Origin of the sequence: Roseivirga spongicola, assembly GCF_034376045.1 — a bacterium.
Classification (GTDB): domain Bacteria; phylum Bacteroidota; class Bacteroidia; order Cytophagales; family Cyclobacteriaceae; genus Roseivirga; species Roseivirga spongicola.
This window is the reverse complement of sequence record NZ_CP139724.1, coordinates 2,562,672-2,620,342: the sequence shown is the minus strand read 5'-3', so window position 1 is coordinate 2,620,342 and position 57,671 is coordinate 2,562,672. Positions and strand designations below refer to the sequence as shown.

Here is a 57,671-nt window from a genome sequence, read left to right as displayed (position 1 = left end):
GCTCTGCTCCTAATGAAATTGGCTTTACCGTAATCTCTTGTTTGTTTCCTCCCTTAGCATCAGTAATTTCTAATAATGTAAACTGATTGGCTTTTCGGTTAAGGTAGGTAGCATAATCGCGGTCGGGAGAAATAGTTTCCCCATCAATTTTCTGAATGATCATCCCTGCCTCAACATTGAACTTGGCCTTATCTAACGGTCCGCCTTCAATTACTTCGGTAATTAACAACCCGTTTCCTTTATGATTATAATCGAAGAATACACCCAAAGAAGCTGTAGCATCAGCATTAGAAATACTGGTACTATAGCGCGAACCGGAGTGAGATACATTCAATTCACCTAACATTTCTGAAAGCATTTCTGAGAACTCATAACCATTACCAATGGAAGGCAAGTACTTCTCGTATTCCTTTCTCATTAACTCCCAATCTACCCCGTGGAAGGTTGGCTCGTAGAATATATTCTTAGTTCTGATCCATACGTGATCGAACATGTAAGCCCGCTCTGCTACCGCATCGTAAGTCATTTCTCCACGGATAGATATACCTTCTTGTTTGCCACTTTCTGGGTCTATCTTAGATATTCTACCTCCACTTAAGAGATAAAGGTTTTTCATGTCCTTATCCCAAACCATTGAGCCATAACCAGTATTTAAACGGATGGCTTGCTTAGTTTCTCGCGTTCTTAGGTTGGTAGACCACAAGTTCTGGCCGCCCTCAAACCTGGCCAAGTAATAGAGCTTCTCGCCATCTTTAGAAAGCACTGCATCGCCAAGAGAAGATGAGTGGATAGTTAGGCGTTCTTTGCGCTCTTTCATTCCATCCCAATCGAATTTCAGGTCTTTGCTTTCTTCTTTTTTCGGCTCGTCTTTCTTTTTCTTCTTATCGTCTTCTTCCTCTTTAGGCTTGTCTTTCTTGGTTTCTTTTTCAATCTCCTGCATCAACTCATAATCTTCTTTGCTCATGTTGAACTTATCATAAGCTTCTTGAGTGAAGAACATTGAATAGACATCGCTCTGACTGCTTCCACTGGTTGCCAAACTCTTGAGACCGTCACGGTTACTGAACCAGATCATTTGTTTGCCTTCGTTCACCCATTTTGGAGATGAATCATAGTAACCGCTTTCTGTCAGGTTAACTCTTTTGGAACCATCGGCAGCCATTAGTAAAACCTCACTGTTGTTGAGCAATTTGCTCCAGTCTACTAAAAGCCACTTGCTATCTGGACTCCAAGTAAAATACTTATCGCCATCTCTCATGTGGAACAAGTCATCTTCGGTTAAAAGGCTCACCTCGTTACCCGATGCTACATCTCTTACCACTAAATTTCTTCTACCTTTAATATAGGCCAGTTTTTTACCATCGGGTGAAAAGTTTGGCAAGTATGCATCTACATCTACTGAGAACATTGGCTCTTCTTTCAATAAAGTTGAAGCAAAGAAGAATGGCTCTTGAGCTTCTCTCTGCCTTGTAGACTTGAAAATGCTCCATTTGCCATCGCGCTCAGCAGCATAAACCACTGATTTTCCGTCAGGGCTGAAAGTCACAAACTGCTCAGCTTCTGGCGTATTAGTTATTCTTTTGGTTAGTGAACCATCTACCGAAGTTACAAACACTTCTCCCCTTGCCACAAAGGCAATTTCTTTACCGTTGGGCGAAATAGCCATTTCGCGCACTCCACCATTAATACTTATGAACTGGTCGGCATTACTTTTCTCCTGAGTTCTGATGGTAACGTTAACCTTTTGAGCTTGGCCACCTTCACGCATTGTATACAACTCTCCATCGTATCCGAAAGCTAAAGTCCCTCCACCAAAGCTTAAAAAACGAACAGGATGAAGATCAAACGAAGTCAATTGCTGCGATTGCGAAGGATTTGAAAGACTCATTTTATGCACATTGAAAGTGCCGCTTTCTTCGCTTAAGTAATAAACAGATTGCTCATCGGCAGAGAAAATAGGCTGTCTGTCCTCACCAGCTCTGGTAGTGAGCATTTTATGGGTATCCGTCTCTTTATTATAAATCCATAAGTCTCTAGTGATGGCAGAAACATGATGCTTTCTCCACTCGTTTTCACCACCTTTTTTATCGTGGTAAACCATGGTATTACCATCCTTGCTCACTTGAACATATTCTGCTGGTATAGTGAAAATCTGATCTACCCTTCCACCATTAACAGACACCGAATAAAGCTCTGGTTGCGAACCTGTTGGATACTGACGATGTTCTTTAGTATCCATTCTCTGAGCTCCAAAAATGATTGAACCATTATCGTGTGAGAAAGTGAATGGGCTTTCATCTGCAGAGTGGTAGGTTAATCTCGTGGCTGCGCCACCTTGTGCATCCATTACGTATACATCGAAATTACCATAACGATCTGAAGCAAAGGCAATTTGCTGACCATCTTTGCTCCATACTGGCATGTAATCATGCGCCTCATGAAATGTAATTTGCTTAGCTTCTCCGCCATTAGTTGGCACAACATATAAGTCGCCTTTGTAGGTAAAGGCTATTTGTTGCCCGTTTGGAGAAATTGACTGGTAACGAATCCATTTAGGATTTTCCTGCGCCTGAACTCCCAGACACAGCAGTAGTAACAATAGCGTGTAAAGTTTCTTCATTGATTGAGTTTTAAAGTCACAATCTATGAAAAGAGAACTTAAGGAGGAAGGAAGTTAAGAGGTTTGGAGGTTTCGAAGTGTGGAGGTTTGGAGGTTTCGAAGTGTGGAGGTTGAGAGGTTTGGGAGGTTTGGGAGTTGAGAAGTTGGGTAGTGCTGATATAAAGAGGTTCGGAGGTTGGTATGATTAGATATTAGGAAGAAAGGCGGCAATAAAATGAGCCAGAATTCTAAATACCTACAGCAAATCATTCTCTACCATGAAATTTCTACCCTTTTCTGTGGTAATAGCGTTCATGTAGAATTTGAGCACTTCTTGATGGTACTCCAGCTTGGTCATGGTGCTAGTATGAATGTAAGGGGAGTTCTCGTAAGACATCATTAACTGGAAGAAGAGTTTAGCATACATCTTCTCATCGAAATCGGTTTTGTAATAGCCTTGCGCTCTTCCTCTTTCAATATTATGAATCATTATTTGAGAGAACTTTTCGGAAAACACCAACATGTGTCGAGCAAATAAGTCGGGGTAATACTTAATGAGTTGCCTCAACAGTATAGAGTTGTTGGTTTGAGAAAGTCGTTCCATTTCCTCATCTCTAGAAAACATCCTTATAATGGCATTATCTATTCGCTCATCAAGGTCTTTCAGTGTCTGAAGTGTTTTACTGATCAAGTAAAGAACCACATCTTCGAGCAGCTCTTCTTTGTTTTTATATATCAGGTAAAGGGTCTTTTTTGAAACGCCAAACTCTCTGGCTAAATCGTCCATAGTAACCGTTTTGGCACCATTTTCAATGAATATGTTTGCGGCCTTTTCAATAAATTTTTGATCCTTTTCCATATGTGCTTTCAAAAGAAAGAAGGAAGCGGCTACCACAAGGCAGCCAGCTTCATTCTTTATCTATAAATAAAACTCAAGTTATTCTTCATGGTTTAGTGGCTCATAATCTGCCACCATTAGCTCACCGTAGTTTGAGTCCTTATGTTTAGTGAATCGCTCTTCTAATCGAACAACCATCATATAAACTACAGGAACAATTACCAAAGTAAGGAATAGTGACGAAAGCAACCCACCAATAATTACAATGGCCAAGCCATTATTCATTTCAGCGGCAGCACCAGAAGCTAAAGCAATTGGCAACATACCGATAACCATGGCAATGGTTGTCATTAAAATTGGTCTTAAACGGGCATGGTTAGCCTGTATAAGTGCCTCTCTTATTTTTTCACCTTCCCTCATTCTTTGGTTGGCAAAGTCTACTAAGAGAATTGCGTTTTTGGCAACCAGACCAATAAGCATGATCAACCCGAGAATGGTAAAGATGTTCAAACTTTGGTTAGTAAGCGCCAAAGCCCAAAGCGCACCAATGAACGAAAGCGGAATAGAGAACAATACAATGAAAGGTTTCACGAAATCATCATACAGCACCACCATAATCATATAAACCAACATAATGGCGGCTAATAGGGCAATTCCAAGCGTACCGAATCCATCGCTTTGGTTTTCCATATCTCCTCCCCATGCCCAGTCTACGCCTTTTGGCATTTCTACTTCTGCCAGCTTAGCTTCCCACTCTGCCGCTACTGTTCCTGTTGGTTTACCAACAGTTTGTGCTTTAACTGACACTGAAGGCGCTCTGTTGTAACGCTCTAAGAGAGATGGTCCTGAACCATAGTTGATATCGGCAAATTGAGAAAGCTTTATTTTCTGCCCTTCTGCATTGATGAAGTTGATGTTTTGAACATCTTCAATACTCGTTCTATAAGCTTCGTCTAAAATGATGTTGATATCATATTCGTAGTTACCGGTTCTGTATTTGTTATCATCGTTTCCACTAAAGGCTGTTCTCAAGGTTTGACCTACAGTGGCCACATTTAAGCCCAGCATGGCCATTCTATCCCTGTCTACCATAACTGAAATTTCAGGGTTTCCCTCTTCTATACTTAACTCAATTTCGGTAGCACCATCAATGGTTCTCAATACCTCTTCGGCAGTTTGTGCGTATGCCAAAGCTTCTTCGAAGGTACTGGCAGTGATATTCATTTCAAGAGGGGCTTCTTCTGCACCAATTAAACCAACCGGAATAGTTTTCACCTTAGCATCTACCAGTTCTTGCTCTAGCTTTCGCTTGAGCTTAGCCGCATAGATTTCGGTTTTATCTTCCCTCGAAGTTTTATCTACCAAGGTTACATTAATCTCAGACTTGTAACTGGTGGCTTGAGCAGAGCCCATTCCTCCACTAGCCTGCCCTACCGTGGTAATTATTCTTTCAACCTCAGGTAAAGACTCAATATAAGCTTCGGCCTTTTGAGTTAAGAAGTTTGTTTCTTCTATAGAAGCATCTTTGTTAATCTCTAATTGTACCAAAAACTCTCCCTTATCAGTTCCTGGGAAGAAATCGGTTCCGATAAACCCTAGGCCTACCAAAGCGAAGGAGCTAATAAAAAGCACTACTGCCACTAGCAACGTGAGTATTTTATGGCTCAAAGACCACTTTAGAATAGCAGTAATTTCATTGGTAAACCAAGTCAAACCTTCTTCGAACTTATAAATTACTCTACCTAGAATTGATTTACTGCTGATTAACTCAAGCTTACCGAACCTAGAGAACAACCAAGGCACAACGGTAAACGAAACTAAAAGAGATAGCATGGTGGCAATGATTACCGTTACACAGAACTGCGCAATAATATTTGCTACCAAACCTGTACTCATAGCAATTGGCAAGAATACCACTACAATTACAAGCGTAATGGCCGTTACGGTAAAGCCAATTTCTTTGGCTCCATCATAGGCCGCACGGACGCGGTTTTTGCCCATTTCCATGTGCCTGTGAATATTTTCAATAACCACAATGGCATCATCTACCAGAATACCTACCACCAGCGATAGAGCCAATAAGCTCATGAGGTTGAGGCTATAGCCTGCTATCATCATTCCTATGAAGGTGGCAATGAGAGAGGTAGGAATAGCTACCGTTACGATAATGGCATTTCTGATGCTGTGTAGGAAGAACAGCATTACGAATGCCACCAAAGCAATGGCTATGAACAAATCGTGAATTACCGAATCTGCTGCTTCTAGTGTAAACACTGAGGTGTCATTGGCCAAGGTGAGCTTTACGCCTTGTTCGGCATATTGAGCCTCTATTGAAGACATTTCTTCTTGCACCAATTCACTTACAGTTACCGCATTGGCGTCTGTCTGTTTCTGAATTTGCAATAGAATAGTGTTCTCCCTGTTGATACGAGCTATTTTCTCCGTTTCTTTCTGAGTATCCTGAACTTCGGCCACATCGGTTAAGCGGATGTTTTTGCCCCCTTTAGAAGAAATAACTAAGCTTCTCAATTCGTCTACCGAAGTAATTTTACCTGATAAACGAATTAATGTAGAGTTTTCTCTAGTCTTAAGGTTACCTGTAGGAAAATCTAGGTTTGAGGCTGAAATAACCTGCTGAACCTGTGCAATAGTTAAACCATAACCTTCTAACTTATTCTGATCTAGGTTTACACGGATTTCTCTCTCCTGACCACCAACAATATTTACCTGAGCCACCCCAGGAATTCTGGAGAAGTCTGGCTGAATTTTCTGATCGATCAGATCGTACAGTTCACTTTCAGACAAATCGGCTGTTACACCAATACTTACCACAGGCAAATCTGACAAAGAGAATTGCGAAAGAGATGGCTCTTCAATGTCTTCGGGCAAATCTGAACGAATAGCGTTGATTTTACGCTGAGCATCGTTGAGGGCATAGTCTACGTCAGCATCATTATTAAACTCAATAATTACTGTTGAAAGACTTTCATAAGACTTGGTTTCAATCTTCTTGATATTCTCTAAAGAAGAAACTGCATCTTCAATTTTTCGGGAAACGGTATTTTCAACCTCTGCTGGAGAAGCTCCAGGATAAATTGTGGCTACTGTAACCACTTTTACCTCGAATTTCGGGATCAGCTCATAACTCAGCTGACTATAACTGAACAGGCCTCCGATGGTAAGTAGTGCCAGCAGCACTATCACCAAACTCGGCCGTTTTATCGATACTTCTGCTATTTTCATTTCGGCTTTATTATTTGATGATTCTTACTTTAGCTTCATCTGTCAGGTTAATCTGACCACTGGTAACTACTTGGTCGCCAACCTTGAGACCAGCTACCACCTCTACCTTTTCGCCATAGTTTACACCAGACTTAATTTTTGTGAGTTGTGCCACTCCGTTCTTTACCACAAAAACTTCATTGTTACTCACACTACCCACAAAGGCTGCTCTTGGTATTGTAAGCCTTGCCTGTGTTTCTTCTGAAGCAAATTTGGCCGTAGCATACATGCCCGCCCTAAGTTTACTTTCACTGTTGTCTACTGTAATTTCTACAGGGAATTTTAAAGCACCATTAGACGCTGGGGCTATAAAGCTAATTGTACCAGTAACCTCTTCATTAGTGGCTCTAGGCACTAAAGTAACTTGCTGACCAACAGCCAATCTGCTAACCAACACTTCATCTACCTCTACCCTAAGCTTGAGGGAAGAGATGTCTACCACCTCAACAATAGGAGCACCAGGGTTCACAACCGCACCGACTTCAACCTTCTTGTCGTTTACAACTCCACTAACCTTTGTGATTACCCTGGTATCTCCCGAGTTCAACTTAGCCGACTCATACTGAGCCTTGGCATTTTCAACCTGAAGCTTCGCCTGATCTAATTGAGCAGTAGTGATACCGCCTGTTTTGTGTGCAGCTTCATATCTTTCTAAAGTGAGTATGGCATTATCTAAGTTGGCTTTAGCATTACTCACGCTGATATCCATTTTGTCTTGAGCTATTTGAGCAATGACCTGCCCAGCCTTTACTACACTTCCTTCTTTTACCTTCAGTGCTATCAATTGCCCCCCTACTTCAGCAGAAATCTCTGCTGTAGTTTTAGGAATGAAAGAACCGTTTACACTAAATCCTTCGCTTATCTCTTCATTCTGAACAGCGGACACTCTCACGGCTACTTCGCTATTGGTTTGAGCAACTATGGCTACTTCTTCTTCATTCTTTTCTTTGTTGGACTTAAGAATGAAGTAAAACGCGGTGGCAACCGCCACCAAGGTGATTATGGTTATGATTGTCTTTTTCATTTTTTTATTTGATTTCAGTTAGAGTTCTAAGGGAACCCTCAGACTTCAAAAGTTCTATTTCTGCTAGTTTGTAATCGAGTTTTGCGTTTGTGAGATTGTCTTTAGCATCTGAAAGGTCTCTTTCAGCATCGAGCATATCGTTAAGAGTTGCTAAGCCTAGACTGTAGTTGTTTTGCGTATCAGTTAGCACCGATTCGGCCAACTGAACATTTTTCTCTTGGTTCTCAATAGTTATTAAGCTGTTTTGTAATTGCGCTCTGGCATTGTTAAAAGCCAGTTGTAAACCCAGCTTAGTATCTCTCATATCGGCCTCAGCTTTAGCTATTTCAATCTTTGCTTTGCCTACTCTAGACTTGGTAGCAAAACCGCTAAAAATTGGAATCCGCAGATTCAGACCAATAGATGAAAGGTCTGACCAGAAAACACCGTTGCTTTCGCCATTCCACCAAGGCATTTTACTTCCTTGGCCTAACCATCCGTAGCTAGCTGAAATGGAGGCCGTAGGGTAATATTCGGCTTCAGTAGCCTTCTTTTGCCACTCTAAAAGCTCGAGCTGCTTATTCATAAGTTTCACCTCAGTTCGCTGAGATAAGAAATCGGCATTTTGGGTAAATAGAGTCGTTGGCTCGAAGCTTTCTTCAGGCAATGAAATAGGTTCATCAATAGACATACCTATCATGAATTTCAGTGCGTTTTCGGTTTGCTGAACAGCATTCAAAACCTGCTGTCTATTAGACTTAGCGTTGTTTAGAGCTACTTGACTTCTGTCATAGTCAATTTTCTTGGCTAACCCAGACTCATAAAGTCCTTGAATGATTTCCACCGTTTGTTCGGTGAGAGTAAGGTTACTCTCTAAGTTTTCTAAACTCTGTTGTGCCTGATATACCTGATAGTAAGCGGTAGCCACCTTTTCAATGACCTGCTCTTCAGTAAGCTCAGCATTGATGAGATAAAACTCGCGGGTAGATCTGGCTGCCTTTAGCCCAGTAAAAACCGCTTGATTGAATATGGTTTGGTTTACTTGAGCAGTGAAGGTAGATGTCCACTTTTGGCCAAAAGCTACTCTAACGTTAGTACCAGGTTGGCCGAATATTTCGCCTGGCAACACATTTTCTTGCAAGAGCGGATTATAACTTGTGTTTCCGCTAATAGCCAAACTTGGCAGAGCCCCTGCTTTAGTTTCTGCTATTTCAAGCTCACCTTTTTGTATATCTAAGCGTGCCTTTTGAGCTTCGGCTTTGTGCTCTAAGGCATAGTTGATGGCATCAGCCAAACTGAGTCGCCTACCTTCTTGGGCAATCAACGGGCTGGTTCCTATCAGAAAAATCAATATCAATTTTTTCATTCTTCGTTGCTGTTGTTTTTAATCTTTCTCTTTCTCTAAATCTGACATTCTAAATGATTAGGAAACTCAAAAACATTTATAGTTTCCAAGTTCCTAACGCAAATACTTTTTTTGAGTTCCTGAAAAGCCGAAAGAAATTTTTAAAGAGTAAAATCAGAGAGTTACACAACCATCCTGAACCAGCAGAATGCACTCAAAATGAATCAGTTGAATTGGAGAAGATGGAGATATTACTAATTTCGCACCCTCAATAATTCACCTATGAAAAAGCTCATCCTATCTACCTTCGCCCTATTGTTGGTACTATCTTGCTCTGACGAACCTGCGCCTTTCGAAGCATATCCGCAAACACATGATATTCGTTTTACAATAGAAGCCTCTGATAAAAGAGGGTCTGAAATTGACTTGGATATTGAAGGAGATAACCTCGATATTTCTTGGCGTTCGTCTAGTAATGACAATTTGCCTTTAGACATAAGTTACCCGAATACTACGGTTGCCTACCTAACAATTGCCACAATAAATTATAGAGACCTCTCGGAGGTACAGGTGGGCGTTCCCTTTGAGCCTTATACTATAAAAATGACCATTAGAGTTGATGATGAAATAGTAGAAAGTAAAGAGGTAACCATTAGCGAATCTGGTCAAGTAGATTTCGTAAATTACTCCTTTCAATAAAGGATGTAAGAAAAGTAAGCATGTCACTTATCATTAACTCAAAACCAGAAGTAGAAACTGTCTTTGATAAATATCCTACTGAAGTAAAACCGAAGATTGAAGAGCTGCAACGCCTTATTATTGAAACAGCTAAAGAGGTTGAGCAAGTAGAGTGGTTAGAAGAAACCTTAAAATGGGGAGAACCTAGTTATGTAACCAAGATTGGTAGTACACTTCGCATTGATTGGAAACCGAAGAACCCAGACCAATATGCCATGTATTTCCAATGTACGAGTAAGCTGGTTCCTTCCTTTAGAGAAAAATTTGGAGGCTTATTCAATTATGAAGGAACGAGGGCTATCGTTTTCCAACTCAATGAAGAGCCACCCTTTCATGAGTTAAAGCAATGTATTAAAGCGGCTCTCACCTACCATAAGGTAAAGCACTTAGAAGGGCTGGGAATGTAATTTGTGCAGAGTTATTAACCGAGAAATCTTCCTCAAATCATGAGCTTCTAAGCGAATCTCTCTCAGGGTTAAACAGCATAGGTTCGGCAGAATCGACACCTAATTTATGCAAGTAGAGATAGTCTCAATTGCTAGTAGATAAGCTGCTTTTAGGGTTATATACCCATATAAATATTACAAAGACCGCTATTACAATTAGCGCAATTAATTCGAGGTTAGTTAGGTAGTCCATGGCATTGACGGACTTACTGGCCTTCATTAGTTGAACCTTTCCTTCGCTTAACTGAATCTTTGATAGCACATACAAATCTGACTCTAAAGCATGTAGACTTTTGGCTAACTGTTCTTCTGCTTGTGGGTCTGTATAAACCCGCTCTTCGATAGGCCGTAAAGTTTCTGTTTTCTCAACAAAAGCATTTAAGTAATCTCTTTCTTCAGCAGTAAGTTGAGTAGCATAAAAGCGCTCTACCAAAGCATCAATAGAGTCATTTACTTGTTCGTTTTGATCGGCAAAAAACTCCTCATTTTCTGTCAATAGAGCCAATTTCTTCTGGTCTACCAGTAGCTTCAACTCAAAGATAAGATCTTTTACCACCAAACGGTCTTCATACATAGCCACAACCGACTCTTTCACTCTTCTAAAGTGCTGCCGATCTACCAGATTGGTCGCAATTATTAAGAGAAAAACAATGAGTAAAGCGGCTGTCCACTTGAGCTTCTTAGAAATACTTGCCATATCACACCTCCCTAAATAAGAAACAGTTAAAATCTTTAGAACTCAATATAGAGGATTCCTAGAAATGGCAAAACAGAAATTCTACAGACTTGTTCTGAACTAATTTTAGAAGCATTATACTGGCTTGGAAGTTAACTCCAGCACGGTAATTTCAGGATAAATACCAATTCTACCAGGAAAGCCTAAGAAGCCATACCCTCTATTAACATACAGGTACTGATCTCCTTCTTTGTAGAGGTCGGCCCACTGCTTGTAGATATACTTAGACGGACTCCATCGCCAGTCTCCAATTTCCACACCAAGCTGCATTCCATGCGTGTGACCAGCAAACATTAGGTCAATATCTGGCTGCTGATCTCGAACTTGAGCGTCCCAGTGACTTGGATCGTGAGAAAGTAAAAGCTTCACGTCTCCTTCAGCATTCAAAGCCGCTTTCGAGAGGTCTCCGTACTTCGCAAACCTACCTGCGCCCCAATTTTCTACACCAATCACCGATATTTGCTCGGTGCCTACCTTAATAGACTGGTTTTCGTTCATCATCAGATTCCAGCCCATTCGCTCATGCACCTTGATCATGTCTTCCAAGTTATTGCGCTTAGCAGCTTGCGAAGGCCAAGATCTATAGTCGCCATAATCGTGATTTCCTAGGGTAGAATAAACACCCAAATCGGCCTTCACCTTAGAAAATATGTCCATGTACTCCTTCACTTCTTTGGTTTCATTGTTTACCAAATCTCCAGTGAAGAAAACCATATCGGGTTTCTCATTCAGCAGTAGATCTATTCCTCCCTGAACTGCTGTTTTATCAAAGAAACTACCGCTATGAATGTCGGATAACTGAGCAACTTTTACACCTTCAAACCCCTTCGGAAGATTCGGCAAATAAACACGTCTTCTTCTTATTCGGTAATCATAAGCACCTTTAACAATTCCAAAGCTCATGGTTACTACTGGCAAGGTAGCAGCAACCACAGCAGAACGAGCTAAAAACTTAGAGCGAGGCATCTTTTGTCCACTCGCCACTCTCTTCTCATACCTTCTTTTTCTTCCTTCAAAGAACCATTTCAGTACTCTTCTTATGTCATCGAAGAAGACAAAAAGAACCGCCAAAAGTTTAGCAGCATAGCTCATGAAGATGATGGAAAGCAGAAACATAAATGAGGTTGTTCCTGTTTGGGCTAACCAAAGGAATATAACCATGCCGAGCATTATTATGGTTTGAGCCAAATAGATATACCTGATAATGCTTCTAAGCCTTGGCTTGAATTTACTGATGAGAGTTTTAGTCGCTTGATAGGCATAGAAATCTAGCCAAGCGAGAATTACTACAAGAATAAGGAAGGCAAAAGGTGATGGACGCATCGATTAAGTAACCAGTAAACAATAAATCTAGTTCAGTAAAACATCATTAAGCTAGTTATACGTAGCTAAACAAACCAACGAAGACTTAAACAGAGATGCTTGAGGTCTGAACAACATCATAAAACTCTTCAATACCGCAAACGCCACAAACTAAAAAGGCCGTCTCAAAAGCTCCTCTTTAGTCATTCTTAAGGCGACTAGGATTCTCCATCGGCTTAGAGTGCCTTTAGTGAAACTCCTCCCCGATTGATCGAGATGAAGCCGGAAATGACTTATAGCTTCTGAGACAGCCTCCTCTTAGATCATCCACTTGATCGAAAGAATAACTGCAATTATCAAGACTAATCCCGCAAACCAATTCTTTAGGTCTTGTCTCTCCGATCGTCCTTTATCATAGTAATCAGCAAGTCTCTTACTTGAAAAGGGCTTGAAAATCAAGAACCTGGTAACTGCTCCTAAATCAGGAATTAGATTGAATAAGAAATCCAAACTACTTCGAAGCCTCTTCCACCATGTTCTTGCTTCCCACAAAGAAAGGTACACGCTGGTGTAAGCTCTCTGGCTCAATATCCATAATTCGTTGCTTACCGTCAGTTGCTAAACCTCCAGCTTGTTCGGCAATCATGGCTAAGGCATTGCACTCATACATGAGTCTTAGCTTTCCATTAGGCGCTTTCTCAGTAGAAGGATAAATATAGATTCCCCCCTTCAGTAAATTTCTATGGAAGTCTGCCACCAAAGAACCAATGTATCGGGCAGAGTAACCTCTGTCTTTACAAGTCTCGATATAGGCCTTTACATCATCGTCAAAAGAGCGATAAGACCCTTCATTGACCGAATACACCTTTCCATCTTTAGGCATCTTCATGTTCTGGTGAGAAAGAATATACTCTCCAAGGCTTGGCTCATAGGTAAAGCCATTTACCCCTTTACCAGTGGTATAAACAAACATGGTAGAAGAGCCATAAAGAATATAGCCTGCCGCCACCTGATGCTTACCAGCTTGTAGTACATCTTCTTCCTGCACAGGACTTCCTGCCGGAGAAATCCGTCTATAAATGCTAAAAATTGTTCCGATAGAGACGTTTACATCGATATTTGACGATCCATCTAGTGGGTCGATTGCAATGATGTATTTAGACCGTGGGTTATTTAGGTCGATGATATCTTCATCTTCTTCCGAAATAATAGCCGCCACTTCACCACCTTTTTTCAAAGCTCTGGTGAAACGAATATTTGCAGCTACATCCAAGTTCTGTTGTTCTTCTCCCTGAACGTTCTCTGAGCCATAAGCTCCTGTAATGCCAGCAAGGCCGGCACGGTTAATCTCCCTGTTTACCACCTTACCTGCATACGCTAAATCGCGAATGAGTTGTGATAATTCTCCGGTTGCATACTTAAATGCCTCTTGGTTCTTGTTAATGAACCTGTCAAGATTAGAGCCCACCGGAAGGGCAATTCTTGAGTTTTCCGCTTTTCCCATTGATGAGTTATAATTTGATTCTAATCAAACGTTAATAACTTGCGCGAAAATAGTAAAAATCAATTAGGTCACTTGAAAGTCTTTAAGTTTGGAGGGGCATCTGTTAGAGATGCAGAGTCTGTGCAGAATATGGTCAATATTATTGCTGCACATAAAAATGAGAAATTATTGGTGGTTGTTTCTGCCATGGGCAAAATGACAAATGCTTTTGAGGCTCTGTTAAACCAAGTAATTGAAGAAGAACCTGCCGAAATTCCTATTGAAGAGGTTAAGAATTTTCATGACAACATCATTAAAGACCTTGGCTTAGTGAGTAGCCAAACTTTAAGAGAAGACATGGAAGAAATTTACGAGCAATTGATCCATGGCCTTAATGGATATAGCTCAGCATTCGGCTATGACTTTGTTTATGACCAGACAGTTTCTTTGGCCGAAGTGATTTCCACAAAAATTATTGCTGCCTACTTGAATAAACAAGGCATTGATGCCGTTTGGGTGGATGCTCGAAAGGTAGTAAAAACTAACAGCACGCACAGACAAGCAATGGTAGACTGGGGTGCATCTCAGGCCATGATCAAGTCTCAGGCTATGCCTCATCTGGAAGATAAAGTGGTGGTTACACAAGGCTTTATTGGCAGTAATGCTAAATACAACACCACCACTCTTGGCCGAGAGGGAAGCGATTTCAGTGCAGCTATCTTTGCTACCTCATTAGGTGCCGATTCGGTTACTATTTGGAAAGATGTGCCAGGTGTACTCAATGCAGACCCAAAGAAGTTTGAGAACACTAAGCTATATGACAGACTGCCTTACAAAGAAGCTGCAGAAATGACCTATTATGGTGCCTCGGTTATTCACCCGAAAACCATTAAACCTTTAGCTCAAAAAGGAATACCTCTGTATGTAAGGTCTTTCCAAAATATGCAGGAGAAAGGAACTGTTATTGAAGAATGCCAGATTCCGAACCTCAACCCTGCTATTATCCATAAAGACAAGCAGACGGTTATTTCGTTTAAAATCAGTGACTTTTCATTTATCAACGAGGCTCACATTTACACCATTTTCGAGCATGTAAAAAGGCTAAACCTCACCATTAACCTTATGCAGAACTCGGCTATCTCTTTCACCATTTGTATGGATGATGACCCAAAAAGGCGTGAGCAATTAAGAACCGCTCTGATGGACGAATTCAGTATTTATTACAACGAGGGCCTAGAAATGATTACAGTAAAAAACTATAATCAAGAGACCATTAATGAGCTAATGGAAGGCAAGCAAGTTATTATTGAACAACGTTCCAGAAATAACTTCCAGATGGTCTATAAGGTGAATTAGTAAAATGGTTGATTAGAGAATTGGTTAATGGGATTAACTATTGACCAATGACCAATGACTAAATATAGCGCTTAATCGTTCGCCAAACAGAGCCTAAGTATCCTGAATTTGCCCCAAAAAGATTGACATGCACCATTAGAGGGTATAGGTTGTAAACTTCTACTAAAGCATCAAAATCGTCAGGCAGTGGGTAATTGGAGTCATAGGCCTCATAAAACCTCTGATCGAAGCCACCAAACAATTGGGTCATGGCTATATCCATTTCTCTGGCTCCAAAGTATACTGCTGGGTCATAGACCGCTGAGCCACGAGTAGAACTCATTACATTTCCACTCCACAAATCGCCATGTAATAGTGAAGGCCCTGAAGGGGGTACAATCTGCGGCAGCTTGCTTAAAAAGCGTTTAAAGTCCCGAACAAAGTCTTTCTCAACCTCTTCATTATATATTGCTAAACCTAATTGAGTATTCAACCTATTCTCTCGAAAGAACTCAATCCAATCACCGTTAAAACTGTTATTCTGATTAAGTCTGCCGATATAATTGTTATGATTTAAACCATGTTTATCTGCTTTAACCTGATGCAACTGAGCTATCCCTTCTCCTAATCTAGCCCAATAGGTATCATCGCTTGCACTAGGCTCTAGGAACTCTAAAACCAAAAATGCCTTATCGTCCAACTTTCCATAACCAAAGACCTCAGGTATTTTAAGCTGTGTAGCTTGACGCAATAATTTGAGACCTTGGGCTTCTGCCTCAAACATATCGTCATACTGACCTTCATTCCACTTAATGAAGAAATCACCATGGTTGGTTTCGGCACAAACCGCCATATTAATGTCTCCTCCACTCTGAATTTGAACAGATTCAACCTTAAGTTCATCGCCCAGAACCTGAAAAAGCATTCTGGAAAGCATATCTGAGAAGTTCTCTAACATTAAGCCAAATGATGTTTCTCCACTAACTTATTGAGTAAGTTTTCAGTTGAACGTTCCAGTATTTCAAAAACCAATTGAAAGCCATTTTCTCCTCCGTAATATGGGTCTGGCACATCTTGCCCCACTCCCTCTTCATCAAAATCTCTCATCTTTATAACCGCAGCTGTAGCCCCTTCTGGCTTCAATTGTGCCACGTTATCGATGTTAGAATCGTCCATCGGTAAAATGTAGTCAAAGTCATTAAAGTCGAATTTCTTTAGTTGTCTTCCCCTATGACTATATAGAATTCCATTCTTTTTGGCATTAGCCACAGACCGGCTATCTGGCTTTTCACCTATATGGAAGTCGGCAGTGCCGCAAGAGTCTATCTTAAAAACTTCTTCTAACCCTCTTTCTTTCACCTTATGACGAAAAATGCCTTCGGCTAAAGGCGATCGGCAGATATTTCCTAAACAGACAAATAATACTTTCACTTGAGTCATTTCCTCTTACTCTTTTAACTTGCAGACAATATTTTCAAACCTATGGAATTTATAAAAGTAAGCCAAGACCACACCCCACACGTAGCACTCATTGAGCTAAATCGTCCGAAAGAACTCAATGCTCTTAATCTTCAATTATTGACAGAGCTTGCAGAGGCTCTTCAAGATTTAGATACTAATGAGCAGGTAAGGGCAATTATTTTAACCGGTAACGAAAGAGCTTTTGCTGCTGGAGCAGACATTCGACAACTGGCAGATAAAAACAGCATAGATATGTACAAGATGGACCTGTTCAGCTTGTGGAGAAAAATATCATCCGTTAAAAAGCCAATCATTGCTGCCGTTTCTGGATTCGCATTGGGCGGTGGCTGCGAATTAGCCATGGGCTGCGATATGATTGTAGCCTCAGAGACTGCTCAATTTGGTCAGCCCGAGATAAAGATAGGTGTAATTCCTGGTGCAGGTGGCACTCAAAGGCTCACCAAAGCCATAGGCAAAGTAAAAGCCATGGAGTTGATTTTAACTGGAAGATTCATAGATGCTGAAGAGGCTTTGAGCCTTGGCCTAATCAACAGCATTGTTCCGGTAGAAGTATATATGAAGGAGGCTACCAAACTTGCTCAAGAAATTGCTTCTATGCCTCCGCTTGCGGTTCAAATGGCCAAAGAATCTATTAATAGGTCTTTTGAGATTTCGTTGGAAGAAGGACTCTATTTTGAAAGGAAAAATTACAACACCCTTTACTCTTCTGAAGACCAAAAAGAAGGTATGAGTGCCTTCATAGAAAAGCGAAAACCAAACTTTAAAGGACAATAAAAAAAGGGGCTCAACGCCCCTCCTTTTTTTAAAATTGTCTTTCTACCTTATCTAAATGAGAAACCAACACCAACAGACATTGTGTTGTACTCTTGGAAAGCGTATTCGCCTGTAAGTGTTAAGAACAATAACTTCAATCTTAAACCTACATTAGCTCTTACTCCATTCTTCTTGTATTTCAGGCTGATCGGATCTGTAAATGTTCTAGTTTCGGTAGTATAGTCTCCTAACATATTGAAACCAATATCATAATTAGAGTATCCTAATCCTGCAAAAGCAGTTACAAATAAGAACTTCTTAGAAGCCACTGCTTGGAAAACATAAGAATTGGCCTCAAACTCACCATATTGGTCCAAGTCCTTATCAATATACACTTGTGAAGTAAGGTTGGTGAACCCTAAAAACACTGATAAATCAATTGGAAGAAGTTTCTCACCTGGCAACCATTGCTTGATGTCGTGCATTAAACCCAAGCCAAAAAGCTTTACATTACCATCGTCTTCAAAAGTTTGCTCAGGTACGTAACGAACCTTCAATTCAAAACCTTTAGGAAGGCCAATACCAATTTGTGCCATTGGTACCGGAACTGCATTAAAAGGCATAAAATCTTCTTCAATTCCCAAACCAGTTGGAGCAGAAATTCTCACTACTTCCTCTCCTGTATCCGGATCTAAGAAAGTAAGTTGAGGCAGATCATCTGCACCTAAATTTGGCCCAAACATAGTAGGGATATCTACTGATGCGCCACCGTCATATCTAACGTTAGTATAATCTGAGTTTCTGAAAGTAAAAAACTCAGCACCTGTAGGTACACTTGCAGCAGAAATGGTAACTGATAAGTCGAAACCGAGCAAGTTGTGAGGCTTAGCTGTATTATACCAGCCACTAGCCAAACCATAGCCAAACCCCTCAAAAGCTGGCTGTAAATATCCTTCTAATAATTTGTTTGCATCGGCAACACCTGCTTCTAGAAAGGCGTCAAGGTCTACCTGTGCTTTAAGTCCAAATGAAGCACTGAACAACATGAAGACCGCTATAAAAAATCTGTTAATTCTTTTCATTATCATCTTGGTTGAAGATTAGTCTAGTTGAAGTCTTGTGGTTACATCGAATTTGAAAACTATCTGGAAGTCAACATCTGACTGAGAGAGGTTTACATCGCGACCTATAATTTCGATATCCAATTCGAAAGTCTGGCTATTAAATAGAGCTTGCTCTAAGTCCTGAATGGCAATTGCACTAACATTACCCGGAGTTCCTGCCTCGTACAAAATCACATCTTCAACATTATTCTGAGCATCAGCAATAAGTATTTCAAGCAAATCTTGGTTTTGACCTCCAGCAATAGCTACATCAATATCCATGTCCAAGTCAGCTCTGCTACCGCTAGGGAAGTTCACAATGCTGTATGAAATCTTGTTAATGGTGAATTTTGTAGCATCATCTAGGTATTCTGAAAATTCATTATCAGAGATATCGATAACACCTGTTGAAGCATCAATTGGTGGAGTTTCATCAATATCCTGACCTACGAAAATTGCAGGCACAGACAATTGAACATTGATGGGGTCAATTTCAACATTCTTTGAAATGTCGGATTGAAAACCTGCCTCGCCACAGCCCCAAATCACTAATAAGAGTGATAGTAATGGTAAAAGACGTTTTTGCATAATTGAATAGTTAAATAATAAAGTGAGTTTTAAGGTTTATAGTGAGTTATAGAATGCTATAAAATAAACACATGAACCCCAGTGGGTTATGCAGCTCAACAGCCTAAGTAACTCGAGTAAAGTTACCAACAGTAGTCATGTTTAATTGAGAGGGTTCACCAAAAATGGTACGTAATAATCGAGAATTGCTCGCAAAGTTCCTAAACTGAATATGGATAAATCATTTCATAACGGCTGGGTTATAATGATTAAAGCTTGAATGCAAAACAGCTAGTGATTTGAGAAGAAATGAGTAACCTATGCGGTGGTTTGTTATTTTTGCCCTCAATGATATTTCTCTACAACCTTGGAGTTCGACTTTATGCTTTGCTGGCCAAAGCCTCTTCCCCATTCAATGCAAAGGCCAAAAAATTCATTAAGGGTAGAAAGAATGTCTTTGGCGAAATACGAAAATATAGATCCAATGAAAAAGGTCCAGTAGCATGGTTTCATGCCGCGTCTTTAGGTGAATTTGAACAGGGGCTTCCAGTAATGGAGCGCTTTAAGGAGGAATTTCCATCATATTCCATAGTTGTGAGTTTTTTCTCTCCTTCAGGCTACGAACACAGAAAAGAGCATCCTATTGCAAACCTTACTTGCTACTTACCTATTGACACTAAAGCGAATGCAAAACGTTTTTTCGAGGAGCTAAAACCAAACCTCGCCTGCTTTATTAAATACGAGTATTGGTTCCACTTTTTAAAAGAGGCAGACCAGCGATCAATCCCTTTATTCAGCATATCTGCCATATTCACTCCAAATCATATTTTCTTTAAAAAGTACGGCAGCTTCTACCGGCAAATGCTTCGGTACTTTGACCATACTTTTGTGCAAAACACCAAGTCAGAATATTTATTAAAGAGTATTGGGGTTGAAAATTGTAGCATATCTGGAGATACCCGGTTCGACAGAGTAAGTCAAACTGTTGCAAGCCCAGAAAGCTACGCAGACCTTGAGAAATTCTGCGGTGATAAGACTACCCTGATCGTTGGAAGTGCCTGGCCAGAAGACATGACCGTTCTGGCCGATTTCATTAATGCAAAAAGTGGTGAAATCAATATCATAATTGCACCGCACCTTATAGACAGAGCCCATGTAGAAAAAATCACAAGCCATTTATCTGTACCTTTTAAACTGTACAGCGATGGTAATCTTACAAACACAGACAGTGTATTGATTTTGAATACTATCGGCATGCTCTCTTCCACCTATCAATATGCCGACTTTGCATATATTGGAGGAGCCTTTGGCGATGGCCTTCATAACATTTTAGAGGCTGTAGCATTTGGTTTACCAGTAGTTTTCGGCAATAAAGGCTTAGAAAAATTCCCTGAATCAGAAGAACTGATCACTCTCGGTGGGGCCTTTTCTGTAGAAGATGCTCAGCAGACGCAAGATGTACTGAATAACTTGTTAATTGAAGGATTTAGGAAAGGAGCTTCCGATATTTGCCTTCAGTATGTAACAGAAAATCAGGGAGCAACTGAACGAATAATATCATACCTAAAGGAAGAATTAAAATGAAGGGACAGGTATACAGATCTACAGGCAGTTGGTATGATGTGAAAGGTGAAGATGGTATCACCTATCAGAGTAGGCTTAGAGGAAAATTTAAACAAGACGGCATTAAAGTCAACAACCCTATTGCTGTTGGAGACTTTGTAGAGGTTATTCCTGATGAACAACATGAAAACTCTGGCCTAATTACAGAGATTCAAAACAGAGAAAACTATATAATCCGAAAGTCTACCAGAAAGAATGGTTTCTCTCATATTCTCGCTGCTAATGTAGACCAAGCACTGTTGCTAGCCACAGTCTCTTTTCCACGTACCTCTCAAGGTTTCATAGATAGGTTTTTGGTTAGTGCCGAATCTTTCAGAATACCAGCGCTAGTGATTTTCAACAAGAAGGATTTACTGAATGAAAAAGAGCTAGATAAGACTTTAGATTTATGTGCCATGTATGACCACATAGGCTATGAAACAAACCTTATCTCGGCTCAAACTGAAGAAGGCCTTGAAACCATTAAAAAACATTTAAGGGGGAAAACCACGCTAATTGCTGGGCACTCAGGCGTTGGGAAATCAACTCTTTTAAACAAACTAATTCCAGGACTAGCTCAAAAGACTGGAGAGGTATCAACCTTCGCAAATAAAGGCACGCACACCACTACTTTTGCTGAGATGTTTGAAGTAGATGCAGATACCAAAATTATAGATACGCCAGGAATCAAAGAACTCGGCTTAGTTGATATGGAAGCCTCAGAGATTAGTCACTACTTCCCAGAGATGAGGCAGTACATTGGAGAATGCCGCTTTAACAATTGCCTTCACGTTAATGAACCAGGCTGTAAGGTAATTGAAGCACTAGAAGAAGGTGAAATATTTGAAGAGCGATACATGAGCTACCTCAGCATGTTGCAAGACTACGATAGTCATAGATAAAAAACAGGCTCCTACTGCAGCCTGTCTCTTACAAATTCTATTTTGGTTTTACCATGAGGGGCAGGTTTTCCATCCTCTCCCAAATTCACCATCGTTATTTTATCGATGGAAAGTATATTCTCTCGAGTAATTTTATTTCTCACCTCGCAGCGTAATGTTAGAGATGTCCTCCCAAACTCTACCGCTTCAATACCTATCTCAATGATATCTCCCTGTCGAGGAGCACTAATGAAATTGATCTCAGAAATAAACTTGGTGACTATATGCTTATTCTCTAACTGTACCACTGTGTATAAGGCAGCCTCCTCGTCTATCCAGGCGAGAAGACTTCCTCCAAATAGAGTTCCGTTGGGATTTAAATCCTCAGGCTTCACCCATTTTCTTGTATGGAAATTCATTGACCTACTTTAAGTAAGATTTAAACATCCAGTTGTATTTTTCTAGCTCTTGAATGTAGCTGGTGAAGATATCTATTGTACCCTCGTCACCATCTTCATCCGCTGCTTTCAACACCTCATTTAAATCTCCGATTAAAATTTTGTGAGCCTCAATGATTGCCTCAACCATAGCATTTGCATCCATTTGCTCAGCATGAGATTCGACATGTGCATTAGATAGAATATTCTTTAAAGAACCTTTTGGAGTGCCATCTAATGCCAAAACTCTTTCTGCAATCTCGTCTACTTTTTCGGCAGCTTCTCTGTACAACTCCTCAAATTTATCGTGTAGTACAAAGAAGAAAGGACCTTTCACATTCCAGTGAAACAATCTTAAGTTTTGATAATGAACTTGATAATCTATAAGCAGTTGGTTCAATCTTGATACCACTGCGCTTTCTGATTTATTTTCCATTTTGATTTTTGTTTTCGGTTAATTCTAATTTTCTAATAGTATAATAAAGCAACTATCTTTAGGGTCTATATGTTCCCTTAGTATATAGATTTTAGCAATATGACATTACAGCAGTTAGAATACATTGTAGCATTAGACACCCACCGACATTTTGTAACGGCAGCCGATAGTTGTTTTGTTACTCAACCCACCCTTACGCTCCAGATAAAGAAGCTTGAAAATGAGATGGGGACATTGATTTTCGATCGGTCTAAACACCCCATTGAACCAACAAAAACTGGTAGGCAAATCATTAATATGTCTCGTCAAATATTGAGGGAAGTAAACGGTTTGAAAGATTACGTTAATACGGAAAAAGACAACTTAAGTGGAGTTTTTAGAATTGGTGTAATCCCAACTGTAGCGCCCTACTTAATGCCTCGGTTCCTCAAGCACTTCTCTGACAACAATCCGAACATTACGCTTAAGGTGAGAGAAATTGAGTCTGAGCAGATTATACATGATATTAAACACGACTTGCTAGACATTGGTATTTTAGCTACTCCACTAGACGAGAGCAACATTAGAGAGATACCACTCTACAACGAACCCTTTTTATTGTACATAGCGGAGCAACACCCCCTCTTTGCTAGAAAAAAGATAAGTCCTGAAGACCTTCCAGAAACTGGTCTTTGGTTGTTAAATCAGGGGCACTGCCTTAGAGACCAAGTCCTTTCTCTTTGCAATAGGCCTAATAGCTCCAAAATTGAAAACATTAGCTACGAAAGCGGTTCAATAGAAACGCTGAGAAATTTGGTAAAGAACCATATGGGTTATACCCTAGTGCCCGAACTTTCTGTGTTGGATCAGAAAGACGATTACAGAATTAAGCGTTTCGAAAAACCAGAGCCAACCCGAGAAATCAGCTTGGCTGTACATAAGGGTTTTACCAAAGAAGCTGTGCTAGAAAGTCTGAGAGATAGTATTGTAAAATACATTCCAGAGCATTTTGTTAAAGCAAAAAAGGTAAATCGAATTCGCTGGAGATAAGCCCATCTAAGAGAATCACCTATTCTCTAACAACCAGAGATTTCCCGATTACAACCAACAAAAAGTGCATGATCTTTGAGAAAAAGAAAGACATGACTATAGAAGCGACACTTACATTAATGGCAATCGGGTATTTCACCATCTTCAGCTTTGTTACTGTAAAAATCAGACAGATTCTGAAAAGACAGGGATAAGCATCATTCTGGCGAGCCGACTCAAGGAATTGAGAAATACATTCCGGAAATCACTCTTTCCAGAAAACTATTTCTGCTAGTTGGGTCATCTTGAACCTTTCTCTAGTTACTTCGCCAAGAAATGGAGCTCCTTGATACTCAAAGTGATCAACTGTAATCACATGCTTTCCTCTCGCAAAAGCTTCCAGATCAATCATCTGTAAAAAGCCTTTCTCATTTTCATTCGGATGGTAAGCAAAAGAAAAATCTAGAGCAATCAGTTCTCCATCTACCTTGACCTCAAAAGTCGACTCTATACAATCGATAATTGAAATCAAGTTTACAGCACTCACATTATCCTTCTGAAGTAACTCAACAACCGTTTTTGTAGAATCGAACTGTGATTGTACTCCGGCTTCTATGCTTTCCCTGAGGGTAGTCTTATCATTAATTCCTTGGGCATCTGGGCAGAAAAATGCCAACGACATATTCATGCTAGGAGAATAGCGAACAAACAGTGGCAGAAAGCTCTCCTTAACCACCTTAGACGGAATACTGGCAGAGTAAACAAATCGGCTCTTCCTTTCATCATCATAAAAAGAGGTTTCTATGACTCTAGCGTTATGAACCCCATCTCCAGGGAAAAAGGTATGCCTATCCCAAGAGTTTAATCTAGTAGTCGCAACAGCTACGGCCACTAAAACCAAGGTAACCGATACAATATGCTTCCTCTTAAAATTAGTTATCAGGTGGTAGTAAATACTACGATAAATGAATGAGAGTGAAAGCACGCTGAATAGCCGATAGATAGGGAAAAAGATAACTGAAAACCACTTGGACTTTTTGAAGGCTGAGAACAAAATCGAATCTAGGAAGAAGACAATCGCCCCTATAAAGAGAAGCACAAATAGTATCATTATCAGCACTATACCCAACGATGCTACACTGGACATTCCGAAAGTGCCTGTGATGAAGTTTATTGTACCAATAAATATGAACAAGAAACACCCTACCAGAACCACAGATATGATAGAAAATACGATAAGATAGGTGTAAGCGAATATTACGCTTGAGACCTGATCTAGGTAAAATATCAAATCGTCTAAGGTCCTAACTCTTTTAGGAATATACTTCTTGAAAGGGCCTTTCAGGTTTAATTTATCGTAATCGATGGTGTTAGAAACGGAGCTTAAGCCTACAATTCCTATCCAAAACCCTCTAAGCAAAAGGTGCAAGAGCAAACTGATTAAAAAGAACTGAATTACATAAGGAATAGTCCCTAAGATAGCTTTGCCTGCTGCTGCGAAAATGACCGTATTATCTTGTGTGGCGACTAGCTTATTGAAGTTAATGCGAGCCCTGATGTTCTCATATTCATCTATTCCACTAGCTAATAGGAATATGGAAAAACCAGTGATCAGTAGCTCAAGCTGCCAGCTTTCTAATTGTAGGTTAGCTACCCATCTCCTCAGTTTACCTTCTTTAGAGTCATCATCTCTATCAATTTCTTCCATTTGCTTAGATTAAGGTTGGTTGAAAATAAATAAAAATGACCTTAAAAGAGGCACTACTCTAGAAACAAAAAAAGCCAACTCGGTTGAGTCAGCTTTAGAACACCTTAAAGGTTTTGGTTAACAACAACCACCACCATCGTAGAAATAGGTACTTGGAGAAACCCAAATATCTTCGCTCTGTAGTGCCTCTAAATTACCAGCTGTCTTATCGCAAACAGCAAGTGGCTGATTAGGCAGCAAGACATGACCTTTGTGGTCGTCAAAATATTCGGCATCTCCTGTATAAATGGCAGTTCTCCCTGTAAATACACAAGGCCCATCTTCTGGCATTGGGTCTTTGATAGCACAAACCTCTACAGACTCAATGTAGATTGATGTTGGCGTATCATACTGACCCGGCTTTAATATTCTATATGGTCTCTTTGCTCTAATTTCTACCGTACCAAAACCAACATCGGTAATCATTTTAATGTATTGGCTTAATGGAAGAGAACCACTCAGGCAAAGAGCTCTAAGCTTTTCATCGAACTTCAACGAGTCTGGCATTTCCTGTTCTGCTATAGGATCGGAAAGCACTAAGCGACCTCTAGGCTTTAGCACTCTGTACATTTCTCTTAGGGCCTTTTTTAAGTCTTCTTCATGAAAAATATTGAAAAGACAGTTTTGGGCAGCCACATCTACCGACTCATCTTCAATAGGCAAATTGAGCGCATCACCTTTTCTCAAGTCTACAAAACTCGGGTCGAACCACTTATTAGTAGCAGCAGCCTGTTCAAAGTTTCTTTTAGATGCTTCCAGCATCTCATCAACTACATCTACACCAATTACCCCTGAAGGCTGTCGGCTGAAGTAAGAGAATTGCAACAACTCCATCCCTCCACCAACTCCTACATAGAGAATTTTAGGCGAGTTTACCAAGTCTCTCGGGTGCACAGTACTTCCACAACCGTAGTTCATGTCTAGCATAATTTGTGGAATCTCCAATTCAGGGAAAGCCCAAACTGGAGTTGTAGTGCAGCACAGACCCACATCTGGAGTTTCAGCAGCCTGTTTATATACGTTCTTTGTAGTTTCTAAGTAACTTTCCATAATCTAAGTAGTTGCTCCGCCACAGCTAGAACCAGCACCTGCCGTGCAACCAAAGCAATGTTGATTTATAATAATTTCTCGATTTAGCACCTTCTGCCAGTCAAAATCCTTAATGTGATTGGGAGCTCCATGATTAAGCTTTAAATCTAACATTTGATTGAAATCGCAATCATAGAGGTAACCATCCCAGCCTATAGAAACCATATTTCTACACATTACACCTTCAGCAGCAATTGGATTGAAGGCGTTGGCTAACTCACTCATATAGTCCTCGTAATTACCAGAATTCAAGAGGTAATCCAAAAATCTACTTACTGGTAAGTTGGTGATTGAATAAAGGTTATTAAAATCTATATCGAAGCCATCTTTAAGCCTGCCTTTAAATTCTGATTCTAGAATTGACTGGTCGTCTGGCAAATAAGCCCCTGAAGGGTTGTAAACCAAGTCTAACTGAAGACCCGTTCCTTCCTTTCCATAGCCCACTGCATTGAGCATTTTTAAAGCCTCAATAGACTTATTAAAAACGCCATCTCCTCTTTGAGCATCGGTTCTTCTAGCAGTAAATGACGGTAATGAAGAAACCACATTCACCTTATGCTTTTTGAAAAAATCAGGCAGATCATGATACTTTGGGTTAGCCAGAATAATAGTAAGGTTACACCGTACAATTATTTCCGCCCCTTTTTTAGAAAGCTCCTCAACAAACCACCGAAAGTCAGGATTCATTTCCGGAGCTCCGCCTGTTAAGTCTACTGTTTTTACCGGCATACTATCCATAGCATCCAAAATTTGCTGCATGGTATCTCGAGTCATGATTTCCTTTCTATCAGGGCCAGCATCTACATGGCAGTGTTTACACACTTGGTTACACATTTTGCCTACATTGACCTGAAAAATATCAATCCCCACCGGTTTAAGGTTCTTCATTCCCATGTCTTGAATCTTAGATTCAAAGGAAGGAATGTTAATCTCTTCGTTTTTACTGAGAATTTTTATTTGTTCTTCTGGCGTAGAAAGCCAGTGTTTTGCTCTTTTAAGAGTAGCTAAAGACATAGACTACATTAATTTTTCTTTGACTTTGTTCATCATTTGAACACCATGCACTAAAGAGGCTCCACCTCTAATAGCAGCAGAGACATGTACAGCCTCCATCATTTGCTCTTCATCTGCTCCCTTTTTCATGCTATCGTCAGTATAGGCATCAATACAGTAAGGGCACTGAATAGCATGAGCCACCGCCAAGGCGATTAGAGATTTTTCTCTAGCAGTGAGGGCTCCTGGCTTAAATACTTCTCCATACCAATCGAAGAACTTGTCTCCCATTTCTTTCTGGAACTCAGTGATATCGCCAAACTTCTTTAAATCTTCTGGGTTGTAATACGTTTTAGACATGATGTTTCTTTTTTAGGTTGATTCAATGAAAGTGATCGTCAACCTGCTGTGTACATACGAAGTACTAAGGGGTGTTAGATTCACCTTGTGAGAACACTAATTGAATCAGAATGTTCTGAAGAAACAAGTGAGTGGAAGAAACATTCCAATCCCGACAGGAGATTTTATTTCAACTGTCGGGAGAAATACCTTTGGATAAAAATCTATTAGGCCGAAATGGCATAAACTGAAGAAAGCTGATTTCTGTATGCTGATGGGGTAGCTTTAGTATAACTAGAAAATAGTCTCGTAAACGAGCTTACGTCTTTAAAACCAATTTCATTACACACACTTTGCACATTAGAATCTCTATTCTTTAAAAGCCACTTAGCCCTTTCAATACGCAAGGCTGTCACATATTTCTTAGGAGTAATTCCAAAGGTTCTCTTAAATGCTCTGTGGAAATGATAAGGAGAAAGACAAGCCACTCTTGAAAGCTCATTCAAATTGATTTCTTCACAATAATGCGCCTGAATATAGTCTCTAGCTATAGACAATCTTTTATAAAGCTCCACCTTGGTCGATTGCTTTACAATTTTTTGGTTCTCTAGGTTATGTAGTTGAGCGCTACAATCTGCAAAAACCATTTCGAGAATTCTGTTGAAGATTGAGTAATTGTCTACCTCATCAGCCGAAAGGTAAAGTTTAGCATGTATGATGTCTCTTATCACAGGCTTTACCTCCTCATCTACCAATAAAGTATGTAAGGGAAATTCGGGTGATGTTTCAATCAGATCGTAAATACCATTTCTGTCTATTAAATCTTCATCAGAGCTACTATGTGAACTAACAAAGTCGCTAACAAAGTCTTCATTAAAACAAAAAGCTAACATGGTGGTATCTTCACCGTTCTGAGCTTTTACATTGTATTCCGTACCAGCATTCATTACCAAAAATTGCTGCTGATTAACTTGAAGTACCCTGTCCTTAATTTGATATTCTTGTGTTCCGTTGAGACCGAAACGAATGGAAAAACGGGTTTTTTGATTTTCACCGAGTAGATTTTTTGAGCTGAAGAGGGCGAACCCGTTATCGATCCCCTCTATTGCTCCGCTGTCAGATTCCCAATAGATCTGACCACCCATTTTGTGAATGGTGTGTTGCCCCTTGTAAGCTATCATGTTGTTGTTGTTTTGACCTTAAACGATTATAACGTAAAGGATAGCTAACAAGGTTTCAATTTATGTAAGCGGTTACTAAATCTAACTAGAAATATAACCTTTACCTCAGTAAAGGCTTAGCCAACCACCTTCACTTTTACCGCCATCAAGCCTTTTGGACCCTGGGCAATTTCGAAGCTCACTTTGTTTCCTTCTTGAATTGGCTGCATCAAGTTATCTGCATGAACAAAGAACTGTTCGTGACTTCCGTCTTGAGCAATGAACCCATAACCTTTAGAGTTATTGAAGAATTTAACACGCCCTCTTCTTTCGGCTGTTAAGTCTTCCTCTTCACGCTTAGGAACACCAATTTCAATATCTTTTGCTTTGATTGGCTTAGATTTAGCATTCGGATCTGGCGGAGTATCAGAAATATTACCGAACTCGTCTACGTATGCCATCATACTATCTAAGCTACCATCTGTAGTGCTGGCCTTTTTTTCTTCTCTTTTAGCCAACTTCTCTTTTCTCTTCTGAAGCTTCTTTTTTTCTCTTTCTTTCTTGTTAAATGTAGTTTGCGATCTTGCCATAAATGAATTTAAAGTGAACAATAAACGATAGCCTAAAAGCTACCAAGTAACCAGAACTGTCTACTTTTCAGTTCTCTCAATGGTTTGCTAACGCTAAAGTGCAGTACTTGATTGTTGTTTATACAACTGACAACCTACCACACTCGGCAGGATTGAGATTTTCATCAAATCAGCGGGATTGAGTTTAGAAAAGCAGCTCCAATTACTTTCTCCTACAAAGGTGATACTATTAAATGGTTATTCCTATTGATTAGTTCCGAAACGGAGCCATAGAAAGCCCTATTCAGCTCATTTATTGAAAGAAAAAGTTGGATTAGCCAAAATTGAACCTCCTCCTCAACCATATTTCATTAGCTGTGTAGGCATTGTTTATGAAAAAACAGGAACAAATTAAAGGATGTGCCCTACTCGCCCCTTAAACCTACACTTATGAATAGGATTTACTTTTATCCGTATTAACCCAGATACAGGATTTGAGCTAAGCAAATAAATCACTATGGCTGAATGCACCACAGTTTTAGAAGCAACTGAAAGTCGCTTCGAATGGCCGACTTAGAAAATGTACGTACCTAAAGTTTCGGGATTAGATTTATAGATTGACGTCAATCAAGATTCTTACATCGCAAATTCCAGGATGCTTTTTAGAAGCTAAAGCGAAATGCATAAAGTACATAGTTTTATAACCAATAAAAAAAGCCCACCATCTCTGGTGGGCTTTGCACTTAAAGTGACCTCGGCAGGATTCAAACCTGCAACCTCCTGAGCCGTAATCAGGTGCACTATTCAGTTATGCTACGAGGCCTTTTTTCAACGTTCTTAGTTAAAGTCCGTTAAATTAGGCTGCAAAGGTAGGTAATTCTTTTTCTTTGTGAAAGAGAGCTATTATAACTTTTAAAAAATACTAACTTTGTCAGCTCTCAAATTGAGATAATTGATATGAAGAAATTTGCATTTGCCGTAGTTGCACTCGTGTTGTTGGGAAATATTGCTAAAGCTCAAAGACCAGATCTTCCCGGAGCTCTGATCATTGATTTAGGCGTAAACACTTGGAGCAGTGCCCCTGACAATATAGCACTGAACAATTTTCAGTCGAAAACTGTCAACATTACTTATTTCTACGATTTACCATTGGGTAATAGCAAATTCACCTTCACTCCTGGAATTGGCTTAGGACTTGAGAAATTCTCTTTCGAGGATAACTACACATTAAGCAGCGAAATAAACAATGGAGCACTTGAAGTAACAGCCGAACAATTATCTCAACCAGATGTATTTGAATACGGCAAGTCTAAATTAGGAGCTAACTATTTAGACATTCCATTGGAATTCAGATTCTACAGTAGAAAAAACCAGTATTCAAGAGGTTTTAGAGCTGCTATAGGTGGTAAAGTTGGAGTTCTATATTCTTCTTTCACCAAATTCAAGTATGAAGATTCTCTTGGAGACAATCACATGGTGAAAAATAGAGCCAACTATGGCCTAAACCGTTTCCGCTATGGCGTTCAGGCAAGAGTTGGCTTTGGAGGATTTAGCCTATTCGGCTATTACGAGCTCTCTGATAAATTCGAAACTCCTCCTGCAGGCGGTGAAGACACCAACAACCTAACTTTCGGAATTGCATTAACAGGATTCTAAGAGATTACCTCTTAGAATCACTTCCCTAAGAACTCAGGCTTACGCTTCTCTAAGAAAGCATTCACTCCTTCTTTATAATCGTGTGACGCACCAGCAATATCTTGCATGTGCGCTTCATATTCTAACATCTCTGTTAAGGATGCTCCCTGAGATTTGTTGAGCATTTTCTTCATCATGCCAATAGCTTTGGTAGGTGCCTTAGCGTAATAATCAGTGTAGGCTTTAACTGCATCATCTAATTGATCATCTGCAACGCATTTGTTCACTAAACCCAACGCCTCAGCTTCTTTACCTGAAACCCTACTACCCATAGTAGCCAATTCAAAAGCCTTTGACGACCCAACCAATCTCGGCAGAAAATACGATGACCCTGAATCAAGAACCAACCCTATATTCACAAACACTTCTATCAGCTTAGCACTTTCGGCCGCAACTACCAAGTCGCAGGCCAAGGCGAACGAACACCCAGCGCCAGCCGCTACTCCATTCAACCTACAAACAACTGGTTTTGGCAGATTTCTAATTGCCTGAATGATTGGATTATACCTCGTATGAATCGATTCCGAGAAAGATCGGTTCGGTTCCTTAGAGGCTGCTTTTAGATCTTGTCCACTGCAAAAGGCCTTACCCTCTCCAGTAAGCACCACAACACGCACTTCATCATTCTTCTTACATTCCTTCAGTGCTGCCTGCAGCTCGAAAGTTATCTCATTATTTAAGGCATTATAGACATCAGGTCTATTCAATGTAATAGTAGCAACTCCGGCTTCTAAATTGTATTTCAGAAATTCGTACATAGGTTTAAGCAAATAAAAGGATTGAACCATAGCACACTACAAAGCCTAACAAAGCTCCGCCCAATACTTCTTTGGGTGTATGTGCATGTAAGTATAATCTGGCCCATGACACAGCTCCACATAGAGCAATTGCCACTAACAAAGGCCAAAGCAGGTAATTAGTAGAAGGGAATGCCCTCTGCAGAGCTAAAATAAAACCTAAACTACCAAACACGCCTGCAGTGTGGGCACTAATCTTCCATCTGAAAGTGATTCCATTGGTTACAACCACTACAGTAGTGATTGCCACAAACGTAACTTTTAGCAGCGGGGTCATCCACTGCTGCCCTTCTATCATAAAGGACACAATCAGGTAGAATATAGAGATGAACATAAAAGGCATTAGCCTTTCCCTCCTATCTTTCATATGAAGGTCCTTAATGACTTTAGTGACCTTAAACATAATAACCGTGAGTGCTGGAATGACAAATGTGGTTACAAAGACCAACCCCACAACAGTAGACTTACCCTTATCTGTAAGGTTTGAACTACCTTCTATGAAAAAAAGCACCACCCAAAATACCGCTGTAGGCATTAACAGCGGCTGAAAGATGTAGGTAATAAGCCTTGCAGCTAAATTCAAATCAGAGTTCTTTTCTAAGTCTGGCAACCGGAATATTTAATTGCTCACGGTATTTGGCAACAGTTCTTCTGGCAATATTATAGCCCTGAGCTTTTAATGCTTTTTCTAGCTTATCATCAGACAAAGGCTTCTTCTTATTCTCATTATCTATCAGTTCTTGCAGTCTAGTTTTCACCTCACGGCTACTCACATCTTCTCCACTTGCTGTAGAAATACCCTCGCTAAAGAAATACTTTAAAGGAAAAATTCCGAAATCAGTTTGAACAGACTTTGAGTTGGCTACACGAGAAACAGTTGAAATATCCATTTGAATTTCGTTAGCAATGTCTTTCAAAATCATTGGTCTCAACTTAGCTTCATCACCTTCTTCAAAAAACTCATACTGATATTTTACAATAGCCTCCATGGTTCTCAAAAGAGTATTCTGACGCTGTTTAATAGCATCGATAAACCATTTGGCTGCATCAAGCTTTTGCTTCACAAAGCTAACCGTCTCCTTTAGCTTCTTGTCTTTTTTATCACTCTTGTCGTAAGCAGAAAACATTTCACTGTAAGAAGAGCTCACTCTCAACTCAGGAGCATTTCGGGAGTTCAAAGTAAGATCCATCTCTCCATTTTTGTTGGAAAGAATGAAATCGGGTATTAAATATTGTGTCTTTACCAAGCCACCAGAAATACCTCCTGGCTTTGGGTTAAGGCGAGTTATTGCCGATATAGCCTCCTTAAAAACCTCTTCATCTTCAAGGTTAAGCTTCTTTTCTATTTTATCGTAGTGCTTTTTTGTAAACTCATCGAAACATAAGTCTACAATGTTATAGGCCAAATTAAGCGCTTCTAGAATCTCTTCATCATGCTCATTTTCCTCTCTTTTTCTTTCAAGCTGAATAAGCAGACACTCTTTTAGATTTCTCGCCCCTATTCCTGGAGGGTCGAACTTTTGTATTTCACTTAACAGCTCCTCGAGTTCATCTATATCAGTTTCGATATTCTGAGAAAACGCAAGGTCGTTAACAATTGCATCTAGCTCCCTTCTAATGTATCCATCAGACTCAATACTACCCAAAAGCTGCTTACCAATTTTCTCTTGGCGATCATCCAAACCCAAGAATCCAAGCTGAGCTTCTAGTTGCTCATTTAACGAAGCCTGCATAGCAATAGGCATCTCACGATCTTCATCATCGTTATAATTACCATCACCCTGCATCTTGTATCCGGCATAATCGTCTTCTGCCAAATAGTCTTCCACATTGAGTTCGTCTGAATTATCCTCATAAGAATCTTCAAACTCATCACTCTCCTGAGACGCCTCTTGTTCCTCTCTACCCTCTTCCAAAGCAGGGTTAAGTTCAAGCTCTTCTTCCACCCTTGCATCTAGCTCTGCTGTTGGCACTTGCAACAGCTTTATGAACTGAATTTGCTGTGGAGACAGCTTCTGACTTAAACTTTGATTAAGACTGAGTTTCTGCATTCGATAATTAATTCTGACCTTAACTCAAATTTAAAGGAAAGTATCAGAGAATCGAGGGAGGAGAAACACTTTTTAACAAAAATCATGCAAATTTTTCAAATCACGCCAAAAACGCCTACTCCTAGCCATTCCGATATCACACGACCTAACTATGAACAACCCATCACAACCGTTTTTACGTCATTTAATGGTTGTTTATCCACTCAAAAAATGATTGCTTTGCGTTTCTTTTAAAACACTATTTAGGAGGTTATGAAGACTAGGAGAACCAAGATTTCCGAACTATTAAAAAGTGAACAAACCAATATTGATGTTCACGTAAAAGGCTGGGTTAGAACAAAAAGAGGCAATAAGCACGTAAACTTCATTGCACTCAACGATGGCTCCACCATTAATAACATCCAAATAGTAGCAGACCCGAATAGTATTTCAGAAGACATATTAAAGAAGGTTACCACAGGGGCCAGTATTGCTGTCAACGGAAAGCTGGTTGAGTCACAGGGCTCTGGGCAATCGGTTGAAGTACATGCAGAAACCATTGAAATCTTAGGTGTGGCAGACCCAGAGAAGTACCCGCTTCAACCTAAAAAACACTCATTTGAGTTTTTAAGAGAAATAGCGCACTTAAGACCTAGAACGAATACTTTCAGTGCTGTTTTAAGAATGAGACACGCAATGTCTTTTGCTGTACACAAATTCTTTAATGAGAAGGGCTTTAACTATATGCACACTCCTATAATTACAGGGAGTGATGCAGAAGGTGCTGGTGAAATGTTCCGAGTAACTACCCTAGATGCCAAAAACCCACCACTGAAAGAAGATGGTTCGGTGGATTATTCAGAAGATTTCTTCGAGAAAGAGACTAACCTTACTGTTTCAGGCCAATTAGAAGGTGAGCTTGGCGCTTTAGCAGTGGGAGAAATATATACTTTTGGCCCTACTTTCAGAGCTGAAAACTCCAACACCACCAGGCACCTTGCAGAATTCTGGATGATAGAACCTGAAATGGCATTCTATGATTTAGAAGACAACATGGACTTGGCAGAAGAGTTTTTGAAGTACCTAGTGCAATATGCTCTAGACAATTGCGCTGACGATTTGGCATTTCTAGAGAGTAGACTTATTGACGAAGAGAAGAACAAGCCTGCAAACGAGAAAAGCGAAATGACGCTCACTGAAAAACTAAGGTTTGTTGCAGAAAATGACTTCGAGAGAGTTACTTATACTGATGCTATAGACATTCTGAGAAACTCTAAGCCAAATAAGAAAAAGAAGTTTCAGTACCCTGTTGAAGGCTGGGGTACCGACTTACAATCTGAGCACGAGAGATACTTGGTTGAAAAGCACTTTAAAAAACCAGTTATACTGACCAATTATCCTAAAGACATTAAGGCGTTTTACATGCGCATGGATGATGATCGAAAGACTGTCTCTGCAATGGACATTCTGTTTCCTGGAATTGGTGAGATAGTTGGTGGATCTCAAAGAGAGGAAAGGCTTGATGTTCTAATGGGTAGAATGACAGAAATGGGCATTCCTCATGAAGAAATGGACTGGTATTTAGACACCAGACGCTACGGAACCGTTCCTCACAGTGGTTTTGGCCTTGGCTTTGAAAGGCTAATGATCTTTGTAACCGGGCTTGGAAACATTAGAGATGTTATTCCATTTCCAAGAACCCCAGGCAATGCGGAATTCTAAGACAAAAAATTAGGGCTGATTTTCAGCCCTTTTTTATTTCTTACTAAATCTTACCGTTTGTTGAAATTTGGATCGATCATCTCGAACCAACACCAAGTAATAGCCCCTCGGAAAAGACTGTACATCGACCTTATATTTCTTCGGACCGTTATCTTCTACATTTACAGTCATCTTAGTACCAATGATACTTCTAATCTCTAACTGAGGCTTTTTAAGATTGAGATTACTTAAATCGATATTTAGGAAGTCTGAAGTTGGATTTGGGAAAATCTCAACTTTCAATTTCTCGTTAGGGTCGGTAGAAGTTCTGTTCGCTAAAGCCTGAGTTTGAGCGGAAACTGAAAATGCCGCAACCATAAACACTAAAAGTGCTGCAATTCTTAGGCGCGATATGTTAAGGCTGAAGACCTTCATTTTCTAGTTAGACCCGATTAATGTGCTTTAGGTTTAATAAAATTAAGTTTTTTTTCAATAAATCTCGATATCTAAGCGTTACTTATTGCTTTTGGCAAGAAATGCAGCAAATCTGATGCCATCAAGGAGACTTCTCCAACATTTTTTCTAGCCAAATCGCCAGCTAAACCATGTAGAAAAACGCCTAAACACGCAGCCTGTTCTGAGTCTAAGCCTTGAGCCATCAAACCTGTAACTATACCCGCTAATACATCTCCACTGCCTGCTGTAGCCATTCCAGGGTTCCCTGTATTATTAAAATAAACCTCGCCAGAAGGGACTACAACGGCTGAATGTGCTCCCTTCAAAATAACAACTAGCTTTTTCTTCTTTGCTACACTTTGTGCCACTTTAATTCTCTCAAGGCCATCAGAACATTTACCAAATAGACGATGAAATTCTCCTACATGAGGAGTGAGAACAGTAAACTCAGGCAAAAGATCTAGCAGTTCTGAGTGTTCACTTAATATATTGAGCCCATCAGCATCTACAACTAGCCCACTCACCCCAGCCTCTAGCAGCTGGCGAAAAGCTTGAACAGTCTTTTGGTCCACACCTACCCCCGGCCCAAAACAAACCACATCTATATCCTTCTGCAGAGAACCTTCTGAAATCAATCGCTCCTCCGAATCTACACTCACCATCGCTTCTGGTAAGCTGGTTTGTAAGACCTGAACTCCACATTTAGGAACATGAGCCGTGAGCAAACCGGCACCACTCTTCATAACTGCTATGGAGCAAAGGAATGCCGCTCCCATTTTCCCATAACTTCCCGCAAATACTTGAACACGACCGAAATGTCCTTTGTGCTGAAATTTTACTCTAGGCGGAAGCGCCTTTCTAATAGAATGATCTAAAAGGAAGTAACTACCATTTTGGGCCTCTATAAAATCTTCATCCAAACCAATGTTCACAGCCTTCCATTCGCCAACGAAACTTCCCGATTCAGGAATAAAAAAACTAAGCTTAGGCCTCTGAAAAGTAATGGTGAAATCTGCTTGAACTATAGCTCCTGTCAAATTCACTTCGTCCGAAAAGAGTCCCGATGGCACATCTACAGAAAAAGTTTTTGATTCTGCATTATTGATAGTGGAGACAACACGCTCTAGGTCTCCAAGTATTGGGCGATTAAGACCAGAACCAAAGAGTGCATCAACTACCACGTCAGAATTTGGCAATACGAATTCCGATGGCTTCACCTCGTTAACATCGCTACCAAACTGCTTCAAGTTAGCCAAGCAGTCGTCCGAAAGCTCTGAAGAAACTTTAACAAGAATAACCTTTACACTGTAATTCTTCGACTTTAAAAGCCTTGCTATAGCTAGACCATCTCCTCCATTATTTCCCGTACCACAAACCACTGTTATCAAAGATTCTGTGCTCACCCTCTCTTCAAACTCACTTATAAAAGCCAAAGAAGCTCTCTCCATCAACTCAAGAGATGTGATTGGTTCGTTATGAATAGTATATTGATCTGCCTCCCTTATTTGCGCTGCACTAAGTAATTTCTTCATTAGAATTTCAAATACGGTACTAGTTTCTGGATTGTTACTGAATCGATAAGCTTCAACCTTTTTAGGTCATCAGCCTTTTTGAATTTACCGTATTTGCTTTTTGCGGACAAGATTTCCTTAGTTAGTTCATAGCTAATATATGGATGGGCATTAAGTTGTTTGAACGTAGCAATGTTAATAGAAATAGACTCCAGTGTAACTGTATCGGAAACATGCAGAAAGCTTTTAATCTGTAAAAACAAACTGTCTTTCATTCCATACATATCCTTGAGCTGATCTACTGAGTGAAACCCACCTAGAGCCTCTCTAAAGGAAACTATTTGTCGAGAGTAACCAGAACCTATACCATATAGTCTTTTAAACTCCGTAGTATCGGCCGTATTAATATCTATAATCAAAGGCACTTCATTATAGCGTTGTTTCTTTTGAACAACCCTGGCAGAAGCATTCCTTTTAACAGGAACAGGGCTACCCTGCTCCTTTACTTCATCCTCTTCAATTAGATTTTCGGGCAGATCTATATATGACTGTAGCGATTGATAAAGTGAATCTGGAAAATCATAAATCTTAGCCAAGTCGCCTTTTACCCTAAAGGTCCCGCCAGCTTTTCTGAAATTCTCTACCCTTCTGGCAAGAAAAAGAGGGACACCAAGAGAAACTAACTCGCTAGCAGAAGCAGTATTAGGATTGAAAACCTTAGGTATCGGCTTGAGTATCTCAGGCTTGCGAGGCTTTACATTCATTTGAAAAATAAGACTGTCTAGCAATGTTTTATCTTCCTTAAAACCGACATACCTTAAGCCAAAAATAGACTTATATATAGCTGGCATAGCTAAACAAAGTACAATGAGCAAGATCAGAACAACTGAACCGCTTGCCTCAGTCTTACTGAAACTAAACGCTTTAAAGAGTAGTTTCTTAATTTGATTCATGTGTGCTAATGCTATTGCAAATAATTTAATATAATAATTTCTTAGAAAATACATATTAATAATCAAACAACACTTAACTAGAATGATTCTAAATAGCAAACACTGATATACATCACTTTTTTTCAGGTAAAGTAGGGGTTATTTTTGCCCAGCGTATTAGAATAGTGAAGACGCGGAAAGAATGAAGGAAGGTTTTAAAGTACTCAGCTTATCATACAAAAAGGCACCCGTTGAAATTCGGGAGGTTCTTTCTGTAAGTGATTCATTGGCAGCCGAATTCTTATTAGAATTCCCACATACAACTGAGGTCAATGACTTGATGGTACTTTCAACCTGCAATAGAACAGAAATTTATTACTCAGCTGAAAAAAGCTTAAGCACTGAAATACTTGTTTATCTAGGCCTGAAAAAAGGACTACAGAATCCTACTCAATACCTTCAATACTTTGACGAGATTCTTAGTGCCGAAAAAGCCTCAGAATACCTCTTCCGCGTTTCAATGGGCTTAGAAGCTCAAGTTGTTGGTGATTTACAAATCATTAACCAAATCAAAAGAGCTTACCAAGCTTCTGCCGATGCCAATATGGCCGGCCCTTTCCTACACAGACTACTGCATACAATTTTCTTCGCTAATAAGCGCGTTGTTCAAGAAACAGCTTTTAGAGATGGTGCAGCTAGCGTTTCCTATGCAACAGCTGAGTTGGTAAAAACATTAGCTCAAGCTTTTGTAGACACAAAAGTACTTGTGATGGGAATTGGCGAAATTGGTGAAGACCTTGCTAAGCATTTAACAGATGCTCCGTTTAGTGTTACGCTCACCAATAGAAGTGAAGCTAAGCTTATGGAGGTAGCCAAATCTTGCGGTCTTTCTACTCTTTCTTTTGTTGGCATTAAAGAAAAACTATCTGAGTTCGACATTGTAATTTCTAGTCTTCCTGTGAAAGACTTTATAGATGTTACTGACATAGCAAGCGCTGAAGGTAGCGGATTGAAGTATTTCATAGACCTTTCCATTCCAAGATCTATTTCGCCTGCCATTGAGTCTGTAGCTGGGGTCAACCTTTACAATATTGACGAAATCCAAGATAAAACTTCTCAAGCAGTTCAGAAAAGAGTAGACGCTATTCCACAAGTGGAGGCGATAGTTTCTGAATCTATGGCAGAGTTTACTGATTGGTCTAGGGAAATGGAAGTTTCTCCTACTATCCAAAAGATTAAAAATGCTTTGGAAGAAATTCGTCAAGAAGAATTGAAGAAACACCTCAAAAATGTTTCACCAGAGGTTGAAGTGTTTGCCAATAAATTCTCTAAGAGCATTACTAATAAAATAATGAAGCTTCCTGTGCTTCAGCTTAAAGCTGCATGTCAACGAGGAGAAGCCGAAACTTTAATTGACGTATTGAACGATCTGTTCAATCTTGAGAAAGATCCGGTAAAGCAATAAGTGAGTTTTACATCAATAGCATTTCAATAGTCAGCTAAATTTCACAGCTTTCGGGCTAATTCTCCGATGAAGCCGCGAATGTATCACTTCAGACTATTCCTTATTCTATTTCTTCTGAGTACGCAAGGAGCTCTTCTTGCAGATCAGTTTGAGCCTTTTTCAGAAGCCGGTAGAGTTGGGCTGAAAAATGTTACAACAAATACCATTGCCATACCTCCCAAGTTTGAAGGTCTAGGCTGGTCAGATAAAAGCTTCTCTGTAGTAAACGGAGTAATTGGAGCTTTGCAAAACGAAAGATGGGCATTAGTAAACACAGAAGGCAACCGAATAACAGAGCATTACTTCAACACCCTGGTTCCTAGCTCAGAAGACAACTTTATTGCCTCAAAAAGAGACAACAGTTCAATTCTCACCAACTACGGATTAATAGATAGCAATGGTAAAACAATCATAGACTTTGTTTTTAGCTCAATGCAGCGTCATTCTGCTGGACTTATCGTATCCGAAAAAAAAGGTACAAAGTACTTACGAGGCTTAATTTCTGAAAAAGGCAAGTCAATTATTCCAATAGCCTATGATGCTATATCTGGACTTAGCGAGACCCATCTTATAGTAAGCAAAGACGGCTTATTAGCAATATTTGATACTGATGGCAATCAGCTCACTGAGTTTCTTTTTGAATACATTGAACCCCATGGCAATACCTACTACAAGATAGGACAGTACAACCATCAAGGCTTATTGAGGAATACAATAGAACTGGTTATACCGCCTCTTTACAAGAACCTAGTCTTTGGTGAAGACCAAGTAGAAGCCATTCCATATACACAATGGGACTTTTTTAAAAGAAGCAATTATAGTGCTACCTACTACTTTGATGATATTAACTTTTTAGACCAGGAAGCTTTTGCTACTTCAGCCGGACGAAAAACAGGGTCTATAAACTATAAAGGCGAGTACTACAGTTTTCTACCAGAAGAGAGGCTGGTTGAATCAAATGAGAAAGTCTTCGTCACCACTACGCGTTCTGGTAGATACAAAGCCTACAATAGCCAAGGAAAACCACTTTTTAGAGACTCATTTGAAGAAATTCAACTTCAAACTAACTTGATCTTTACAAAAAACAGCCAAGCAGATGGCCACTCTTGGTCTATTCACAATTTAGAGGGAAAAAAGCTCAACCTGTTTAATTATCAGCATATCGAGAAGAAATCAGAGTCTTTTTTTCAAGCCAAACGAAACGACAAAATAGGCCTGATCGGAAAAGATGGAAAAGAGATAAGTCCGTTTTTATACGATCAACTTTCTGCTTTTAAAAATGAGCGAGCAATAGCCCTGTATAACAATGGATATGGCGTTGTTAACTCAAATGGCCTGTGGATAATGACTCCGTATTATGACAGCCTCTCCATTGACAATAACTACTTGTATTTTCGACAAGGGACGGAATACGGAGTTGCCGATCTTTTTGGGAAGGTTCTTTACAGAGACCAGTCGCCATTTGAACCGTTAGCCGAAGCTATAATTAAGAGCCACGAAGACAGCAGTAAATCTATATTCTCTATGTACGGAGAGCAGCTATTGGAGCGCAGCTATGATTCTATCAGCGCCCTGAGCACACAGTTGCTTTTCATCCGAAGAGACAATCAGAACTTTCTATTTAGGCCTTCAGACAAGTATGTTCTCAAACTAGAAAATGACATTGAGCACATTGAACCAATGAAAGCCGATTATATGCCCGTATTAAAGGGAGGGCAATGGGGCTTCTTAAATTCTGATGGAAGGATAACAATAGCAAACCGATATGAGGCTGTAGGTCAGTTCTCAGAAGGCCTTTTTTCGGTAAAGCTCATAGGAAAATGGGGATTCGTAAATAAAAATGAAGAGCTAATCATTCAACCCAACTTCGATCAAGTCAGCCCTTTTGATAATGGTTTATCTATTGTGAAAAGTAATTCTAAGTGGGGACTTATAAACACCTCTGGCACGGAAGTAATCGCTTTAAATTACGACTCGGTAAAAAGACTCGACAGCTATTTTGTAATTGAATCTAATGATCAGGTAGGGTTAGCAGACAGCCAAGGAAAGATCATTAAAAATCCTTCTTTTGACAGTATTAAAGCTTTGGAGAACAACTATTTTTTGGTGGAACGAAACGGTTTCTATGGAGTAATCAATGAAGCAGGACATGATGTAATCCCAACCATTTACAAAACTGTAAAACAATCGGGAGATATGTTTCTCGCCTCGAAAGAAGGAGAAAAAAGAACCTTTCAGTTGAAATAAATCAGTTCTTGAGCTTCACGAAATATAGCGTTGGATTTGGTTCTTCAGTTGAGCCCTCTTCCAGTATCTTTGCAGAAAAGTAATAGGTATTAGACTCAGCTGGTAAAGGAGTTAAAAGAACAGGTTCACCATCAGAATGCTCTCCCCCATCAAGTCCAGCATCCAGATTATAGCTCATATACTCTTCCAAATCGTAAATCAGTAGTTTGGCTTTCCCCTCATAGGAGTACCTCACTATTAAATACCTATCCGATCTGAAGAAACTTCTGATATTTACAGCTTTATTCCCCGTTTCAGAAACAGCACTCTCACCGAAGTCCAACTTAAGAGAGGGTTCAAACACTGAAGACCTTGCCTCATATATGGTATCTCTAACAAAAGGCTCCGGAAAAAGAACAGGAAGATAAAAATAGGTTTTATCTGTCGACTCTGAGTAATAATTAGCATCAGTCATAATGAACATCATCTGATTCTTCAAGCTTACTTTAGTGAGTTTCAAACTATCTATTCGACCTCCGGTAGATGGATCAATTCTATATCGAGTTGGAAATTTAAGAAACCCACCACCTTCAAGGTTCTTTGTTTCTGTTCGGAAAACCTCAAGGGTATCATTCATAAAATAGGTATAGTTGGGAAAAGAGTAATCCCTGATACATCGAACAAAATCACCGTTATAATTATAAACCACAATTTTTCGCATTCCGATAATATAAATGTGTTCATTCATTCTATCCAGCGAAAACCCAACTGGTCTTTCCACCTCTTCAGGACCACCACCTATCTTACCAATTAACTGAAGAAATTTGCCAGAATCATCAAACTGGAATATCTTCTGTTGACTGAAATCAAAAATAAAAATGTAATCCTCAGTCCTTTCAACCTTGGTTGTCATGGCAATAAGGCTTTCATCGGTTTCCTCCAGTTTCACAGCTTCTATTTCATCGGCAATATCGTCTATGCTTAACTCGTCATCCGCATTTGGGTTAACAGGGATAACCCTAAACACATCTTGCTGATCTTCACTTTCAATGCCGCAGCTAAAAAGAAGAATAAATAATAGAGAAAAGAGAGTATATGTTCGTTTCATCATCAATGGATTACTACTATAAACATAGTACTATATTTATAGTAGAGCAACTAAATACTTAATAAAACGAAAAAGCCCCAACAGAATCTGTCAGGGCTCTTAATCTTATTTCCTATTGAGATTAGCTTTTGGAGCTTCCTCCGTCACTTCTGCGCTTGCCAGAATTCGAAGACTTCTGAGCAGGGTTAGCGATAGATTCTCTCATATCTGTATCGGCCTTAATGTTCTCAAACTTATAATAATCCATTACGCCAAGGTTTCCAGATCTAAATGCCTCTGCAATTGCCCTTGGTATTTCAGCTTCTGCCTCAATTACCTTTGCTCTAGCTTCTTGAGACTTTGCTTTCATTTCTTGCTCACTCGCAACAGCCATAGCTCTTCTTTCTTCGGCCTTAGCTTCTGCTACTTTCAAGTCAGCTTGCGCCTGATCAGTTTGCAGTGTAGCACCAATGTTGGTTCCTACATCTACATCAGCAATATCAATAGACAGAATTTCAAAAGCCGTTCCAGCATCCAAGCCTCTTTGTAAAACCAGTTTAGAAATCTTATCAGGGTTTTCTAGTACTTGCTTATGCGTACCTGCAGAACCGATTGAGGTTACAATCCCCTCTCCTACTCTCGCCAGAATGGTATCTTCTCCAGCACCACCAACCAATTGTTGAATGTTTGCACGCACAGTCACCCTTGCAATAGCCATTAGCTGAATACCATCTGCTGCAACTGCTGCTACCTTTGGGGTAGTAATTACTTTAGGGTTTACCGAAATCTGCACGGCTTCAAAAACATCTCTACCAGCCAAATCGATAGCCGTTGCTTGTTTGAATGTTAAATTAATATTCGCTTTATCAGCAGAAATTAAGGCCTTGATGACAGAGGGCACATTCCCTCCTGCTAAATAATGGGTTTCCAAATCGGTAGTAGTCAGCTCCAAACCAGCCTTGGTGGCCGTAATCATAGCATCTACCACTATTCTCGGTGGTACTTTTCTAATTCGCATAAATACGAGTTCCAAAAGGCCAACTCTTACATTCGAGAATTGCGCTGTAATCCATAGGTTAACAGGCACAAAGTATAAGAACACAAAAAGTAGGACGATGCCGCCTATCACGGCAATCAAAGCAGTATAGTTTTCCATTAATTGGTGGTTGTTGTTTCTACAATTATTTTATTGCCGTCTACGTGAGCAATCTTTACACTAGAACCGGAAGAGATATGTTCCCCTCTAGAGCGTACTTCATAAGTTTTGTTGTTGAATTCTGCTTTGCCAATAGGCTTTAAATCTGAAGTGGCCAAACCTCTCATTTCGACCGTCAGGTCTGAATAATATCCTTCATTAAACTTTCCCTGATTGGTTGTTTTCAATGAGAACCTATTCCAAGATTTAGCCCTAAAGCTAAAAACCAAGCCAATCAGCGAAACTAAAGCTGTTCCAACTAGCACCCAGTTGCCCGTAGACGCCCCATGAGCATCATAGGTAAGGTAAATACCCACAACACAAAGCCCTAATCCTATCAGTCCAAGAATAGTAGTTCCAGGTACAAACAGCAGTTCTAAGTAAATTAGAACTAGGCCAATGAGAATCAATAAAACGATGGAAATCCAGTCTCCCATAGGTGCAAAACTTATTCACACCAATATACATACTTAAATGAAATGGCTTAGTAAGCCTTGGCAAAAAGTACTCTTCCTTGAGAAGGTTTACCAGAGTAAATACAAACTCCAGCCTCTTCTTTTCTATCTAAAGGAATACACCTGATGGTTGCTTTGGTTTCTTCTTTGATCTTGTCTTCGGTTTCGGCTGTTCCATCCCAGTGAGCTGAAACGAAACCTCCCTTACCATCGAGCACATTCTTAAAGTCTTCGTAAGAGTCCACTTCAGTAGTATGCTCGGTTCGGAAGTCTACCGCCTTCTGATAAATGTTATTCTGAATATCATTCAAGAGTTCTTCCACTTTGGCCGTTATATCTCCGGAAAGATCGAAGGACTGTTTTTCTCCAGTATCTCTTCTTGCTATTTCCAAGGTGTTGTTTTCCAAATCTCTTGGACCCATGGCAAATCTAACTGGCACACCCTTCAACTCCCACTCAGCGAACTTAAAGCCTGGCTTATGAGTATCTCTATCATCAAACTTCACAGAAATCCCTTTAGCCCTCAATTGAGCAGTAATTTCATCAACCTTGGCTCTGATTTGGGCCAGTTGCTCTTCTCCTTTATATATAGGAACAATCACTACTTGAATAGGCGCCAATTTTGGAGGAAGTACCAAACCTTGGTCGTCTGAGTGAGCCATAATCAACGCTCCCATCAAACGAGTGCTTACGCCCCAAGAAGTTCCCCAAACGTGTTCTAGACCACCTTCTTTGGTAGCAAACTTTACATCGAATGCTTTTGCGAAGTTCTGACCTAAAAAGTGGGAAGTTCCTGCTTGTAGTGCCTTACCATCTTGCATTAGAGCTTCTATACAGTAAGTCTCCAATGCACCAGCAAATCGCTCGGACTCTGATTTGATTCCTTTTACAACAGGCACCCCCATAAATTCTTCTGCGAATGTCGCGTAGACGTTCATCATTTGAATTGACTCATCTATGGCCTCTTGCTTGGTGGCGTGTGCTGTATGACCCTCCTGCCACAAGAACTCCGCTGTTCTGAGGAACAAGCGCGTTCTCATTTCCCAACGAACCACATTAGCCCACTGGTTTACAAGTATAGGCAGGTCTCTGTAAGACTGAACCCAATTTTTATAGGTACTCCAGATTACCGTTTCTGAGGTAGGACGCACAATCAGTTCTTCTTCTAACTTAGCATCAGGATCTACCACTACACCGTTGCCGTTCTCATCATTCTTTAACCTATAATGAGTAACTACAGCGCACTCTTTAGCAAATCCTTCAACGTGATCTGCTTCCTTGCTTAAATAGGATTTTGGAATGAACAAAGGGAAGTAAGCGTTAGTATGACCAGTTTCTTTAAACATTCTGTCAATTTCAGCCTGCATTTTTTCCCAAATGCTGAAACCGTAGGGTTTGATCACCATACAACCTCTTACTGCTGAATTCTCGGCCAAATCGGCCTTTTTCACTAACTCATTATACCACAATGAGTAATCTTCACTTCGTTTTGGTAATCCTTTGCTCATCTCTTGATTGTTGGTATGATACTTGCTCTTTTATTGAGCGGAAAATACCGTGCAAAGATAAAATTTTCGGGTATTTAACCGACCAAATAAGAGAATTAGACGTTAAGTTTAAAGAAGAAAGGAAAGCCATGAAGAACTCCAGCTATTTTAAGATTGCATCAACCTTACTAGCACTATCGGTATTTGCCGGCTGTGCCTCATTACCCATGCAACAAGGCGAGTATGACGATGTTTACTTTACATCGGCAGATAGAGCCCAACTTAAAAAGGTTGTAATAGACCCTGAAGGAACACAAGAGCTTGGTGAAAACGTGGTGACACTAGAAAGAAGCTCTGATCAGAAAGTTGAGGCAAACCTAATAGACAAGTATAATAATGGCGCTTCTCAGGAAGTAGTGTACTTTGAAGCCATAGACCCGAAAGTTTCTAGAGCTTCTGAACTCAATTACGATGACTTTGTTTGGGATTACGAAAATGAGCTCCTGAAAAATTACGACTTACCCCTAGACTGGGACGACATGGATCCTATTACATTCAATCAAATAGTTAGGGATGACTTTCAGTTTAGAAATGCTTGGTATGACCAATACTATAGAGGTTTCAATTCGGCAATGGAGAACTACTTAACTCAAGCCAGTTCTTTTAACACTCCATATTCAAGAGCAAGAAACTGGAACTTTAACGTTGGTTTTGGATTAGGCTTTGGCTCTATCTATAATTCTTCTGTCTTCTGGGGAAGCCCATACTCTTCAAGTATATGGATAGATCCTTTCTGGAGATTTGGTAGTCCCTACGCTGCAAGATTCGGATACTCATTTTATGACCCATTCTTTTACGATCCGTTTTTCAATGACCCTTGGTTTGTCAGTTCATACGGCCTTAATTCATGGAGATATAGAAATTGGAATTGGAGACGTGGAAACACAATCATAATTGCCAATAATGAATATTATAATAGCCGAGGAAATAGAGATTATACAAGAGGTGCAAGAGTACCATCTACCTCTATAACAAGTGTTAGATCAGATGCCGCTAATGGCACAAGTAACACCAGATCTAGCCAAGCTGCACTAAACAACTCTTCACGAAGTAGGTCTACCATTTCAAGAGGAAGAGTATCTAATACTTCCGTAAGACCAGTTACTACCTCTAGTACCAGATCTTCTAGATCAACTACTAGTATAGATCAGGCCCTAAGCAGAAGTAGTAACAGAGTAAGAACCGACAGCTACAGGATTAGTACTGATGGTAAAAGCCGAAGTTCTTCAGGGTATAGCATAGGAAGCTTGAGAAGGTCTTCTAACTCTGGTAGAAGCAGCGGACTCACTTACAATACAAGCTCCAGAACTAGAACCAGTATACCTTCTTACACCAGAACATCGAGTTCTAGAAGAAGCAGCGGTGTATCATTCAGTAGAGGAACATCTAGCAGATCTAGTTCTCCTACATTTAGTAGAAGCAGCAGATCTTCTAGTAGTAGAAGTTACAGTTATGGCAGAAGCTCGAGCTCAAGTAGGTCTTCAGGCTCATATAGCAGAAGTAGCAGCTCAAGTTCAAGCAGGTCTTCTGGTTCTGTAAGCAGAAGCAGCAGTTCGAGTAGTAGATCATCTAGCAGCGGCTCTTCGCGCTCATCGAGCTCAGGAAGTAGCAGATCTGGTAGAGGAGGTAATTAAAAACGATTCAAAGCATTTTAAGTATGAGAAAAATATATCAGCTAATAATAGTTGGTCTGGCAGTGGTTTGCCTTAACCAACTGGGGAAAGCACAAATTGCACCTGGCTCATTCGGGTACTATCAAGACGCACTTAGGTTTTCTCAAACCGGAAATTACGGAACGGCTAGGTTTCAAGCTTTAGGCGGAGCAGGCTCTGTACTTGGGGGCGATTTAAGTTCTGCCATTCTAAACCCGGCAGGGTTGGGACTGTATAACAGGTCTCAGTTTGTGATTTCCCCAAACCTGAATTTTAAAAGTTATGACACTGAATTTCTAGGCCGAAACATTAGAAATGAAGATACTCGCTTTAACATTGGGAACTTTGGGCTAGCCCTGAACTTCAACAAAGGAGACTTGGAACCTGGTAGTTGGAGAGGCGGAACACTAGCCTTTTCTTACAATAGAGTAAACACTTTCAACCAAAGTCTTAATTATTCGGCTTACAATGGGAATAGCTCAATTATTGATGCCATGTTGAATAGAGCTGATGGCTTTTTTCCAGACGAATTAGGAGGAATAGAACAAGTTGGTTATGATCATTATTTGATTAATCCCGTGCCTGGAGCTGAAGACATTTATGTTTCTTTTGTGGAAGGATTTCCTACTCAACAAGAAAGAATATCCAAGCAAGGAAGTACTGATCAGTTCAACATCTCATTTGGAGGGAATTTTGACGATAAAATCTATTTAGGCGCAGGCTTAGGCTTTACTTCTAGTGACTACTCTTATAACCGAGTATATACTGAAGCTTTTGACGACCCAGCCATTTCTAGCTTTCAGATAGACGAGCGATTGGACGTTACCGGAACTGGTGTTAACATGAACTTAGGAGTGATTGTTAGACCAACCAACTTTATGCGTGTTGGCGCTTCAATTACTACTCCTACTTGGTATAGCATGAGCGAAGAAGGCGATGTCATTTATAGATCTGAATACAACAATTATGATGTATCTAACTTCAGAGATGCCAACGACAATAGACTAATTCTAGAGGACACTGTCCTCAATAGCCTAAGAAGCTCAACAGACGTTTATTTCTCAGACTATAACATTAGAACCCCAATGAAATTCAATGTTGGAGCTGCATTCTTTATTGGAAAAAACGGCTTCATTACAGCTGATGTTGAACACTTAAATTACTCTCGTGCTCATGTTTCCTCTATAGATTTTAGTGCAGAAAATGACAATGAAACAATTGACAACATATATAGATCTGCGACCAGCGTTAGACTTGGTGGAGAGTATAGATACAGCATATTTAGGTTCAGGGTTGGCTACGCCAGTATAGGCGATCCATATAGGTCGAGCTTTGATGATGTAGACAGATCTCGCTCTGTTGTGTCAGGAGGGTTAGGTGTTAACGTGGGTAAATATTTCTTCGACTTAAGCTTATCGCAGACAGCTTATAAAGATTCATTCACCAGCTACACCTTTGCTGACGGTACCGGACCTACTTCCTTTACAGACAATAAAATCACAAACGCTAGCTTAACCTTAGGGTTGAACTTCTAGAAGAAAAAGGATTAACGACTTAAATAATTCGAGATAATCATTTCTGTAGAGATCTGATTGTCTCGAATTTTTACTTGGGCTTGGTTATAAAACTCTTCTCTTAGCTCTTTCAGGGCTCTAATTTCTTGGATCAAATCGAGCTGATCATAACTTTTGAAAATCGGTCGGTTTTCCACTCCTTCATCTAAAATTCTCAATGCTAAATCGCCAGGATTAACATCTAAATAGATCGTTCGGCCATGAGCATTCATGGTGTCCATATTGAAATGAAAACAAGGCGTTCCTCCTCCTGTAGCTAAAACAAATCCATCTCTGGTAGCACAAACTTCGTGTAAAGCTTCCTTCTCTCTTAGTCTAAAATTACCTTCTCCTTGAAATGAGAAATACTCTGGTATACTCATACCAATTTTCCTCACAATCAAATGGTCCAAATCTATAAAATCGAGCGAGAGCTCTTCAGCCAGCTGTTTACCCAGTGTAGACTTACCAGAACCTGGAAGACCAAGAAGAAAGATATTTTCTTTCTCACCCATTAATAAAACTCATTGAGTAGTTCAGTGGCATCAGGAATATCATTATAGTGCCACTTCTTCATCACCTGCCCATCTTGAAGCAGTACTAAACCTGGATTAGACCTCACCATGGTTTTCAAGAGCGTTTTATCCGAATAATAATAAGGAACTGCCAATTGAACATCGTGTCTGAGCGATTCAAACTCAGGGCCTGAAGAAGCTGTAATGGCTGCCACCCCTACCTGATTTTCAACTGAACGAACGAGGCTATTCAACATTGGGTAGGCTCTTAGCTCGGTGTTTTCAACATCGTGAACTATAACAAGCAACTTTTTACCTGAAAGCGACTCCATGGTGTAATCATCTTCATCGCCCCAAAATGCATAGTTAGTAATTTTTGGCACTTCAGAAGGATTGTCTGCTGGAGGCATCATAGCCTCGGGAATTACAGTCCCCTCCTTATACGCTCTAAAGTCTATAGAAGGTAAATGGTTGATTGACCAAAAAGCTACTATCAAGCAAAAAACGGTACTTACAGCCACACTGATATGCTTAAAGTTGGATGGCCTTTTTATGTCATTGGCCTTTCTACCAATAAATAAGATGACTATAAACACCAACAAAATGATGTCTTTAAAGAAAGACTGCCAGGGGGTTAGTTTGATAGCATCTCCAAAACAGCCACAATCAGTTACTTTATTGAAGTAGGCACTATAAAAAGTGAGGAAGGTAAAGAAGACAATCATGGCCAACAATAGTGTGGTGACCAACTTCTCTCTATACTTAAGGAGTATGGCTATACCCAAGACAACTTCTAATGTTGATAGCAAAATGGAAAAGAACAGGGCCAAAGGTTTTAAGGACTCGAAAAAGGGTGCTATGTCTACGGCAAAAACCGTGAAATACTCTTCTAACTTAATTTGAGTTCCGACAGGGTCGTTTACTTTAATTAGTCCGGAAAAAATAAACAGACCTCCTACTATGAATCTGGCAACTGTATTTAATGCTTTCATGCTTTTGCGCCCCCCATTAAAATCATACAAAAAACGGCATAGTTAATCATATCCATATAATTGGCATCTATACCCTCTGAAATGATAGTCTTACCCTGGTTGTCTTCAATTTGCTTCACTCGAAGCAATTTCATGAGTACAATGTCCGTCATCGAACTCACTCTCATATCTCTCCAAGCTTCACCATAATCATGGTTTTTATTCATGAGCAAAGCCATCGTTTCATTCACATGCTTATCGTAGAGCGGTTCTAAGGTCTCAACATCTAGCTCTAGTGGATCACTTTCTGTTAAATCCATCTGAATGAGTGCAATAACACAGTAATTAATAATACCAATAAACTCTCCCGTAATATCATCATCTACCATTTGCTTACCCTTCATTTGGATAGACCTGATGCGTTGAGCCTTGATAAAAATCTGATCTGTGATGGACGAAAGTCTGAGTATTCTCCAGGCTGTTCCATAATCTTGAGTCTTCTTCAAAAATATGTCTTTACAGGCCTTAATAACTTCTTTATATTCGCCTACCGTTTGCTCCTCCAAGGTGATCGTTTTTAAATGTCTAAAGAATTCTTGAGCGCGAAAGATAAGCTATTTGAGGTTAAATCCACATTGAATATCAGTGGAAATCTGGTGAGTCTAGATGAACCTCAGGTGATGGGAATACTCAATATCACCCCTGATTCATTTTATGCCGAAAGCCGCGTAAATCAAGAAACTGCCATTCTCAAAAAGGCACAGCAAATGGTTGAAGCAGGTGCTTTTATCCTAGATATAGGAGGTTACTCTACCCGACCTGGCGCTGATGACATTTCTGAAGAAGAGGAAACAAAGAGAGTTACAGATGCCATCAATTTAGTAAGATCCAAGTTCTCAGATATACTCATTTCTGTTGACACCTTTCGTTCTTCGGTGGCAAAACATGCTATTGAAGCTGGAGCAAACATTATCAACGATGTCTCTGGTGGCAACTTAGATAGCAACATGTTTGAAACAGTGGCCCAACTCAAAGTTCCTTACATACTTATGCATATGAGGGGAACCCCTCAAACCATGAAATCATTGAATCAATATGACGATTTACTGATCGATATTGGAAAGGAACTTGCCACTAAGTGCAATGAACTGAAGCAGAGAGGAGTTGCAGACATCATTATTGACCCTGGGTTTGGTTTTGCCAAAAGCATATCTCAGAACTATGAATTGCTCCAAAAATTAAGCTATCTTAAAAGACTAGGCTATCCTTTACTCGCGGGGCTTTCAAGAAAATCTATGATTTACAAAACCCTGAATATAGAACCTCAGGATGCTTTGAATGGTACTACAGCACTAAATATGATTGCATTGCAAAACGGTGCTAGCCTTTTACGCGTTCACGATGTTAAAGAAGCCCGCGAAACTATTAAACTCTTTAAAGCCTTAAACACTTGATTTACGCTATAAACATAGGGTTCTTAGAAATCAGATGGATTGACATGCTAGACATTACGCTGGTAAGCGTTCTGCTCTATCAGGTGTACAAGCTACTAAAAGGTAGTGTTGCTGTAAGGGTATTAATTGGCTTCTTGGTTTTGTACCTGGCTTTCTTAATTGTGCGGGCGGCAGAAATGGAGTTACTCACCGGTATTCTCGGCCAGTTTATGGGAGTCGGTGTGCTAGCCGCCATCATCATCTTCTCGCAAGAGATTAGAAAATTCTTAATTGTACTAGGCAAAACCACTTTCCGAAAAGATGGTGTTTTGCAGAGCCTAATGATTTGGAAGCGAAAAGAAGCTAAAGAACACTTCAACCTGACTCCCATTATTGAGGCATCTAAAAACCTCTCTTCTACCAACACTGGGGCCTTAATGGTCTTTTCTAGAAACTCAGAACTGAAATTTTATGCTGACAGTGGTGATAGACTAGATGCTACACTCTCTAAGCGTTTACTCATAGCAATATTCAACAAATACAGCCCTTTACACGATGGTGCCATTATCATATACCAAGGTAAAATATTGGCGGCACGATGCATTCTCCCAGTTAGCGAACGCGAGCTACCTGCACATTATGGCATGAGGCACAGAGCAGCAATGGGTATGTCAGAAGCCACTGACACGCTAATACTTTCCGTTTCTGAAGAGACAGGTCAAATATCTATCATTAGAAACGGACGTATTGATAGCAACCTTTCTATCCCTGAAATCAGGAAGCGAATTATCGCTTATTTGTCCGATACCGAAAACGTGAAACGAGAAGTAGAAGAAGAGAGCAACACAGAGGTAGCTTCATAATACGTATCCTCAAACACTCTTAATACTTTGCAGAGTGTTTAACACCTTACTCCCCTAACTTCAATTCATACCGAACACTTCTACCACCACCTTTTGGCAGAAGCACTCCCATTTCTGTTAGCTGTTGTAGGTCTCTTGTCGCTGTAGCCTTAGAAGTTCTAGCAATAGACATGTACTTCTTCGCACTCATTCCTCCTTCAAAAACCGGAGTCTCGCACATTTTGGAGATAACCTTCAATTGCCTTGAATTAAGCTCTTTGTCATACTTTTCAAAGAATTGCCATTTCTTGACTGTCCAGTTAATTATTTCAAAAGAATAATCAAATGCCTCTACTATCAATTGGACAAAATACATGACCCACTCGCTCACTTCCAAAGTTTGTTGTGCACGCATAAGTTCATCATAATATTTGGCCTTATTAGACTCGATTATTTTTGATAAACTTATGAATGGTGTGTAACCTAAGCCCTCTGCAATTGCCTTCTCCGAAATTGCTCTCCCAATTCTTCCATTACCGTCTTCAAATGGGTGTATGCTTTCGAAGTATAAATGTGCCACGGCTGATCTTACTGGTGCATTGAGTTGATCTTTAAGTCTTACAGGCTTACTTTCATTGAACCAATGAATGAACCTCTCCATTTCGTCAGCAACTTGAGCCGATGCTGGTGCTTCGAAGTGAATCTTTTCCTTGCCTATGCTACCTGAAATAATTTGCATGGGCTCATTCTGATAGCGCCATACCCCTGCATGTACCTTATTATTACCCAGCATAAGCATTTCATGCCAATTAAAGAGCATATACTTAGAAAGCTGGACATCATAGTTTTCGCGAACGGACATCATCATCTGACTAACCCCCTTTGCTCGAACATCCTTTGAATAGTCTGGCACTGTCCTATCCAATTGATGCATAATTGAAGACATAACATCAATGCGGCTCATATACTCGCCTTCAATAGCAGAGGTAGAAACAGCCTCTTCTGTCATAATAACAGACAAAGATTGTTGCTTCCTTTCTTCAGTCATAGCGGAAAAGTAGCCTTCAAGTTTACTGGCAGATTCTCGAATTTTTATCAATGAATTTTCGATATCATCATTGAGTTGATATTTGAATTCAGGCCAGCCTTCTTGTTGCCAATTGTAAATCATGAGCCGATTAGGAAAACTATTCAGCTCAAATATAACTATTTCTTGAGCCGAATAAGTATTTTATTCGGCTCAGAATCTTTAATGAGGTGAACCCTTTCACTAATCTTCGTCTTCAAACATTACATAGAGTCTGATACATCAAAGAAATTGAAAGCACAAGTTTGTCAAAGATTGTCCACTACTGAATTAAAAGTCGGTTTTGAACTTAACCCACATAAGTGCAGGGTTTTCAGAAGACTCTATAACATCTAGTGAGCTTCCTTCTCTAAAAGAATATTGAGATTCATCAAGATCTTCTAAGAGTTCGGCAAGGTCTAGTGAATTAATTGGTATAAGCATAGTATTGTTACCGAGCCATTGATCGAACATTAAACCCAATTTCTCTTCAGCATTTTTCCTAGTATCTAAACTAAACTGCTTGCCAGTAGCTCTATCGATCACCATCTGAAAAGAATCTTCAAAAGAAGTATTATAAGTAAGGTAAATAAGCTGCTCACCAATCTTCGGCCAAATCATCCATACCTTATTGGCATCGCGTATTTCGTTCATTGCTATGCTAGGATTGTTCAACACTTTTTCATCTCTCCACAAAAAATCTGCACCAAAATCAAAATGAATAAACGGCCTAATACCAGCCCCCTCAATAAGGTAGGTGCTATCATTCAATATCTGTTTATAGATAAGGGCATCTTTATAAGGAATCATAGAGTTAGTAGTGGTTACAATTGGAAAGCCAAAGGGCTGATTAAATGGTAAAAACTCTATTGGTTCTTGCATGTTATGATTGTACCGCACCAATTCATAGTTAGTCGAATCCCCTGTAAACCTGTGGCTATAATCGGTCCAGTAACCGCTTTCATTTTCATAAACATGCATTGCATTTTTAGGCAACTTTAACTCTGATAAATAGTTACCTTCAAAATCATAACTGACAACCCGAGACCTATCATTGTCATAGATTTTTACTGTATCGCCTTTTAACCAATAACTCCAAAGCGAACTATACTCTTCTGGGCCATCTCCGTTCCTATTAAGCTGTCTTATAAACTCACCCTTTCTGTTAAAGAAATAGAGGGAGTTACTCTTAGTGTTCGGGATTACTATGAGGTCATTATGTATTGTCAGATTAAAAATTACACCGAGAAGTGATTCTTCAGTCTCTTCTAGCTTAACAACTTCTACGTTTTCTATTAAGTCAGCGAACTTAAGTTCTGGTGGATTTCTGTTGATAACGATAGATTGGAACTGATCTGGATTAGGCTTATTCTCTAGAGTTTCTTTTTTGTGACCACAAGAGACTATTAAAATTAGCCCTAACAGCAACTGCAATTTCCTATAATTCATTTTGAAGTGTTTATCCAAGTATAACTAAAATACTCGTTAATCACCTAAAATTATAATTACTATTTCCTCCTACTCAAGAACACTGGCAAGCAAAGGAATACCGCCACGGTTGAGAACACCAAACCACCGATAGTACCAATAGCCAGAGCGAACCAGAAATATTCTGAATCACCTTCTAGCAAGAAAGGAATCAGGCCAAAGCAGGTTGAAAGAATGGTTAGAATAATTGGCTGTGCCTTCCCCATAACAGACCTTAGCACCGAACGATTGTATTTTTTGAGCCTTGTATTATTCAAGTCGTTAACAATGAAGATGGAAGCGTTTACTACCAACCCTCCTAGCATAACAAAAGCGGCAAATCCTCCTGGGTCGAACCTAAAATCGAACAAGGAGAAAATAAGGAACAAACCAATGAAGGAAATTGGAATGGTTATAATGATATAAAAAGGTTGTTTCAGGTTTTCGAACAAAATGGCACAGATAAAGAAAATACCCACCATAAGAAATAATAGGAGACTATATTGGCGTTGCTGCTGCCTAAAGCTGAAGTAATTACCAGAGGTCTCTACAGAATAACCAACTGGCAACAACTGCTCCATTTTCTCAATACTCTCTTCTAAATATTGACGACCAAATTTTCCAGAGCCTAAATAATCGAAAGCTAAACGCCTGAGGTATTGCCTATCCTCTTTAAGTAATTCGTTGGCTGTTTCTTCAAAGGTAAGAGTGGCAAAATCCTTAATTTTCACAAACCGTGCGGTATCTATAGGTAAAGCTTCTTCCATTAGATCCCACTTAGAAAACTGATCAGCACTATTAGCCTTAATGACAACTGGCAGCCTTTTATCTTGGTAATTGGCCTCAAATGATCGTCCTCTCGGCTTGGTTAAATCCCCAAGCGTATTCATTATGCTACTTCGGCTAATACCAGCTCTTGCTAAGCGACCTACATCAAAACTTAAAACATATTCACTGGTTTTCTCTGAGGAGTAGCCAAACTTCTCGTTTGTTTTCACCTCTTGAACCCTCCTATTACCATCTACCAGCATTTGGGCAAAAATCTCCGCCTGTGTTTCCAGTTCGTCATAATTGTACCCCCTCATTACCACCGAATAGCTCGGCCTCTGGTTACTCTCTCCACCAGCATTAAAACTTTGACCTATACCAGTAATGGACCACCTTACTCCTGTAAGGTCTAATGAACGTGCCTGTAACCTGCCTTTTAATTGATACGGCACCGCAGAGTTTTCATACTCTGGCGCAAAAGTTATCTCAATTCTGGCAGTTCTTTCATTTACTTGTGTTACGTACTTATCTATCCCCTTTACGTCTACCAAGTAATTCTCAATTTTGGATATCACATAATTTGTATCGTCTAGGGTAGTACCAAAAGGCAAGCTAGCTCGAACAAACAAGCGAGTACGTTGAGGAGTACCATAATAGTAGCCTTCATACACCTCGGTAACAAACTTTCTTAGTGCACCTCCGAGTGCCTTGTCCACTATCGGTTTAATGTCGTCCTGATATTTATCACTACCAATTGAATTGTTGTACCATTCTTGCCCTTCCCATTGTGGTGGTAGTTTAAACACAGGTAAACCAAAACCTAAAATGACTATGAAGATAAACGCTTTTCTATATTTTACCACGAACTTAATAGAGCGACTATATGCACTAAACCAGCGTACCCTTCTGCGCAAACCTTTTATGCTGACCATTTTAGAAGTCCTCTTCAATTCTTCTTTAAATAGAAGCTGGTAAAGAGATGGGGTGAAGAACAG

The 57,671-nt window shown here is 39.9% G+C and carries 52 protein-coding genes and 1 tRNA gene (2 of these 53 cut by a window edge); 16 read left to right on the top strand and 37 right to left on the bottom strand.

Annotation, left to right across the window (positions count from 1 at the left end; all coding sequences use genetic code 11):
- The 5 genes from T7867_RS11680 to T7867_RS11660 all read right to left on the bottom strand — a co-directional run.
- Positions 1-2,620, bottom strand: the 5' portion of a protein-coding gene (locus tag T7867_RS11680) for a S41 family peptidase (RefSeq protein WP_288342554.1). The gene continues 617 nt to the left of window position 1, outside the view; 2,620 of the gene's 3,237 nt are visible here — the first part of the coding sequence; its start codon is at positions 2,618-2,620; its stop codon lies beyond the left edge, outside the window.
- 235 nt (positions 2,621-2,855) lie between these two features.
- Positions 2,856-3,458, bottom strand: coding sequence for a TetR/AcrR family transcriptional regulator (locus tag T7867_RS11675; RefSeq protein WP_288342556.1), 603 nt, complete (start codon positions 3,456-3,458; stop codon positions 2,856-2,858).
- Between the two features lie 78 nt (positions 3,459-3,536).
- Positions 3,537-6,680, bottom strand: a complete 3,144-nt coding sequence (locus tag T7867_RS11670) for an efflux RND transporter permease subunit (protein WP_322299319.1) — start codon at positions 6,678-6,680, stop codon at positions 3,537-3,539.
- Positions 6,681-6,690: 10 nt separating this feature from the next.
- On the bottom strand, positions 6,691-7,743 hold the full coding sequence (locus T7867_RS11665; protein WP_322299318.1) for an efflux RND transporter periplasmic adaptor subunit: 1,053 nt from the start codon (positions 7,741-7,743) through the stop codon (positions 6,691-6,693).
- Positions 7,744-7,747: 4 nt separating this feature from the next.
- Positions 7,748-9,088, bottom strand: coding sequence for a TolC family protein (locus T7867_RS11660; protein WP_322299317.1), 1,341 nt, complete (start codon positions 9,086-9,088; stop codon positions 7,748-7,750).
- A gap of 261 nt (positions 9,089-9,349) precedes the next feature.
- Between T7867_RS11660 and T7867_RS11655 the strand changes: the two genes are divergently transcribed.
- The gene (locus T7867_RS11655) at positions 9,350-9,766 is read left to right on the top strand and encodes a hypothetical protein (protein ID WP_068225144.1); all 417 of its coding nucleotides are present in this window, start codon (positions 9,350-9,352) and stop codon (positions 9,764-9,766) included.
- A 20-nt stretch (positions 9,767-9,786) separates the two neighbouring features.
- Positions 9,787-10,212, top strand: a complete 426-nt coding sequence (locus T7867_RS11650; protein WP_322299316.1) for a DUF1801 domain-containing protein — start codon at positions 9,787-9,789, stop codon at positions 10,210-10,212.
- A gap of 124 nt (positions 10,213-10,336) precedes the next feature.
- Here the strand turns inward: T7867_RS11650 and T7867_RS11645 are convergent, their stop codons facing one another.
- The 3 genes from T7867_RS11645 to fbp all read right to left on the bottom strand — a co-directional run bounded on the left by T7867_RS11645 (position 10,337) and on the right by fbp (position 13,793).
- A complete protein-coding gene (locus tag T7867_RS11645; protein ID WP_322299315.1) occupies positions 10,337-10,948 on the bottom strand; it encodes an MCP four helix bundle domain-containing protein in 612 nt (203 codons plus the stop codon).
- A 114-nt stretch (positions 10,949-11,062) separates the two neighbouring features.
- Positions 11,063-12,310 (bottom strand): metallophosphoesterase, encoded by a 1,248-nt coding sequence (locus T7867_RS11640; RefSeq protein WP_273515428.1) that lies wholly within the window; start codon positions 12,308-12,310, stop codon positions 11,063-11,065.
- Positions 12,311-12,800: 490 nt separating this feature from the next.
- Positions 12,801-13,793, bottom strand: coding sequence for a class 1 fructose-bisphosphatase (gene fbp / locus T7867_RS11635; RefSeq protein ID WP_322299314.1), 993 nt, complete (start codon positions 13,791-13,793; stop codon positions 12,801-12,803).
- 72 nt (positions 13,794-13,865) lie between these two features.
- Here fbp and T7867_RS11630 point away from each other — a divergent pair, with 72 nt between their 5' ends.
- Positions 13,866-15,128, top strand: coding sequence for an aspartate kinase (locus T7867_RS11630; RefSeq protein WP_322299313.1), 1,263 nt, complete (start codon positions 13,866-13,868; stop codon positions 15,126-15,128).
- Positions 15,129-15,186: 58 nt separating this feature from the next.
- Here the strand turns inward: T7867_RS11630 and T7867_RS11625 are convergent, their stop codons facing one another.
- Positions 15,187-16,065, bottom strand: coding sequence for a fructosamine kinase family protein (locus tag T7867_RS11625; RefSeq protein WP_322299312.1), 879 nt, complete (start codon positions 16,063-16,065; stop codon positions 15,187-15,189).
- The gene (locus T7867_RS11620; RefSeq protein WP_407691163.1) at positions 16,065-16,547 is read right to left on the bottom strand and encodes a low molecular weight protein-tyrosine-phosphatase; all 483 of its coding nucleotides are present in this window, start codon (positions 16,545-16,547) and stop codon (positions 16,065-16,067) included. The genes T7867_RS11625 and T7867_RS11620 overlap by 1 nt, the downstream gene beginning before the upstream one ends.
- Before the next feature lie 42 nt (positions 16,548-16,589).
- Between T7867_RS11620 and T7867_RS11615 the strand changes: the two genes are divergently transcribed.
- Positions 16,590-17,363, top strand: a complete 774-nt coding sequence (locus T7867_RS11615; protein WP_322299310.1) for an enoyl-CoA hydratase-related protein — start codon at positions 16,590-16,592, stop codon at positions 17,361-17,363.
- A 47-nt stretch (positions 17,364-17,410) separates the two neighbouring features.
- Here the strand turns inward: T7867_RS11615 and T7867_RS11610 are convergent, their stop codons facing one another.
- Positions 17,411-18,424, bottom strand: a complete 1,014-nt coding sequence (locus tag T7867_RS11610) for a DUF6588 family protein (protein WP_273273459.1) — start codon at positions 18,422-18,424, stop codon at positions 17,411-17,413.
- 18 nt (positions 18,425-18,442) lie between these two features.
- Complete coding sequence (locus T7867_RS11605; RefSeq protein ID WP_157717732.1) at positions 18,443-19,033, bottom strand: hypothetical protein; 591 nt, start codon at positions 19,031-19,033, stop codon at positions 18,443-18,445.
- A gap of 327 nt (positions 19,034-19,360) precedes the next feature.
- On the opposite strand from T7867_RS11605, the gene T7867_RS11600 reads away from it, so the two are divergent.
- The gene (locus T7867_RS11600; RefSeq protein WP_322299309.1) at positions 19,361-20,596 is read left to right on the top strand and encodes a 3-deoxy-D-manno-octulosonic acid transferase; all 1,236 of its coding nucleotides are present in this window, start codon (positions 19,361-19,363) and stop codon (positions 20,594-20,596) included.
- Entirely contained in the window at positions 20,593-21,516 is a 924-nt protein-coding gene (gene rsgA, locus T7867_RS11595; protein WP_322299308.1) for a ribosome small subunit-dependent GTPase A, read from the top strand. The genes T7867_RS11600 and rsgA overlap by 4 nt, the downstream gene beginning before the upstream one ends.
- Positions 21,517-21,527: 11 nt before the next feature.
- On the opposite strand, the gene T7867_RS11590 is transcribed toward rsgA, so the two are convergent.
- Together T7867_RS11590 and T7867_RS11585 are read right to left on the bottom strand one after the other, a co-directional pair.
- Positions 21,528-21,914 carry an acyl-CoA thioesterase gene (locus T7867_RS11590; protein WP_068225122.1) on the bottom strand — a complete coding sequence of 129 codons (387 nt, stop codon included), beginning with the start codon at positions 21,912-21,914 and terminating at the stop codon, positions 21,528-21,530.
- 4 nt (positions 21,915-21,918) lie between these two features.
- On the bottom strand, positions 21,919-22,368 hold the full coding sequence (locus tag T7867_RS11585; RefSeq protein ID WP_322299307.1) for a Dps family protein: 450 nt from the start codon (positions 22,366-22,368) through the stop codon (positions 21,919-21,921).
- 99 nt (positions 22,369-22,467) lie between these two features.
- Between T7867_RS11585 and T7867_RS11580 the strand changes: the two genes are divergently transcribed.
- Together T7867_RS11580 and T7867_RS11575 are read left to right on the top strand one after the other, a co-directional pair.
- Positions 22,468-23,397, top strand: coding sequence for a hydrogen peroxide-inducible genes activator (locus tag T7867_RS11580; RefSeq protein WP_273273465.1), 930 nt, complete (start codon positions 22,468-22,470; stop codon positions 23,395-23,397).
- A gap of 68 nt (positions 23,398-23,465) precedes the next feature.
- Positions 23,466-23,591 carry a hypothetical protein gene (locus T7867_RS11575; RefSeq protein WP_262501411.1) on the top strand — a complete coding sequence of 42 codons (126 nt, stop codon included), beginning with the start codon at positions 23,466-23,468 and terminating at the stop codon, positions 23,589-23,591.
- A gap of 50 nt (positions 23,592-23,641) precedes the next feature.
- On the opposite strand, the gene T7867_RS11570 is transcribed toward T7867_RS11575, so the two are convergent.
- From T7867_RS11570 to T7867_RS11540, 7 genes are all read right to left on the bottom strand, one after another.
- A complete protein-coding gene (locus T7867_RS11570) occupies positions 23,642-25,084 on the bottom strand; it encodes a hypothetical protein (protein ID WP_322299306.1) in 1,443 nt (480 codons plus the stop codon).
- A gap of 117 nt (positions 25,085-25,201) precedes the next feature.
- The gene (arsM, locus tag T7867_RS11565; protein ID WP_068225117.1) at positions 25,202-26,173 is read right to left on the bottom strand and encodes an arsenosugar biosynthesis arsenite methyltransferase ArsM; all 972 of its coding nucleotides are present in this window, start codon (positions 26,171-26,173) and stop codon (positions 25,202-25,204) included.
- 3 nt (positions 26,174-26,176) lie between these two features.
- Positions 26,177-27,226 carry an arsenosugar biosynthesis radical SAM (seleno)protein ArsS gene (gene arsS, locus T7867_RS11560; RefSeq protein WP_273515454.1) on the bottom strand — a complete coding sequence of 350 codons (1,050 nt, stop codon included), beginning with the start codon at positions 27,224-27,226 and terminating at the stop codon, positions 26,177-26,179.
- A gap of 3 nt (positions 27,227-27,229) precedes the next feature.
- Positions 27,230-27,565: an arsenosugar biosynthesis-associated peroxidase-like protein gene (locus tag T7867_RS11555; RefSeq protein ID WP_068225113.1), complete on the bottom strand. Its 336-nt coding sequence runs from the start codon at positions 27,563-27,565 to the stop codon at positions 27,230-27,232.
- A gap of 206 nt (positions 27,566-27,771) precedes the next feature.
- Positions 27,772-28,725 carry an AraC family transcriptional regulator gene (locus T7867_RS11550; RefSeq protein ID WP_322299305.1) on the bottom strand — a complete coding sequence of 318 codons (954 nt, stop codon included), beginning with the start codon at positions 28,723-28,725 and terminating at the stop codon, positions 27,772-27,774.
- A 116-nt stretch (positions 28,726-28,841) separates the two neighbouring features.
- A complete protein-coding gene (locus T7867_RS11545) occupies positions 28,842-29,294 on the bottom strand; it encodes a cold-shock protein (protein WP_068225109.1) in 453 nt (150 codons plus the stop codon).
- A gap of 728 nt (positions 29,295-30,022) precedes the next feature.
- Positions 30,023-30,096 (bottom strand) — tRNA-Arg (locus T7867_RS11540).
- 134 nt (positions 30,097-30,230) lie between these two features.
- Between T7867_RS11540 and T7867_RS11535 the strand changes: the two genes are divergently transcribed.
- Positions 30,231-30,929 (top strand): outer membrane beta-barrel protein, encoded by a 699-nt coding sequence (locus tag T7867_RS11535; protein WP_068225107.1) that lies wholly within the window; start codon positions 30,231-30,233, stop codon positions 30,927-30,929.
- A gap of 17 nt (positions 30,930-30,946) precedes the next feature.
- Here the strand turns inward: T7867_RS11535 and T7867_RS11530 are convergent, their stop codons facing one another.
- From T7867_RS11530 to rpoN, 3 genes are read right to left on the bottom strand one after another with little or no spacing between them, the layout of a single operon-like run.
- On the bottom strand, positions 30,947-31,726 hold the full coding sequence (locus T7867_RS11530) for an enoyl-CoA hydratase-related protein (RefSeq protein ID WP_322299304.1): 780 nt from the start codon (positions 31,724-31,726) through the stop codon (positions 30,947-30,949).
- Between the two features lie 4 nt (positions 31,727-31,730).
- A complete protein-coding gene (locus T7867_RS11525; RefSeq protein WP_157717731.1) occupies positions 31,731-32,348 on the bottom strand; it encodes a phosphatase PAP2 family protein in 618 nt (205 codons plus the stop codon).
- A 1-nt stretch (position 32,349) separates the two neighbouring features.
- Complete coding sequence (rpoN, locus tag T7867_RS11520) at positions 32,350-33,816, bottom strand: RNA polymerase factor sigma-54 (protein WP_068225102.1); 1,467 nt, start codon at positions 33,814-33,816, stop codon at positions 32,350-32,352.
- Positions 33,817-34,068: 252 nt separating this feature from the next.
- On the opposite strand from rpoN, the gene asnS reads away from it, so the two are divergent.
- Positions 34,069-35,517, top strand: coding sequence for an asparagine--tRNA ligase (gene asnS, locus T7867_RS11515; RefSeq protein ID WP_322299303.1), 1,449 nt, complete (start codon positions 34,069-34,071; stop codon positions 35,515-35,517).
- Between the two features lie 33 nt (positions 35,518-35,550).
- Here the strand turns inward: asnS and T7867_RS11510 are convergent, their stop codons facing one another.
- The 3 genes from T7867_RS11510 to T7867_RS11500 all read right to left on the bottom strand — a co-directional run bounded on the left by T7867_RS11510 (position 35,551) and on the right by T7867_RS11500 (position 38,416).
- Positions 35,551-35,931 (bottom strand): T9SS type A sorting domain-containing protein, encoded by a 381-nt coding sequence (locus T7867_RS11510; protein WP_273273485.1) that lies wholly within the window; start codon positions 35,929-35,931, stop codon positions 35,551-35,553.
- 71 nt (positions 35,932-36,002) lie between these two features.
- Positions 36,003-37,484 carry an NAD(P)H-hydrate dehydratase gene (locus T7867_RS11505; RefSeq protein ID WP_322299302.1) on the bottom strand — a complete coding sequence of 494 codons (1,482 nt, stop codon included), beginning with the start codon at positions 37,482-37,484 and terminating at the stop codon, positions 36,003-36,005.
- The gene (locus T7867_RS11500) at positions 37,484-38,416 is read right to left on the bottom strand and encodes a ComEA family DNA-binding protein (protein WP_322299301.1); all 933 of its coding nucleotides are present in this window, start codon (positions 38,414-38,416) and stop codon (positions 37,484-37,486) included. The genes T7867_RS11505 and T7867_RS11500 overlap by 1 nt, the downstream gene beginning before the upstream one ends.
- A gap of 181 nt (positions 38,417-38,597) precedes the next feature.
- On the opposite strand from T7867_RS11500, the gene hemA reads away from it, so the two are divergent.
- Positions 38,598-39,860 carry a glutamyl-tRNA reductase gene (gene hemA, locus T7867_RS11495; protein WP_322299300.1) on the top strand — a complete coding sequence of 421 codons (1,263 nt, stop codon included), beginning with the start codon at positions 38,598-38,600 and terminating at the stop codon, positions 39,858-39,860.
- Between the two features lie 78 nt (positions 39,861-39,938).
- Positions 39,939-42,146, top strand: a complete 2,208-nt coding sequence (locus T7867_RS11490) for a WG repeat-containing protein (protein ID WP_322299299.1) — start codon at positions 39,939-39,941, stop codon at positions 42,144-42,146.
- Position 42,147: 1 nt separating this feature from the next.
- Here the strand turns inward: T7867_RS11490 and T7867_RS11485 are convergent, their stop codons facing one another.
- The 4 genes from T7867_RS11485 to proS all read right to left on the bottom strand — a co-directional run bounded on the left by T7867_RS11485 (position 42,148) and on the right by proS (position 46,370).
- Positions 42,148-43,236, bottom strand: a complete 1,089-nt coding sequence (locus T7867_RS11485; RefSeq protein ID WP_322299298.1) for a 6-bladed beta-propeller — start codon at positions 43,234-43,236, stop codon at positions 42,148-42,150.
- 118 nt (positions 43,237-43,354) lie between these two features.
- Positions 43,355-44,368 (bottom strand): flotillin-like protein FloA, encoded by a 1,014-nt coding sequence (floA, locus tag T7867_RS11480; protein WP_322299297.1) that lies wholly within the window; start codon positions 44,366-44,368, stop codon positions 43,355-43,357.
- Positions 44,368-44,844 (bottom strand): NfeD family protein, encoded by a 477-nt coding sequence (locus T7867_RS11475; RefSeq protein WP_322299296.1) that lies wholly within the window; start codon positions 44,842-44,844, stop codon positions 44,368-44,370. The genes floA and T7867_RS11475 overlap by 1 nt, the downstream gene beginning before the upstream one ends.
- Before the next feature lie 47 nt (positions 44,845-44,891).
- Positions 44,892-46,370: a proline--tRNA ligase gene (gene proS, locus T7867_RS11470; protein WP_322299295.1), complete on the bottom strand. Its 1,479-nt coding sequence runs from the start codon at positions 46,368-46,370 to the stop codon at positions 44,892-44,894.
- 128 nt (positions 46,371-46,498) lie between these two features.
- On the opposite strand from proS, the gene T7867_RS11465 reads away from it, so the two are divergent.
- Positions 46,499-48,043 (top strand): hypothetical protein, encoded by a 1,545-nt coding sequence (locus T7867_RS11465; protein ID WP_322299294.1) that lies wholly within the window; start codon positions 46,499-46,501, stop codon positions 48,041-48,043.
- A 23-nt stretch (positions 48,044-48,066) separates the two neighbouring features.
- A complete protein-coding gene (locus tag T7867_RS11460) occupies positions 48,067-49,596 on the top strand; it encodes an OmpP1/FadL family transporter (RefSeq protein ID WP_322299293.1) in 1,530 nt (509 codons plus the stop codon).
- Positions 49,597-49,607: 11 nt separating this feature from the next.
- Here the strand turns inward: T7867_RS11460 and T7867_RS11455 are convergent, their stop codons facing one another.
- Genes T7867_RS11455 through T7867_RS11445 form a run of 3 tightly spaced genes read right to left on the bottom strand, consistent with a single transcriptional unit; the run spans position 49,608 to position 51,666 of the window.
- On the bottom strand, positions 49,608-50,129 hold the full coding sequence (locus T7867_RS11455) for a shikimate kinase (RefSeq protein ID WP_322299292.1): 522 nt from the start codon (positions 50,127-50,129) through the stop codon (positions 49,608-49,610).
- Positions 50,129-51,121 carry a DoxX family protein gene (locus T7867_RS11450; protein ID WP_322299291.1) on the bottom strand — a complete coding sequence of 331 codons (993 nt, stop codon included), beginning with the start codon at positions 51,119-51,121 and terminating at the stop codon, positions 50,129-50,131. The genes T7867_RS11455 and T7867_RS11450 overlap by 1 nt, the downstream gene beginning before the upstream one ends.
- The gene (locus T7867_RS11445; protein WP_322299290.1) at positions 51,118-51,666 is read right to left on the bottom strand and encodes a DUF1599 domain-containing protein; all 549 of its coding nucleotides are present in this window, start codon (positions 51,664-51,666) and stop codon (positions 51,118-51,120) included. The genes T7867_RS11450 and T7867_RS11445 overlap by 4 nt, the downstream gene beginning before the upstream one ends.
- Positions 51,667-51,681: 15 nt before the next feature.
- Between T7867_RS11445 and folP the strand changes: the two genes are divergently transcribed.
- Both folP and cdaA read left to right on the top strand, forming a co-directional pair.
- Positions 51,682-52,554 carry a dihydropteroate synthase gene (gene folP / locus T7867_RS11440; RefSeq protein WP_322299289.1) on the top strand — a complete coding sequence of 291 codons (873 nt, stop codon included), beginning with the start codon at positions 51,682-51,684 and terminating at the stop codon, positions 52,552-52,554.
- On the top strand, positions 52,551-53,396 hold the full coding sequence (gene cdaA, locus T7867_RS11435; RefSeq protein ID WP_273273508.1) for a diadenylate cyclase CdaA: 846 nt from the start codon (positions 52,551-52,553) through the stop codon (positions 53,394-53,396). The genes folP and cdaA overlap by 4 nt, the downstream gene beginning before the upstream one ends.
- Before the next feature lie 46 nt (positions 53,397-53,442).
- Here cdaA and T7867_RS11430 read toward each other — a convergent pair whose 3' ends face one another.
- From T7867_RS11430 to T7867_RS11420, 3 genes are all read right to left on the bottom strand, one after another.
- Positions 53,443-54,546 (bottom strand): Fic family protein, encoded by a 1,104-nt coding sequence (locus tag T7867_RS11430; protein ID WP_322299288.1) that lies wholly within the window; start codon positions 54,544-54,546, stop codon positions 53,443-53,445.
- A 186-nt stretch (positions 54,547-54,732) separates the two neighbouring features.
- Positions 54,733-55,890 (bottom strand): 6-bladed beta-propeller, encoded by a 1,158-nt coding sequence (locus T7867_RS11425; RefSeq protein WP_322299287.1) that lies wholly within the window; start codon positions 55,888-55,890, stop codon positions 54,733-54,735.
- A gap of 59 nt (positions 55,891-55,949) precedes the next feature.
- Positions 55,950-57,671, bottom strand: partial view of an efflux RND transporter permease subunit gene (locus T7867_RS11420; protein WP_068225065.1) — the 3' portion only. It continues 1,395 nt past the right edge of the window; 1,722 of the gene's 3,117 nt are visible here — the last part of the coding sequence; the start codon falls outside the window, past its right edge; the stop codon is at positions 55,950-55,952.

What these genes read in the sequence shown, in the direction of transcription:
- T7867_RS11675 (WP_288342556.1), bottom strand. Translation starts at nt 3,458, where the DNA reads ATGGAAAAGGATCAAAAATTTATTGAAAAGGCCGCAAACATATTCATT.
- T7867_RS11670 (WP_322299319.1), bottom strand. Translation starts at nt 6,680, where the DNA reads ATGAAAATAGCAGAAGTATCGATAAAACGGCCGAGTTTGGTGATAGTG.
- T7867_RS11665 (WP_322299318.1), bottom strand. Translation starts at nt 7,743, where the DNA reads ATGAAAAAGACAATCATAACCATAATCACCTTGGTGGCGGTTGCCACC.
- T7867_RS11660 (WP_322299317.1), bottom strand. Translation starts at nt 9,088, where the DNA reads ATGAAAAAATTGATATTGATTTTTCTGATAGGAACCAGCCCGTTGATT.
- T7867_RS11655 (WP_068225144.1), top strand. Translation starts at nt 9,350, where the DNA reads ATGAAAAAGCTCATCCTATCTACCTTCGCCCTATTGTTGGTACTATCT.
- T7867_RS11650 (WP_322299316.1), top strand. Translation starts at nt 9,787, where the DNA reads ATGTCACTTATCATTAACTCAAAACCAGAAGTAGAAACTGTCTTTGAT.
- T7867_RS11645 (WP_322299315.1), bottom strand. Translation starts at nt 10,948, where the DNA reads ATGGCAAGTATTTCTAAGAAGCTCAAGTGGACAGCCGCTTTACTCATT.
- T7867_RS11640 (WP_273515428.1), bottom strand. Translation starts at nt 12,310, where the DNA reads ATGCGTCCATCACCTTTTGCCTTCCTTATTCTTGTAGTAATTCTCGCT.
- fbp (WP_322299314.1), bottom strand. Translation starts at nt 13,793, where the DNA reads ATGGGAAAAGCGGAAAACTCAAGAATTGCCCTTCCGGTGGGCTCTAAT.
- T7867_RS11625 (WP_322299312.1), bottom strand. Translation starts at nt 16,065, where the DNA reads ATGTTAGAGAACTTCTCAGATATGCTTTCCAGAATGCTTTTTCAGGTT.
- T7867_RS11620 (WP_407691163.1), bottom strand. Translation starts at nt 16,547, where the DNA reads ATGACTCAAGTGAAAGTATTATTTGTCTGTTTAGGAAATATCTGCCGA.
- T7867_RS11615 (WP_322299310.1), top strand. Translation starts at nt 16,590, where the DNA reads ATGGAATTTATAAAAGTAAGCCAAGACCACACCCCACACGTAGCACTC.
- T7867_RS11610 (WP_273273459.1), bottom strand. Translation starts at nt 18,424, where the DNA reads ATGAAAAGAATTAACAGATTTTTTATAGCGGTCTTCATGTTGTTCAGT.
- T7867_RS11605 (WP_157717732.1), bottom strand. Translation starts at nt 19,033, where the DNA reads ATGCAAAAACGTCTTTTACCATTACTATCACTCTTATTAGTGATTTGG.
- T7867_RS11600 (WP_322299309.1), top strand. Translation starts at nt 19,361, where the DNA reads ATGATATTTCTCTACAACCTTGGAGTTCGACTTTATGCTTTGCTGGCC.
- rsgA (WP_322299308.1), top strand. Translation starts at nt 20,593, where the DNA reads ATGAAGGGACAGGTATACAGATCTACAGGCAGTTGGTATGATGTGAAA.
- T7867_RS11590 (WP_068225122.1), bottom strand. Translation starts at nt 21,914, where the DNA reads ATGAATTTCCATACAAGAAAATGGGTGAAGCCTGAGGATTTAAATCCC.
- T7867_RS11585 (WP_322299307.1), bottom strand. Translation starts at nt 22,368, where the DNA reads ATGGAAAATAAATCAGAAAGCGCAGTGGTATCAAGATTGAACCAACTG.
- T7867_RS11580 (WP_273273465.1), top strand. Translation starts at nt 22,468, where the DNA reads ATGACATTACAGCAGTTAGAATACATTGTAGCATTAGACACCCACCGA.
- T7867_RS11575 (WP_262501411.1), top strand. Translation starts at nt 23,466, where the DNA reads ATGATCTTTGAGAAAAAGAAAGACATGACTATAGAAGCGACACTTACA.
- T7867_RS11570 (WP_322299306.1), bottom strand. Translation starts at nt 25,084, where the DNA reads ATGGAAGAAATTGATAGAGATGATGACTCTAAAGAAGGTAAACTGAGG.
- arsM (WP_068225117.1), bottom strand. Translation starts at nt 26,173, where the DNA reads ATGGAAAGTTACTTAGAAACTACAAAGAACGTATATAAACAGGCTGCT.
- arsS (WP_273515454.1), bottom strand. Translation starts at nt 27,226, where the DNA reads ATGTCTTTAGCTACTCTTAAAAGAGCAAAACACTGGCTTTCTACGCCA.
- T7867_RS11555 (WP_068225113.1), bottom strand. Translation starts at nt 27,565, where the DNA reads ATGTCTAAAACGTATTACAACCCAGAAGATTTAAAGAAGTTTGGCGAT.
- T7867_RS11550 (WP_322299305.1), bottom strand. Translation starts at nt 28,725, where the DNA reads ATGATAGCTTACAAGGGGCAACACACCATTCACAAAATGGGTGGTCAG.
- T7867_RS11545 (WP_068225109.1), bottom strand. Translation starts at nt 29,294, where the DNA reads ATGGCAAGATCGCAAACTACATTTAACAAGAAAGAAAGAGAAAAAAAG.
- T7867_RS11535 (WP_068225107.1), top strand. Translation starts at nt 30,231, where the DNA reads ATGAAGAAATTTGCATTTGCCGTAGTTGCACTCGTGTTGTTGGGAAAT.
- T7867_RS11530 (WP_322299304.1), bottom strand. Translation starts at nt 31,726, where the DNA reads ATGTACGAATTTCTGAAATACAATTTAGAAGCCGGAGTTGCTACTATT.
- rpoN (WP_068225102.1), bottom strand. Translation starts at nt 33,816, where the DNA reads ATGCAGAAACTCAGTCTTAATCAAAGTTTAAGTCAGAAGCTGTCTCCA.
- asnS (WP_322299303.1), top strand. Translation starts at nt 34,069, where the DNA reads ATGAAGACTAGGAGAACCAAGATTTCCGAACTATTAAAAAGTGAACAA.
- T7867_RS11510 (WP_273273485.1), bottom strand. Translation starts at nt 35,931, where the DNA reads ATGAAGGTCTTCAGCCTTAACATATCGCGCCTAAGAATTGCAGCACTT.
- T7867_RS11505 (WP_322299302.1), bottom strand. Translation starts at nt 37,484, where the DNA reads ATGAAGAAATTACTTAGTGCAGCGCAAATAAGGGAGGCAGATCAATAT.
- T7867_RS11500 (WP_322299301.1), bottom strand. Translation starts at nt 38,416, where the DNA reads ATGAATCAAATTAAGAAACTACTCTTTAAAGCGTTTAGTTTCAGTAAG.
- hemA (WP_322299300.1), top strand. Translation starts at nt 38,598, where the DNA reads ATGAAGGAAGGTTTTAAAGTACTCAGCTTATCATACAAAAAGGCACCC.
- T7867_RS11490 (WP_322299299.1), top strand. Translation starts at nt 39,939, where the DNA reads ATGTATCACTTCAGACTATTCCTTATTCTATTTCTTCTGAGTACGCAA.
- T7867_RS11485 (WP_322299298.1), bottom strand. Translation starts at nt 43,236, where the DNA reads ATGATGAAACGAACATATACTCTCTTTTCTCTATTATTTATTCTTCTT.
- floA (WP_322299297.1), bottom strand. Translation starts at nt 44,368, where the DNA reads ATGGAAAACTATACTGCTTTGATTGCCGTGATAGGCGGCATCGTCCTA.
- T7867_RS11475 (WP_322299296.1), bottom strand. Translation starts at nt 44,844, where the DNA reads ATGGGAGACTGGATTTCCATCGTTTTATTGATTCTCATTGGCCTAGTT.
- proS (WP_322299295.1), bottom strand. Translation starts at nt 46,370, where the DNA reads ATGAGCAAAGGATTACCAAAACGAAGTGAAGATTACTCATTGTGGTAT.
- T7867_RS11465 (WP_322299294.1), top strand. Translation starts at nt 46,499, where the DNA reads ATGAAGAACTCCAGCTATTTTAAGATTGCATCAACCTTACTAGCACTA.
- T7867_RS11460 (WP_322299293.1), top strand. Translation starts at nt 48,067, where the DNA reads ATGAGAAAAATATATCAGCTAATAATAGTTGGTCTGGCAGTGGTTTGC.
- T7867_RS11455 (WP_322299292.1), bottom strand. Translation starts at nt 50,129, where the DNA reads ATGGGTGAGAAAGAAAATATCTTTCTTCTTGGTCTTCCAGGTTCTGGT.
- T7867_RS11450 (WP_322299291.1), bottom strand. Translation starts at nt 51,121, where the DNA reads ATGAAAGCATTAAATACAGTTGCCAGATTCATAGTAGGAGGTCTGTTT.
- folP (WP_322299289.1), top strand. Translation starts at nt 51,682, where the DNA reads ATGTCTAAAGAATTCTTGAGCGCGAAAGATAAGCTATTTGAGGTTAAA.
- T7867_RS11430 (WP_322299288.1), bottom strand. Translation starts at nt 54,546, where the DNA reads ATGATTTACAATTGGCAACAAGAAGGCTGGCCTGAATTCAAATATCAA.
- T7867_RS11425 (WP_322299287.1), bottom strand. Translation starts at nt 55,890, where the DNA reads ATGAATTATAGGAAATTGCAGTTGCTGTTAGGGCTAATTTTAATAGTC.